Source organism: Klenkia terrae (genome assembly GCF_037083865.1).
Lineage (GTDB): Bacteria > Actinomycetota > Actinomycetes > Mycobacteriales > Geodermatophilaceae > Klenkia > Klenkia terrae.
The window spans coordinates 1-41,749 of sequence record NZ_JBAPLV010000032.1 but is presented as its reverse complement, the minus strand read 5'-3'; the positions used below and the strand labels follow the sequence as shown (position 1 = coordinate 41,749).

Annotated in this window: 35 protein-coding genes and 1 pseudogene; 18 read left to right on the top strand and 18 right to left on the bottom strand. The window is 73.0% G+C overall.

The annotated features are described in order from the left end of the window. Positions 1–1,433 (top strand): 2-oxoglutarate dehydrogenase, E2 component, dihydrolipoamide succinyltransferase (gene sucB / locus UXQ13_RS20955; RefSeq protein ID WP_336392910.1); only part of this gene is annotated, 1,433 nt, incomplete at its 5' end. A 110-nt stretch (positions 1,434–1,543) separates the two neighbouring features. Further along, the gene (locus tag UXQ13_RS20950; protein WP_225232065.1) at positions 1,544–2,449 is read left to right on the top strand and encodes a TIGR01777 family oxidoreductase; all 906 of its coding nucleotides are present in this window, start codon (positions 1,544–1,546) and stop codon (positions 2,447–2,449) included. A gap of 4 nt (positions 2,450–2,453) precedes the next feature. Here the strand turns inward: UXQ13_RS20950 and UXQ13_RS20945 are convergent, their stop codons facing one another. Beyond that, the gene (locus tag UXQ13_RS20945) at positions 2,454–4,088 is read right to left on the bottom strand and encodes a serine/threonine-protein kinase (RefSeq protein ID WP_336392909.1); all 1,635 of its coding nucleotides are present in this window, start codon (positions 4,086–4,088) and stop codon (positions 2,454–2,456) included. Positions 4,089–4,197: 109 nt separating this feature from the next. On the opposite strand from UXQ13_RS20945, the gene UXQ13_RS20940 reads away from it, so the two are divergent. The 3 genes from UXQ13_RS20940 to UXQ13_RS20930 are packed head-to-tail and all read left to right on the top strand — an operon-like array spanning position 4,198 to position 6,475. Continuing rightward, on the top strand, positions 4,198–5,445 hold the full coding sequence (locus UXQ13_RS20940) for an FAD-dependent oxidoreductase (protein WP_225232067.1): 1,248 nt from the start codon (positions 4,198–4,200) through the stop codon (positions 5,443–5,445). Further along, a complete protein-coding gene (gene lipB / locus UXQ13_RS20935; RefSeq protein ID WP_225232068.1) occupies positions 5,442–6,098 on the top strand; it encodes a lipoyl(octanoyl) transferase LipB in 657 nt (218 codons plus the stop codon). The genes UXQ13_RS20940 and lipB overlap by 4 nt, the downstream gene beginning before the upstream one ends. Continuing rightward, complete coding sequence (locus tag UXQ13_RS20930) at positions 6,095–6,475, top strand: PPOX class F420-dependent oxidoreductase (RefSeq protein WP_225232069.1); 381 nt, start codon at positions 6,095–6,097, stop codon at positions 6,473–6,475. The genes lipB and UXQ13_RS20930 overlap by 4 nt, the downstream gene beginning before the upstream one ends. 26 nt (positions 6,476–6,501) lie before the next feature. Here UXQ13_RS20930 and leuS read toward each other — a convergent pair whose 3' ends face one another. Next, on the bottom strand, positions 6,502–9,348 hold the full coding sequence (leuS, locus tag UXQ13_RS20925; RefSeq protein ID WP_225232070.1) for a leucine--tRNA ligase: 2,847 nt from the start codon (positions 9,346–9,348) through the stop codon (positions 6,502–6,504). Between the two features lie 136 nt (positions 9,349–9,484). Continuing rightward, the gene (locus UXQ13_RS20920; protein WP_225232071.1) at positions 9,485–10,435 is read right to left on the bottom strand and encodes a helix-turn-helix transcriptional regulator; all 951 of its coding nucleotides are present in this window, start codon (positions 10,433–10,435) and stop codon (positions 9,485–9,487) included. 62 nt (positions 10,436–10,497) lie between these two features. Between UXQ13_RS20920 and UXQ13_RS20915 the strand changes: the two genes are divergently transcribed. Further along, on the top strand, positions 10,498–11,082 hold the full coding sequence (locus UXQ13_RS20915) for a TIGR03086 family metal-binding protein (protein WP_336392908.1): 585 nt from the start codon (positions 10,498–10,500) through the stop codon (positions 11,080–11,082). Here UXQ13_RS20915 and UXQ13_RS20910 read toward each other — a convergent pair whose 3' ends face one another. Further along, on the bottom strand, positions 11,083–12,012 hold the full coding sequence (locus tag UXQ13_RS20910; RefSeq protein WP_225232073.1) for an LLM class F420-dependent oxidoreductase: 930 nt from the start codon (positions 12,010–12,012) through the stop codon (positions 11,083–11,085). A 116-nt stretch (positions 12,013–12,128) separates the two neighbouring features. Between UXQ13_RS20910 and UXQ13_RS20905 the strand changes: the two genes are divergently transcribed. The 3 genes from UXQ13_RS20905 to UXQ13_RS20895 all read left to right on the top strand — a co-directional run bounded on the left by UXQ13_RS20905 (position 12,129) and on the right by UXQ13_RS20895 (position 15,457). After that, a complete protein-coding gene (locus tag UXQ13_RS20905; RefSeq protein WP_225232074.1) occupies positions 12,129–13,526 on the top strand; it encodes a hypothetical protein in 1,398 nt (465 codons plus the stop codon). 102 nt (positions 13,527–13,628) lie between these two features. Further along, positions 13,629–14,573: a lipoyl synthase gene (lipA, locus tag UXQ13_RS20900; RefSeq protein WP_225232075.1), complete on the top strand. Its 945-nt coding sequence runs from the start codon at positions 13,629–13,631 to the stop codon at positions 14,571–14,573. A gap of 59 nt (positions 14,574–14,632) precedes the next feature. Then, positions 14,633–15,457: a DUF4191 domain-containing protein gene (locus tag UXQ13_RS20895; protein WP_225232076.1), complete on the top strand. Its 825-nt coding sequence runs from the start codon at positions 14,633–14,635 to the stop codon at positions 15,455–15,457. Positions 15,458–15,581: 124 nt separating this feature from the next. On the opposite strand, the gene UXQ13_RS20890 is transcribed toward UXQ13_RS20895, so the two are convergent. After that, positions 15,582–16,001, bottom strand: coding sequence for an RDD family protein (locus UXQ13_RS20890; protein ID WP_225232077.1), 420 nt, complete (start codon positions 15,999–16,001; stop codon positions 15,582–15,584). Between the two features lie 177 nt (positions 16,002–16,178). Between UXQ13_RS20890 and glnA the strand changes: the two genes are divergently transcribed. Continuing rightward, a complete protein-coding gene (gene glnA, locus UXQ13_RS20885) occupies positions 16,179–17,615 on the top strand; it encodes a type I glutamate--ammonia ligase (RefSeq protein WP_225232078.1) in 1,437 nt (478 codons plus the stop codon). Positions 17,616–17,649: 34 nt separating this feature from the next. Here the strand turns inward: glnA and UXQ13_RS20880 are convergent, their stop codons facing one another. Then, positions 17,650–18,774, bottom strand: a complete 1,125-nt coding sequence (locus UXQ13_RS20880; RefSeq protein ID WP_336392907.1) for a site-specific integrase — start codon at positions 18,772–18,774, stop codon at positions 17,650–17,652. 200 nt (positions 18,775–18,974) lie between these two features. After that, positions 18,975–22,598: pseudogene (gene mobF / locus UXQ13_RS20875) on the bottom strand (MobF family relaxase). Positions 22,599–23,022: 424 nt separating this feature from the next. Here mobF and UXQ13_RS20870 point away from each other — a divergent pair. Continuing rightward, the gene (locus tag UXQ13_RS20870) at positions 23,023–24,156 is read left to right on the top strand and encodes an NAD(P)/FAD-dependent oxidoreductase (protein WP_225232080.1); all 1,134 of its coding nucleotides are present in this window, start codon (positions 23,023–23,025) and stop codon (positions 24,154–24,156) included. 162 nt (positions 24,157–24,318) lie between these two features. Here UXQ13_RS20870 and UXQ13_RS20865 read toward each other — a convergent pair whose 3' ends face one another. From UXQ13_RS20865 to UXQ13_RS20830, 8 genes are all read right to left on the bottom strand, one after another. Further along, positions 24,319–25,785: a multicopper oxidase family protein gene (locus tag UXQ13_RS20865; protein ID WP_225232081.1), complete on the bottom strand. Its 1,467-nt coding sequence runs from the start codon at positions 25,783–25,785 to the stop codon at positions 24,319–24,321. Next, entirely contained in the window at positions 25,785–26,048 is a 264-nt protein-coding gene (locus UXQ13_RS20860) for an SHOCT domain-containing protein (RefSeq protein WP_225232082.1), read from the bottom strand. Before UXQ13_RS20860 ends, UXQ13_RS20865 begins: the two co-directional genes overlap by 1 nt. A gap of 138 nt (positions 26,049–26,186) precedes the next feature. Continuing rightward, positions 26,187–26,966 (bottom strand): sulfite exporter TauE/SafE family protein, encoded by a 780-nt coding sequence (locus UXQ13_RS20855; protein WP_225232083.1) that lies wholly within the window; start codon positions 26,964–26,966, stop codon positions 26,187–26,189. A gap of 46 nt (positions 26,967–27,012) precedes the next feature. Then, positions 27,013–27,600 carry a rhodanese-like domain-containing protein gene (locus tag UXQ13_RS20850; RefSeq protein ID WP_225232084.1) on the bottom strand — a complete coding sequence of 196 codons (588 nt, stop codon included), beginning with the start codon at positions 27,598–27,600 and terminating at the stop codon, positions 27,013–27,015. Positions 27,601–27,647: 47 nt separating this feature from the next. After that, entirely contained in the window at positions 27,648–29,033 is a 1,386-nt protein-coding gene (locus UXQ13_RS20845; protein ID WP_225232085.1) for an MBL fold metallo-hydrolase, read from the bottom strand. A 57-nt stretch (positions 29,034–29,090) separates the two neighbouring features. Continuing rightward, positions 29,091–29,408 (bottom strand): rhodanese-like domain-containing protein, encoded by a 318-nt coding sequence (locus UXQ13_RS20840; protein ID WP_225232086.1) that lies wholly within the window; start codon positions 29,406–29,408, stop codon positions 29,091–29,093. A gap of 428 nt (positions 29,409–29,836) precedes the next feature. Further along, positions 29,837–30,901: a rhodanese-like domain-containing protein gene (locus UXQ13_RS20835; protein WP_225232087.1), complete on the bottom strand. Its 1,065-nt coding sequence runs from the start codon at positions 30,899–30,901 to the stop codon at positions 29,837–29,839. Between the two features lie 24 nt (positions 30,902–30,925). Further along, positions 30,926–31,192: a metal-sensitive transcriptional regulator gene (locus UXQ13_RS20830; RefSeq protein ID WP_225232088.1), complete on the bottom strand. Its 267-nt coding sequence runs from the start codon at positions 31,190–31,192 to the stop codon at positions 30,926–30,928. A 212-nt stretch (positions 31,193–31,404) separates the two neighbouring features. Here UXQ13_RS20830 and UXQ13_RS20825 point away from each other — a divergent pair, with 212 nt between their 5' ends. From UXQ13_RS20825 to UXQ13_RS20810, 4 genes are all read left to right on the top strand, one after another. Continuing rightward, positions 31,405–32,649 carry an IS256 family transposase gene (locus tag UXQ13_RS20825; protein ID WP_225232089.1) on the top strand — a complete coding sequence of 415 codons (1,245 nt, stop codon included), beginning with the start codon at positions 31,405–31,407 and terminating at the stop codon, positions 32,647–32,649. Between the two features lie 464 nt (positions 32,650–33,113). After that, the gene (locus UXQ13_RS20820) at positions 33,114–33,323 is read left to right on the top strand and encodes a helix-turn-helix transcriptional regulator (RefSeq protein WP_225232090.1); all 210 of its coding nucleotides are present in this window, start codon (positions 33,114–33,116) and stop codon (positions 33,321–33,323) included. 179 nt (positions 33,324–33,502) lie between these two features. Further along, the gene (locus UXQ13_RS20815; protein ID WP_225232091.1) at positions 33,503–34,162 is read left to right on the top strand and encodes a hypothetical protein; all 660 of its coding nucleotides are present in this window, start codon (positions 33,503–33,505) and stop codon (positions 34,160–34,162) included. Positions 34,163–34,217: 55 nt separating this feature from the next. Next, the gene (locus UXQ13_RS20810) at positions 34,218–34,844 is read left to right on the top strand and encodes a LuxR family transcriptional regulator (protein ID WP_225232092.1); all 627 of its coding nucleotides are present in this window, start codon (positions 34,218–34,220) and stop codon (positions 34,842–34,844) included. Between the two features lie 170 nt (positions 34,845–35,014). Here UXQ13_RS20810 and UXQ13_RS20805 read toward each other — a convergent pair whose 3' ends face one another. After that, a complete protein-coding gene (locus UXQ13_RS20805) occupies positions 35,015–35,605 on the bottom strand; it encodes a nucleotidyltransferase domain-containing protein (protein ID WP_225232093.1) in 591 nt (196 codons plus the stop codon). Further along, the gene (locus UXQ13_RS20800) at positions 35,602–35,961 is read right to left on the bottom strand and encodes a helix-turn-helix transcriptional regulator (protein WP_225232094.1); all 360 of its coding nucleotides are present in this window, start codon (positions 35,959–35,961) and stop codon (positions 35,602–35,604) included. The genes UXQ13_RS20805 and UXQ13_RS20800 overlap by 4 nt, the downstream gene beginning before the upstream one ends. A gap of 430 nt (positions 35,962–36,391) precedes the next feature. On the opposite strand from UXQ13_RS20800, the gene UXQ13_RS20795 reads away from it, so the two are divergent. Next, entirely contained in the window at positions 36,392–37,942 is a 1,551-nt protein-coding gene (locus UXQ13_RS20795; protein ID WP_318249956.1) for a methyl-accepting chemotaxis protein, read from the top strand. Between the two features lie 42 nt (positions 37,943–37,984). On the opposite strand, the gene UXQ13_RS20790 is transcribed toward UXQ13_RS20795, so the two are convergent. Further along, positions 37,985–40,162 carry a glutamine synthetase III family protein gene (locus UXQ13_RS20790; protein ID WP_225232095.1) on the bottom strand — a complete coding sequence of 726 codons (2,178 nt, stop codon included), beginning with the start codon at positions 40,160–40,162 and terminating at the stop codon, positions 37,985–37,987. Positions 40,163–40,408: 246 nt separating this feature from the next. Here UXQ13_RS20790 and UXQ13_RS20785 point away from each other — a divergent pair, with 246 nt between their 5' ends. Both UXQ13_RS20785 and UXQ13_RS20780 read left to right on the top strand, forming a co-directional pair. Next, positions 40,409–40,585 (top strand): hypothetical protein, encoded by a 177-nt coding sequence (locus tag UXQ13_RS20785; RefSeq protein ID WP_225232096.1) that lies wholly within the window; start codon positions 40,409–40,411, stop codon positions 40,583–40,585. A 49-nt stretch (positions 40,586–40,634) separates the two neighbouring features. Continuing rightward, on the top strand, positions 40,635–41,666 hold the full coding sequence (locus tag UXQ13_RS20780; protein ID WP_225232097.1) for an iron-containing redox enzyme family protein: 1,032 nt from the start codon (positions 40,635–40,637) through the stop codon (positions 41,664–41,666). The last annotated feature ends 83 nt before the right edge of the window (positions 41,667–41,749 follow it).

Here is a 41,749-nt window from a genome sequence, read left to right as displayed (position 1 = left end):
CCGTCACCCGCTGGCTCAAGGCCGAGGGCGACACCGTCGAGGTCGACGAGCCCCTGCTGGAGGTCTCCACCGACAAGGTGGACACCGAGATCCCCTCGCCCGCCGCGGGCACGCTGACCAAGATCCTGGTCGGCGAGGACGAGACGGTGGACGTCGGCGCCCAGCTGGCGATCATCGGCGGCGGCTCCGGCGGCTCGGCCCCGGCGCAGCAGGCTCCGGCGCAGCAGGCACCGGCGCAGCAGGCACCGGCCGAGGAGCCGGCCGAGCCCGCGCCGGCGAAGGCCGAGGAGCCCGCCCCCGCGCAGGCGCAGCCCACCCCGGTCGAGGCGCAGACGGACAACTCGACCCCCGGCGGCGACTACGGCTCCAGCGGCGCACTGCCCGCCGGGTCTCCGACCTCGCAGCCGGCCCCGCAGGTCGCACCGCAGGCGCCGGCACCCAAGCCCTCGGGCTCGGCCCCGACCGGTGACGGCGGTGGCGCCTACGTGACGCCGCTGGTCCGCCGGCTGGCCGCCGAGCACGGCGTCGACCTGTCCTCGCTGTCGGGCACCGGTGTCGGTGGCCGGATCCGCAAGCAGGACGTGCTGGCCGCCGCCGAGAAGCCGGCGGAGACCCCTGCGGCCGCCCCGGCCCCGACCGCCTCGGCACCGGCTCCCCAGGGCGGCGCTCCCCGCTCCGCCCCCGCGGTGCCCGCACCGGACACCAAGCTGCGCGGCCGCACCGAGAAGATGTCCCGGCTGCGGTCGGTCATCGCCAAGCGGATGGTCGAGTCGCTGCAGGTCAGCGCCCAGCTGACCACGGTGGTCGAGGTCGACGTCACCCGGATCGCCACCCTGCGCAACCAGGTGAAGAACGACTTCGCGGCCCGCGAGGGCGTCAAGCTCTCGTTCCTGCCGTTCTTCGCCAAGGCCGCCGTCGAGGCGCTCAAGGCGCACCCGACGGTGAACTCCTCGCTGGACATGGAGGCGGGCACCGTCACCTACCACGACTCCGAGAACCTCGGCATCGCGGTGGACACCGAGCGCGGGCTGCTCGTCCCGGTCATCCAGGGCGCCGGAGACCTCAGCATCGCCGGCATCGCCCGCAAGATCGCCGACCTCGCCGAGCGCACCCGCACCAACAAGGTGACGCCTGACGAGCTGGGCGGGGGCACCTTCACCCTGACCAACACCGGCAGCCGCGGGGCGCTGTTCGACACCCCGATCATCAACCAGCCCCAGGTCGCGATCCTGGGCACCGGTTCGGTGGTCAAGCGGGCCGTCGTGGTCCAGGACGAGGAGCTCGGCGAGGTCGTCGCCGTGCGCTCGATGGTCTACCTGGCGCTGTCCTACGACCACCGCATCGTCGACGGCGCCGACGCCGCCCGCTTCCTCACCACGGTGAAGGAGCGGCTGGAGGCCGGTCAGTTCCACGGTGAGCTCGGGCTCAGCTGACCCGTAGGCACCCTCCCTCGGGCCCCGGCGGTGCTCCGCCGGGGCCCGAGGTGTCACCACCCCCTGCTCCCCCCCACCCCGCACGCCCCCGACCCGGAGGTCGACCGACCATGAAGATCGCCGTGACCGGCTCGTCCGGCCTGGTGGGGACCGAGCTCGTCCCGGCTCTGCGCGCCGACGGGCACGACGTCATCCGCCTGGTCCGCCGGACCCCGCGCACCGCCGACGAGCACCGCTGGGACCCCGAGCACCACCAGGTCGACGCCGGCCTGCTGGCCGACGTGGACGCGGTGGTCAACCTGGCCGGCGTCGGCATCGGCGACAAGCGGTGGACCGACCGGTACAAGCAGGAGGTGGTGGCCAGCCGGGTCGACAGCACCACCACGATCAGCTCGGCGCTGGCCCAGGCCGCCGCCGCCGACCCCGACCGCCCCCGGGTGCTGCTGTCGGCGTCCGCGGTCGGCTTCTACGGCGACGGCGGCGACCGCATGCTGGACGAGACCAGCCCGGCCGGGACGGACTTCCTGGCCGACGTGTGCGTGCAGTGGGAGGCCGCCACCGCCCCCGCCGAGGCCGCCGGGGTGCGGGTGGCGCACCTGCGCACTGGGCTGGTGCTGGGCGAGGGCGGTCTGATGGCCAAGCTCAAGCCGCTGTTCTCCCTCGGCGTCGGCGGCCCGATGGGCTCGGGCAAGCAGTACTGGCCCTGGATCAGCCTGCGCGACGAGGTGGACGCCATCCGCTTCCTGCTCACCGCCGACGTCGCCGGTCCGGTGGACCTCACCGGCCCGGAGCCGGTGACCAACGCGGCGTTCGCCAAGGCCCTGGGGCGCGTGCTGCACCGGCCGGCCCTGCTGCCGGTGCCCGGTTTCGCGCTCTCGCTCGTCCTCGGCGAGTTCGCCCAGCTCGGCGTCCTGGCCGGGCAGCGGGCGCTGCCGCGGGTGCTGATGGATGCCGGGTTCACCTTCACCCACGGCGACGTGGAGTCCGCGCTGCGGTGGGCGGTCGGCGCCCGCTGACCCCTCACGGGGACAGCTGCGCGGTGTCGATCCGCCACCCCTGCGGCGTGCGGAGCAGCGTCATGGCCACCGGTCGGCCCGGTTGCCCGGGCACCTCGGTCCGCTCGCCGGTGCCGGCCACCACCGCGTAGGCGGGGATCTCCTCGGACAGCTCCAGGCGCACGCCGGCGTCGTCGGTGGTCGCCGCGGTCACGGCGACCACCTGGGGCGCGAAGCCCTGCAGCTGCTCACCGGCGACCTGCAGCTCGGTCAGCCGGGTCCGGTCGGTGGCGGCCAGCGCGCTGCCGGGGGCGAAGACGCCGTCCAACCCGTCGGCCCGGCCCTCGGTGAACGCCGCGGCCCGGCGGGCGTACAGCTCGCCCAGCAGCACCGCCCAGGCACCGGTGTCAGCCGGGACCGCCGTCGAGTCCGCGGACACCTCCTGGCCCGGCGGGACGGCGGGCGCGGGTGGTGGGGCCGTCGGCGGCGCCGTGGTGGTCGCGCCGGCGGTGGTCCCGAGCGCCGCGGCGGTGCTGGCTGCCGGGACCGGGGCGTCGGTGCTCCCCCACCGGGCCCCCAGCCACACCGCGCCCAGCAGCACGGCGACCACCGCGAGGACCGCAGCTCCCCGGCGCGCGACACCCCCGCGGGCACCGGATCCCCTGGTGCGCACGCGGTCCCCGATCGGCAGGCGCGCCCGGGCCCGGGCCCACCGGCTCGCCGACCCCGGCGCCGCGTGCGCACGGGGTGGCCGCCGGACCTGGTGGGTCAGCTCGGTCCGCGAGATCCCGCCCGTGCGGCCCAGCGCCGCGGGGTCGACCCCGGGGGCGGCCAGCACGACCCGCTCGGGCCGGCAGGAGTGCCGCAGGTCCAGCGCGAACGCCGCAGCCGATCCCCGCAGGTGCGGGTACGGGGACAACCCGCGCTCCACGACCTCCACCAGCTCCGCCGGGGCACCCGGGGCCAGCAACCGCAGGTCGGGCACCTGGCCGGAGGCGGCGACCCTGAGGGTGTCCCCCGCCCCCGCGGCGTTCCAGGGCGGGATGCCGGTCAGGGCGTGGAAGGCGGCCGCGGCCACACCGAAGACGTCGGAGGCCGGTCCGGCCGCGCCACCACGGGCCACCACCGGGTCGACGTAGGGCGGGGTGACCTCGCCGCTCCCCGGCTCGCCGAGCACCCGGGCCACGCCGAGGTCGGTGAGCACCGGACGGCCCTCGGCGGTGAACACCACGTTGCCCGGGGACAGGTCGCCGTGCACCACGCCCCGGTCGTGCAGGTGGGCCAGGGCCGCCGCCACCGGGGCGACTGCGGTGACCACCTCGCCGGGCCGCAGTCGACCCCGGGCGGCGAGCAGCGCAGCGAGGCTGCCACCGGCCAGCAGGTCGAGGACCAGGGCGACCTGCTCACCGGCCGGGGTCCGTCGCCGGACCACCTGGTGCAGCCGGACCAGGTGCGGGTGGTCGAGCTCGGCCAGCAGGCCGGCCTCGCGGACCTGCCGCTCCGGGTCGCCCTGCCGGAGCACCTTGACCGCGACCGGCGGCCCGCTGCCGCGGGGCCGGGCGCGCCAGACCTCCCCGGTGCCGCCGCGGCCCAGGAGCTCCTCCAGCACGTAGCCCGGGACGACCGGGCAGGGGCCGGGTGCGGGGTCGACGAGCGGCATGGGCCGGACGCTAGGACACCGCGGCGACCCGGCCCGGAGTTGTCCACAGGCCGCCCGCCGGTCCACAGCTCGACAGGTCGGTGACGGACCCTCCGCCTAGGTTCGGAGCATGTCGTTGCCAGCTCGGGTCGAGGTCGTCGTCGTCGGTGCCGGGTTGGCGGGGTCGTCCGCGGCCGCCCGGCTGGCCGCCGCGGGTCGCGACGTCCACCTGGTCGACGCCGCCGACCACCCCGGTGGCCGGCTGACCACCACGCGGGTCGACGGGTTCACCGTCGACCGGGGGTTCCAGGTCCTCAACACCGGCTACCCCCGCGCCGCCGACCTCGACCTGGCCGCGCTGGACCTGGGCTGGTTCTGGACCGGCGCGGTCATCCGGGTCGACGGCACCCCGCACCGGGTGGTCGACCCCCGGCGGCACCCGACCGCGGTGGTGGACACCGTCCGGGCCCCGATCGGCAACCTGCTGCAGGAGGCCGCCATCGGGCTGTTCTCCGCCCGCGCCGGCTACCTGCCGGTCGCCCGGCTGCTGGCCGCCGACGAGCGACCGGCGATCGACGCGCTGCGGCGCGCCGGGGTCGGCGAGCTCGCCCTCGAGCGGTTCTTCCGGCCCTTCCTGTCCGGGGTGCTCCTGGAGTCCGAGCTGGCCACCTCCAGCCGGTACCTGGACCTGCTGTGGCGCAGCTTCGTGCGCGGCCGGATCGGGCTGCCCGCCCGCGGCATGCAGGCCGTCGGCGAGCAGCTGGCCGAGCGGGTGCCGGCGCACGCCCGGCACCTGTCGACCGAGGTCACCGCGGTGACCGGCACCTCCGTCCGCACCGCCGAGGGCGAGACCCGGGCCGACGCGGTGGTCGTGGCCACCGACCCGGCGACCGCGTCCCGCCTGCTGCCGGCGGTGCAGGCATCCGCGCCCCGGCAGGTCACCACCCACCTGCACGTGCTGCCGCGCTCGCCGTGGGAGGCCCCGCTCATCGTGCTGGGCGCACCGGGCGGCCGGCTGGTGAACTCCGTGGTGGTGAGCGACGCCCAGCCCGCCTACAGCCCCGACGGCCGGGCCCTGGTGGCCAGCTCGACGCTGGACCCCACCACCGAGGCGCAGGTGCGCGAGGAGGTGGCCCGCGCCCAGGGGGTGGCGACCACCGACCTGGAGCACCTGACCAGCGTCACGGTCACCGGCGCGCAGCCCGCGGCGCTGCCCCCGCTGCAGCACCGGCGACCGGTCGACCTCGGCGAGGGCCTGTTCGTCTGCGGCGACCACCGGGACACCCCGTCGATCCAGGGCGCGATGGCCTCGGGGGCCCGCACCGCCCGCGCCGTGCTGCGCCGGCTGCACCCGGCCGGGCCTACGCTGGACCGGTGACCGAGCTGCAGGTGATCCGGGCGGGCCTCGTCGACTACCAGGAGGCGTGGGACCGCCAGCGCGAGCTGCACGCGGCGCGCGTGGCCGGCACCGGCCCGGACACGATGCTGCTGCTGGAGCACCCGGCCGTCTACACCGCCGGCAAGCGCACCGAGCCGCACGAGCGACCGCAGGACGGCACCCCGGTGGTGGACGTGGACCGCGGCGGCAAGATCACCTGGCACGGTCCCGGCCAGCTGGTGGGGTACCCGATCGTCAAGCTCGCCGGGCAGCTCGACGTGGTCGCCCACGTCCGCCGGCTCGAGGTCGCGCTGATCGCGGTGTGCGCGCGGTTCGGGGTGGCCACCGAGCAGGTCGAGGGCCGCAGCGGCGCCTGGGTGCGGGCGGACTCCCGCGGCCCGGACCGCAAGATCGCCGCGATCGGTGTCCGGGTGGCGCGCGGGGTGACCATGCACGGCTTCGCGCTCAACTGCGACCCCGACCTGGCGGCCGGGTTCGGCGGCATCATCCCGTGCGGGATCGTCGACGCCGGGGTCACCTCGCTGACCGCCGAGCTGGGCCGCGACGTCCCGGTGTCCGAGGTGGTGGACGCCGTCGAGGAGGAGATGCTCGCCGTCCTCTCCCCGGTCCTCGCCCCTGTCCTGGCGTCGTGACCGCCCTCCCGACCAGCCGCTACGTCAGCCTGACCACCTTCCGCCGGACCGGCGACCCGGTCGCCACCCCGGTGTGGGCGGCGCCGGACGGCGGGGACCTCGTGGTGTGGACCCGCGCCGACTCCGGCAAGGTCAAGCGGCTGCGGCACACCACCCGGGTGACCGTGGCCCCGTGCGACGTCCGCGGGAACCTGCAGGGCGACGCCGTCGACGCGCAGGCCCGGCTGCTGCCGCCGGCGGAGTGGTCGGCCGCGATCGCGCCGCTGGCCCGCCGGTACGGCTGGCAGTGGCGGATCACCTACGGCGCCGGCCGCCTGGTCGGCCTCCTGCGCCGCCAGGAGCGCCGCGCGATGATCCGGATCTCCCCCGCCGCCTGAGTCCCGGGCGGCGAGGGGGTCCTTCCTCAGTTCGCGACGACGTTGACCAACCGGCCGGGGACGGCGACGACCTTGCGCACCGTCTTGCCCACCAGCAGCTCGGCGATCCTCGGGTCGGCCAGCGCGACGGCCTCGAGGGCCGCGGCGTCGGCGTCGGCGGGCACGTCCAGCTGGGCGCGCACCTTGCCGTTGACCTGGACGGCGATCTGCACGGTGTCGTCGACCAGGTAGGCCGGGTCGGCCACCGGGAACGACGCCCACGCCGAGGACCCGGTGTGCCCCAGGCGGGACCACAGCTCCTCGGACAGGTGCGGGGCCAGCGGTCCGACCAGCAGGGTCAGCCACTCGCACACCTGGCGCGGCACCGGCCCGGACTGCCCGTAGGTCTGGGTCAGGTGGTTGGTCAGCTCGGTGATCCGGGCGATGGCGATGTTGAACCGCAGCGTCGTCATGCCGTCGCGGACGCCGTCCACCGCGCGGTGCAGCGCCTTCAGCGTGTCGATCGACGGCGCCTCGTCGGCGGCCCGCACCTCACCCGTCACCTCGTCGACGACGACCCGCCAGATCCGCTGCAGCAGCCGCTGCGACCCGACCACGGCCTTGGTCTCCCACGGACGGGACTGCTCCAGCGGGCCGGTGGACATCTCGTACACCCGGAACGTGTCGGCCCCGTAGGCCGCCGTCATCTCGTCGGGGGTGACCACGTTCTTCAGGCTCTTGCCCATCTTCCCGTACTCGCGGTCGACGGGGGCGCCCTCGTAGAAGTAGCCGCCGTCCCGCTCCACCACGTCGGCGGCGGGCACGTGGAAGCCCCGCGCGTCGGTGTAGGCGTAGGCGGAGATGTAGCCCTGGTTGACCAGCCGGCGGAACGGCTCCTCGGAGCTGACGTGGCCCAGGTCGAAGAGCACCTTGTGCCAGAACCGGGCGTACAGCAGGTGCAGGACGGCGTGCTCCACGCCGCCGACGTACAGGTCGACACCACCGACGTCGCCCTCGCTGCGCGGGCCCATCCAGTAGGCCTCCAGCTCCGGGTCGACGAAGCGCTCGTCGTCGGCCGGGTCCAGGTAGCGCAGGTAGTACCAGCACGACCCGGCCCAGTTGGGCATCGTGTTGGTCTCGCGGCGGTAGGTGCGCGGGCCGTCGCCCAGGTCCAGCTCCACCGTCGTCCACTCGGTCGCGCGCGACAGCGGCGGCTCGGGTGCCGAGGTGGCGTCGTCGTCGGCGAACGTCTTGGGCGAGTAGTCGTCGACGTCGGGCAGCAGCACCGGCAGCTGCTGGACCGGGACGGCGACCGGCAGGCCGGCGTCCGGTCCGTCGACCGGGTAGACGATCGGGAACGGCTCGCCCCAGTAGCGCTGCCGGCTGAACAGCCAGTCGCGCAGCTTGTAGGTCGTGGTCGCCTCGCCGTACCCGTTGGCCACCAGCCACCCGGTCACCGTGGCGATGGCGGCGGCCTTGTCCAGCCCGTCCAGGGACAGCCGGTCGTTGGAGCTGTTGATCATGGGGCCGGTGCCGGTGTAGGCCCCGCCCGCGAAGTCCTCCGGGGGCTGCACGGTGCGCACCACCGGCAGGCCGAAGACCTCGGCGAACTCGAAGTCGCGGGTGTCCTCGCCGGGCACGGCCATGATCGCGCCGGTGCCGTAGCCGGTCAGCACGTAGTCGGCGACGAAGACGGGCAGGTCGGCGCCGGTCAGCGGGTTGACCGCCGTCGTCCCCAGCCAGACGCCGGTCTTCTCCCGGCCCTCGGCCTGGCGGTCCAGCTCCGAGCGCCGCGAGGCCTGCAGCTGGTAGGCCGCCACGGCCTCGGCCGGGGTGGCCGCCCCCGCCGTCCAGCGCGGGTCGGCGTCCGCGGGCCACGCGTCGGCGGTCAGCGCCTCGACCAGCGGGTGCTCGGGGGCGAGCACCAGGTAGGTGGCGCCGAACAGGGTGTCCGGGCGGGTGGTGAACACCTCGATGTCGCCGAACCGCACCCGGGCGCCGGTGGACCGGCCGATCCAGTTGCGCTGCATCTGCTTGAGCGAGTCCGACCAATCCAGCCGGTCCAGGTCGGTCAGCAGCCGCTCGGAGTAGGCGGTGATCCGCATCATCCACTGGGTCAGCGGGCGCCGGAAGACCGGGAAGTTGCCGCGCTCGGAGCGCCCGTCGGCGGTGACCTCCTCGTTGGACAGCACGGTGCCCAGCCCGGGGCACCAGTTCACCGGGGCCTGGTTCAGGTAGGCCAGCCGGTGCAGGTCGACGACCTGGCGGCGCTCGACCTCGGTCAGCTCGGCCCAGGGCCGGTCGAAGGGGTTGGTGTCGGGCTCACGGGTGCCGGCGTCCAGCTCGGCGACCAGCTCGGCGATGGGCCGGGCCTTCCCGGCGACCGTGTCGAACCACGCGCCGAAGATCTGGGTGAAGATCCACTGGGTCCACTTGTAGTAGCCCGGGTCGATGGTCGCGAAGGTGCGGCGGGTGTCGTGGTCGACGCCCAGGCGGCGCAGCTGCGCGGAGATCGCCGCGATGTTGGCCTCGGTGGTGACGCGCGGGTGCTGACCGGTCTGCACCGCGTACTGCTCGGCCGGCAGCCCGAAGGCGTCGAAGCCCATGGGGTGCAGCACGTTGTGCCCGTCCATGCGCAGGAACCGGCTGGTCACGTCGGTGCCCAGGTAGCCCAGCGGGTGGCCGACGTGCAGCCCGGCGCCCGACGGGTACGGGAACATGTCCATCAGGAACGCCTTGGGCCGGTCGGCCACCCGCTCGAAGCCGTCGCTCAGCGGGCCGGTCGGGTTGGGCGTGCGGAAAGTGCCCTCGGCCTCCCAGCGGTCCTGCCAGGCCAGCTCGATCTGCTGCGCCAGCTCCGGGGTGTACCGGTGCGCGGGGACGGTGTCGCTCATGGTCGGTGCTCCTGGGGTGCCGGTGCCGGTGGGTGGGCATGAAAAAACCCCTCACGCAGGAGGGGTTGCCGTGCTGACGCAGGAGGTGCGCTCAGCACGGCCTCGGAAGGAGCAGTCCACCGGACACGCCGCGAGGTTACCCCGCCCCCGGCCCGGGCCCGTACAGCGAAGCCAGCTCGGCGGCCAGCCGGCGCAGCTGGGCCCGGCCGGCCGGGTCGGTGACCTCCGCACGGGCGCCGAAGCCGGCCAGCTCGAGCGCCACCACCTCGGGCACCGGACCCAGCACCTGGACCGGCACCCGGCCGTCGTCCGCGACCGGTGCACCCTCGACCAGCCGGTGGCCCAGCAGTGTGCGCAACCGCGGCAGCAGACCGGGGTCGACCAGCACGCCGGTGCGCTCGACGTGCCGGTCCCGCTCGAACTCACCCCGGCGGCGCTCCCACGCCCGGCGCAGGTCGAAGCCCTCCGGCCGCTGCACCGGCACATCCAGCGGACGGGTCGCGGTGACCCGGTCCAGCCGGAAGGTGCGCTCGCCGGCGGCGGTGCCGGCCAGCAGGTACCAGCGCCCGTCCTTGCTGACCAGGCCCAGCGGGGAGGCCGCACGGCTGCTCGACCCGGCCGGGCCGCGGTAGGACAGCTCCACCTGCTCGCCGTCGACCACCGCCCGCAGCAGCGCCGCCAGGCAGGGCGGGTCCGGCTCGGGCGGCCCGCCCCACGACGCCGTGTCCACCAGCACGGCGCCGGCCGCCCGCTCCGCCTCGGCCTGCCACGCCGACGGCAGCGCGGCCAGCAGCTTGCGCAGGCCGGCCCGGCCGGCCGCGGTGTCGCTGCGCCCGGCGGTGAGGAACAGGGCCTGCGCCTCGGGCTGGGTGAGCCCGGTGAGGTCGGTGCGGGCGCCGCCCACCAGGGCCCAGCCGCCACCTCGGCCCCGAGAGCTGTAGACCGGGACGCCGGCCAGACCGAGGGCCTCCAGGTCGCGCCGGGCCGTGCGCTCGGAGATCTCCAGCTCGGCGGCGACCTGGGCGGCCGTCACCCGGCCGCGCCGCTGCAGGAGCAGCAGGACGGCGATCAGCCGGTCGGCGCGCACACCGGTGATCCTGCCCCCAGAACCGGCCACGAGGTGGCCTGTTCAGCCACGAGGGTGGGTCCATGACCTCCACCAGCGACCCCCGTGCGGCCTTCGCCGCCGCCACCCGGGCGACCCTCGACGTCGTCCTGGACCTCCCCGCACAGGACCTCGGCCGGTCCACGCCCTGCACCGAGCTCGACGTCGCCGCCCTGCGCGGGCACCTGCTCACGGTGTTCCGCCGGGTCGCCCACGTCGGCCGCGGCGGCGCACCGGCCGATGTCCCGCCGGTGCCCGCCCCCGTCGAGGACGTCGACGGGGCGCTGCGCACGGCCGCCGACGACGCGCTCGCCGTCTGGTCGGACCCGGCGCTGCTCACCCGCGAGCTCGCGCACCCCGCAGGCACCATGCCCGGCGCCGCCCTGCTGGCGACCTACGTCGGCGAGCTGGTCACCCACGCCTGGGACGTCGGCACCGCCGTCGGTCGTCCGGTCGTGGTGGCCGACGACGTCGTGGCGGTCGGCTCGGCGGCCAGCCACCAGCTGCTGCCCCGGGGCGAGCGCCCGCCGGGCTTCCCGTTCGGCCCCGAGGTGGCCGCGCCCGCCGACGCGAGCCCCCTGGAGGCGCTGGTGGCGTGGCAGGGACGGGACCCGCGCGCGATCGCCTGATCAGCCCAGCTGCGGGGCCACCTGCTCGGCGACCAGGTCGAGGTGGTCCAGGTCGGCCAGGTCGAGCACCTGCAGGTACACCCGCGTCGCGCCGGCCTCGGCGAACCGGCCCAGGGTGTCCACCGCCTGCGCAGGTGACCCGGCGACGCCGTTCGCGACCAGCTCGTCCACGTCCCGGCCGATCGCGGCCGCCCGGCGGGCCAGCTGGGCGTCGTCGGCGCCCACGCAGAGCACGAGCGCGGAGCTGAGCACCAGGTCGGCCGGATCCCGGTCGACCGCCCGGCAGGCCTCCCGCACCCGCTCGAACAGGACGGCGGCGTCGGGGGCGGAGGCGAAGGGGGTGTTGAACTCCTGGGCGTACCGCGCCGCGAGGGCCGGCGTCCGCTCCTTGCCGCGGCCGCCCACCAGCACCGGGATGCCGCCGGGCTGCACCGGCTTGGGCAGCGCCGGGGAGTCCACCACCGCGTAGTGCTCGCCGGCGAAGGAGAAGGTCTCCCCCGGCGGCGTGGACCAGAGGCCGGTCACCACGGCCAGCTGCTCGGCGTAGCGGTCGAAGCGCTCGCGCAGCGGGGGGAACGGGATGCCGTAGGCGGTGTGCTCGGCCTCGAACCACCCCGAACCGAGGCCAAGCTCCACCCGGCCGCCGCTCATCTGGTCGACCTGCGCCACCGAGATCGCCAGCGGCCCGGGCAGCCGGAAGGTGCCGGCGGTCATCAGGGTGCCCAGCCGGATGGTGCTGGTCTCGCGGGCGAGCCCGGCCAGGGTCAACCAGGCGTCGGTCGGCCCGGGCAGCCCGTCCCCGCCCATGGCCAGGTAGTGGTCGGAGCGGAAGAAGGCGTCGAAGCCGGTCTCCTCCGCCCGCCGGGCCACGGCGAGGAGGTCGTCGTAGGTCGCACCCTGCTGGGGCTCGGTGAACACGCGCAGCTGCATGACCCCAGGCTGGCACGCCCGGCGGGGGCGCCGCAGGTCACACCTGGTGCTCCAGGGTGTGGTCCGGCCTGGTTGCGGGCAGGATGACCCGAGACGATCAACTCGGAGGTGCACTCGTGTTCCGCAAGAAGAGCCATGCCCAGGTCATCGGCGCAGAACTGCAGGAGGGCCTCGCGCACATCGGTTCCGCGGTCGGCGAGGCGAGCCGGGCCACCGCCGAGCACCTCGGCCCGCGGTACGAGGCCGCTGCCAAGTCCGCGCAGAAGACGCTCGAGAAGGACGTCGCCCCCCGCATCGAGGCCGCCGTGGCCGCGGTGAGCCCCCGTCTGGAGGCCGCCCGCGACGCGCTCGAGCCCCGCCTGGAGGCCGCGCAGAAGTCGCTGGCGCCGCAGCTGAAGAACGCCCAGAAGGTCTACGAGAAGGACGTCGTCCCGCGCCTGGAGGCCGCCCGCGACGCGGCCGCCGCCGGGGTGGCCACCGCCGTCGCCGCCGCCGGTCCCAAGCTGGCCGAGGCCCGGGACACCGCCGGCCCGCGCCTGGAGGAGCTGGCCAAGAACGCGCAGAAGACCTTCGAGAAGGACCTCGCCCCCCGGGTGCAGGCCGCCGTCGGCCCGCGCTTCGAGGCCGCGCGCGACGCCGCCGCCCCGGCGCTGCACAACGCCAAGGGCAACCTCGTCGCGACGCTGGAGACCGCCCGTGGCGAGCTCGAGGCCCGTCGTGCCGAGCTCGCCTCGGCCGCCACGGCCGCCGGCAGCACCGTCGCCGCAGCCGCGGCCGACAGCGGTGAGACCACCCGCAGGGCGCGCAAGCAGGCCGCGAAGACGGCCGCCCAGCTGCAGAAGGACGCCGCGGCACGGGCCAAGACGGTGAAGAAGCAGGCCACCTCGGCCCGCTCCGATGCCGCCGCGGCCGCCGAGGCCGCCCGCGACCAGGCTGCCGCCCGCGTGGCCGAGCTGCGGTCGGCCGCCGAGGCCAACCGCAAGGCCGTAGGCAAGAAGGCCGACAAGCTGTCCAAGAAGGCCGAGAAGCGCCGCAAGGAGCTCGCCAAGGCCGCGCAGAAGGCCGGCAAGGACACCCGCAAGCAGGCCGCGGCGACCTCGACCTCGCTCAAGCGGGCCGTCGGCATCGAGAAGAAGCCGCGCCGCTGGCCGTGGCTGCTCGTCGCGCTCGGCGTCGGCGGCGCGGTGTTCGCCGTCGTCCGGCGGGCCACCGCGGCCGACGACCCGTGGACCCCTGCCCCCACCGGCGACGGTCCGGTGCCCACCTACCGGGAGGACCCCGTGCCGACCACCGACGACCCCGCCGACGACTCGACCACCCCGACCGACGGCGGCCAGGCAGTCTCCACGGCCGAGGACGCCCCCGGCGACGCCACCCCGGAGAGCACCGACCTGGGCTGGCGCGACGGCAAGCACCACGACGCGCAGTCGACCTCGGACGACGGCGCGCCGCAGGTGAACACCGTCCCCAGCGCGGAGACCCTCGACAAGCCCCCGCTGGGCCGCGAGGGCTGATCGAGCAGCACCCCCAGCACGCCCGCGAGGGGCATCCCGGCCACGGCCGGGGTGCCCCTCGTCGCATCTGCAGGACCGGCGCACAGGCGTACCGTGGCGATCATGAGCGCCACGATCGAGCCGGCCGGCCGCAAGCTGCTGCGCCTGGAGGTCCGCAACTCCCAGACCCCGATCGAGCGCAAGCCCGAGTGGATCAAGACCCGGCTGAAGACCGGGCCCGAGTACACCGAGCTCAAGTCGCTGGTGAAGCGCGAGGGCCTGCACACGGTGTGCGAGGAGGCCGGGTGCCCCAACATCTACGAGTGCTGGGAGGACCGCGAGGCCACCTTCCTCATCGGCGGTGACCAGTGCACCCGGCGCTGCGACTTCTGCCAGATCGACACCGGCAAGCCCGCGGACTTCGACCGCGACGAGCCCCGCCGGGTCGCCGAGAGCGTCGCCACGATGCAGCTGCGGTACGCCACGATCACCGGCGTCGCCCGCGACGACCTCGAGGACGGCGGGGCCTGGCTGTACGCCGAGACCGTCCGCCAGATCAAGGCCCAGGTCCCCGGCTGCGGCGTCGAGCTGCTGATCCCGGACTTCAACGCCGAGCCCGACCAGCTGGCCGAGGTCTTCTCCTCCCGCCCCGAGGTGCTCGCGCACAACGTGGAGACGGTGCCGCGGATCTTCAAGCGCATCCGCCCCGGCTTCCGCTTCGAGCGCTCGCTCGCCGTGATCACCGCCGCCCGCGAGGCCGGCCTGGTCACCAAGTCCAACCTGATCCTGGGCATGGGCGAGGAGCCGCACGAGGTCACCGAGACCATGCAGGCCCTGCACGACGCCGGCTGCGACCTGCTGACCATCACGCAGTACCTGCGCCCCAGCCCGCGGCACCACCCCGTCGTCCGCTGGGTCAAGCCGCAGGAGTTCGTCGACTTCGCCGCCCAAGCGGAGGAGATCGGCTTCCCGGGCGTGCTGGCCGGGCCGCTGGTCCGCAGCTCCTACCGCGCCGGCCGGCTCTACCAGCAGGCCGTCGAGGCGCGCGGGCTCACCCCCGCGGTCTGACGGGCAGCTCCGGCGACGGGCGCACGGCGTCGGGGCACCGGGGCCGTATCCTCGGGCGCATGGCACGCAGCAAGCCCACAGACACCCCGGCCCCCGCGACGAGCAAGGGCAAGGGTGCCGTGGCGTCCGGCGGGAAGTCGACCGGCAGCAAGGCGTCCGGCGCGGGCCAGAAGCTCGGCAAGGACGGCAAGCCCAAGGTCGGTCGCTGGAAGAAGTTCACGACGTCGCTGGGCCAGATCAAGCAGGCCTACAAGCTGACGTACAAGAACGACCCCAAGCTGCCCTGGATCATGCTGATCGCCTTCGTGGTGGTCGCCGCCGTCGTCGAGCTGGTCGCGATCCTCTTCGGCGCGCCGCTGCTGTTCATCCCGATCGCGATCCTGCTGGGCCTCCTGGCCGCGCTGATCGTCTTCAGCCGCCGCGCGCAGGGCTCGGCCTACCGCCAGGTCGAGGGTCAGCCCGGCGCAGCCGCCTGGGTCCTGGAGGGCATGCGCGGTGACTGGCGGGTCTCCTCCGGCGTCGCCGGCACCGCCCAGCTCGACGCCGTCCACCGGGTGCTGGGGCGGCCCGGCATCATCCTGGTCGCCGAGGGCCAGCCGCAGCGTGTGCGCCCGCTCATCGCCCAGGAGAAGCGCCGCATCGCCAAGGTGGTCGGCGACACCCCGATCTACGACATCACCGTGGGCGACGGCGAGGGCCAGGTCCCGCTGAAGAAGCTGTCCTCGCACGTGATGAAGCTGCCGCGCAACCTGGACGGCGCCGAGGTCAACAGCCTGGGCAAGCGGATGAACGCCCTGGGCGGTGCCCGGATGCCGATCCCCGGCGGCCCGATGCCCGGCGGCCGCCAGATGTCGGTCAGCCAGCGCCAGATGCGCCGTCGGTAAGCGGGCTGCGCACATCGCGATCCTCCGGATCGCACCGCGGCCAGGTGCCGTCCCCCGGGTGGGCTGAGCGCGTCCGTCGATCCTCGGGGACCCTCCGGGCCCCCTCGTCACGACCGAGCAGTGGTCAGACGGAGCGGATGACGGCGGTCTGGGTCAGGCGGTCGTGGAGGCCGCGACCGTCGCCGTCCACCACGAGGGCGGGCACGAGCAGCATCAGCAGCGCGGTCCGGACGACGGCCCGCCACAGCGCGACCCGCTCACCCTGCCGGGGGTGGGCCAGTTGCAGCTTGAGCAGCGCCTGCCCCGGCGTGCGGCCCACGAGCACCAGCGACACGACGGTGATCAGGCCGAAGGACAGCAGACTCCAGTTCTCCGGGATGCCCTGCACCACCGCGGCGGCGACCACGGCGGCCAGCAGCGCGTCGACGACGAACGCCACCGCGCGGGCACCGAAGCCGGCGACGGAACCCGGACCGGTCGCGGGCAGGCCCAGCGCGGCTCCCCGGACGCGGCCCTGAGAGGGTGGTGTCTCGTCCCTGACCATGCCGCCAGCGTAGGACGACCGACGGCGGTGACCCGGTGACGGCGTCCGCGGCCCGCTCCCCGGGATCACCGCGACACGCCGGAGCCGGTGTTACCGCGAGGAAACATGCGGGACACCCGAGGGCAACTCCTCGCTCGTAGCTTCCGAGTCGGCCGTCCGCCCACCCCCGGAGGATCGATGTTCAACTCTCCCGACGAGGTCACGAAGTACATCCAGGACAACGACGTCAAGTTCGTCGACGTCCGGTTCTGCGACCTCCCCGGCGTCATGCAGCACTTCACCATCCCGGCGGAGACCTTCGGGGAGGACACCTTCACCGACGGACTCGGGTTCGACGGTTCGTCGATCCGCGGGTTCCAGGCCATCAACGAGTCGGACATGCTGCTGCTGCCCGACGCGAACAGCGCCTTCGTGGACCCGTTCCGGACCTACAAGACGCTGAACGTCAACTTCTTCATCCACGACCCGATCACCCGGGAGTCCTACTCCCGCGACCCGCGGAACGTGGCGAAGAAGGCCGAGGCCTACCTGGCCAGCTCCGGCATCGCCGACACGGCGTACTTCGGCCCCGAGGCCGAGTTCTACGTCTTCGACTCGGTGCGCCACAACACCTCGATCAACGAGGGCTACTACCACATCGACGCCGTCGAGGGTTCCTGGAACTCGGGCTCGGCGACCGGCGAGAACGGCGTGGGCCCGAACCTGGGCTACAAGACCCGCCAGAAGGGCGGGTACTTCCCCGTCGAGCCGACCGACCACCAGAGCGACCTGCGCTCGGCCATGATGATGAACCTGGCCAACGCGGGCCTCGAGCTCGAGCGCGGCCACCACGAGGTGGGCACCGGCGGGCAGGCCGAGATCAACTACAAGTTCGACACCCTGCTGCGCTCGGCCGACAGCCTGATGCTGTTCAAGTACATCATCAAGAACACCGCCTGGGCGCACGGCAAGACGGCGACGTTCATGCCCAAGCCGCTGTTCGGCGACAACGGCTCGGGCATGCACTGCCACCAGTCGCTGTGGAAGGACGGCATCCCGCTTTTCGCCGCGGAGACCGGCTACGCGGGCCTGTCGGACATGGCTCGCCACTACATCGGCGGCCTGCTCAAGCACGCCCCGTCGCTGCTGGCCTTCACCAACCCGACGGTCAACAGCTACCACCGCCTGGTGCCCGGCTTCGAGGCCCCGATCAACCTGGTCTACTCCGCGCGCAACCGCTCGGCGTGCACCCGGATCCCGATCTCGGGCGACAACCCGAAGGCCAAGCGCATCGAGTTCCGCGTGCCCGACCCGTCGGCCAACCCCTACCTCGCCTTCTCGGCGATGCTGATGGCCGGCCTGGACGGCGTGAAGAACAAGATCGAGCCCCCGGCCCCGGTCGACAAGGACCTCTACGAGCTGCCGCCCGAGGAGGCCCTGGGCATCGAGAAGGTGCCCGCGTCCCTGGACGCCGTCCTCGACCGGCTCGAGGTGGACCACGACTACCTGCTCGACGGTGGCGTGTTCACCCCGGACCTCATCGAGACCTGGATCGAGTACAAGCGGGAGAACGAGATCACCCCGATCCGCCTCCGCCCGCACCCGCACGAGTTCGCCATGTACTACGACATCTGACGAAACCGGCCCTCTGACCTGCACTTCCTAGCGGTCAGGGTTCGCCAGTCCGCAGACAGTCCGCACGAGCCGCCAGCACTGCACCCACGGCGGCTCGTGCGGACTCGTCGCTGTCGGGCCATAGATGGCCGTAGGTGTCCAAGGTCGTCTTCGCTGACCCGTGCCGGAGCCGATGTTGGACGACCTTCACGTCGAGGCCGCTACCGATGAGCAGTGAGGCCAGGTAGTGCCGGAGGTCGTGGAAGCGGAACCCTTCCGGCAACTCTTCGACTTTCGATCGCGCCGCCCGCACCGCCCGTTCGATGGCCCACGTTGAGGACTGCCGCCCAGCGCCGTCCGTGACGACGTAGTCGCCGCCCGACCTGGCCACCGCAGCGGAAAGCTCAAGCGCCAGCTCGGACGGGATCGGCAGCGGGGTCCGGCTGGTTTCGGACTTCAACGGCTCGCCGTCCCGCTGCTGCACTGGCCTGACGACGCCGCGCATGAAGTCAACGTCCACCACCCGGAGGCCCACGGCCTCGGCTGTCCGCAGACCGACGAAGGCGCCGAGCAGGATCGCCGGTCGCAGGTGCTCGGCGACGGCATCATGCAGCGCCCACACCTGCTCGGTGGTGGCGACGTAGGGGCGGGGCTTGCCGGCGCCCGGAGTCGTACGTCGGGAACAAGGGTTGCGCGCCAGGATGCCGTCATGGACGGCGTCGCTCATCAGCTGCGACAGCCGGTTGTGGAGCGCGTAGACGTAGCTGTCAGCAAGGCCGTCAGCCTTGAGCCTGGCCGTCCAGGACTTCACATCCGACGGGCGCACCGCGGCCAAGGGACGGTTGCCGAAGGTGGTCGTGATCCGCGCGATGTGCACCCGCGCTTGTCGGACGGTTCTGGGACGTCTGCTGGCGTAGCCGGACAGCCATGTCTCGCACCACTCCCCGACCGTCGTCTTGACCGCGGTGGGGTGCACGTACGTGCCCCGGACCATGTCCGCCGTCTGCTCGTCGAGCCACCGCTGCGCGTCTCGCTTCAGCACGAAGGCCTTGGTGACCTCACGTCCAGCGGCATCGCGGAGGTGCGACAGGTAGCGCAACCCCCTGCCGTCGCGCGCAGTGGGAACGAGCTTCCCGGTCGCGCGGTCCCGCCGCCGCCACCGGTCAATGACTACGGCCATCGGGGGCCCTCCTTGTCCTCCTCGGCTCGGCCGTCGCGGCGACAGAGCGAGCACTCCAGAAACAGGCACACGTTCGCCTGCAGGTCCGACACAACACTCGACGTCAAGGTCACTTGCGCTTGTCCAGGTCGCGCTGGGCATTGACCCAGGCAGGGACGTCGCCGCGGCGCGCGACGTTCCCGGCGGGACGGAGTGGGGGGTCATCGGCCGCGGGAGGGACCGATGCTGGGACGGGGCTCGGACAGCGACGGGGGCTCGGGCCGCGGCCGAGCCACGCCCGGGGGGGGGGAGCTGGACGGCCGCGGGGTGGATGTGCGGCGCTGACGCCGGTGGTCTTCGCGCTCTGCGCACCAGGTGTCGCGTTCGACGGCGAGCCGTTCAGCGGGCTGGGCGAGGAGAGCCGGCTCGGAGGTCAGATGTGAGATGCGCGCGCGTACGTCGGTGAGCTGCTGGCGAGTGGCGGCGATTTCGCGGTCGAGGTCGGTGAGCCGGCCGGCCGGGTCGGAGGTCCAGGCCACGGGCCCCAACGAGTCGAGCCGCTCATCGCGTCGGCGGGTGGCCTCGGCCAGTGCGCGCCAGGCCTGCTCGTGCGCGTTCCGGGCGGCGTCGGCGGCCGCGCAAAGCTGCGCGTGTTCGGGGTGGGCGTGTTCGGCGATCAGGCGTGCGGAGGTGCTGAACGTCTCCCACAGGGCGGGCCGGTCGTCGAACCAGCCGGCAACCGGGGCGAGCTCACCGGGTTCGGTGGGCAGGGACGGCACGTGTGGCCGCCACCGGTCGGCCCAGTCGGTGAGCTGCTCGCCGGCCCGGGCCACTGCGCCCCGGCGGAGGCCGAGCCGGCCCGGGCCATCGCACATGACTCTCGCGGCCGCGCGCGCGGCGTCACGTTCACCGTCCCAGCGCGCGAGCAGGGTGTCGCGAAGCTCTTCGGTGTGGGCGGCGACCGAGGCACCGCTGTCCCCGGCCCGCTGTCCGGCCTCATCCGCTGCGAGCGCCGTCTGATCACGGGCGGCTGCGAGTTGCGCGAGTTCGCCGGCGTGCGGGGCGTCGAGCGCGACGACCTGCCACAACGTGTCGCGCTGCGGCTCCCAGTAGGCAAGTCGCTGAAGGCAGCGCTGCTCGGCCGTCCACGCCGTGCGCAGCTGGGCCAGCACATCCTCCAGCGGGCGCGATGGGGCGTAGCGGGCGGCCTCGGCGGCGGCGAGCCCGGCGGCGTGCGCGGGGCCGAGATCGGCCCGGTCGCGGCCGAACACGGCCACCCACTGTTCCCGGGCCTCCTCGATGTCGGCGGCTACGAGGTGGGCGATGTTGGTTTCCCGGCCGCGGGTCATGCCCACGTAGGCCGACGCCGCCCCGGTGTGCTCGCCGACCACCACGTGCGCGGCGGCGACCGTCTCACCCTGCACCCCGTGCGCCGTGCCCGCGTAGGCCAGCTCCACGTGCGCGGTGACGTAGTCGGCGGGCAGCACACGCGACTCTCGTGGGTCAGGGGTGACACCGCCGGGAACGTCCCCGGTTGCAGGACCGGCCGGGGTAACAACGAGTTCGCCGTGTCGGCCGACGGCGGTGACGGTCCAGGTGTCGCGGTTGGCCACGTCAAGGTCGGGGTCGTTGCGGCGGGTGGCGATCCGGTCGCCGCCGCCGATCCGCTGGCCGGCCCCGGTGATGGCCACCCGGGTGTCGTCGACCCGTCGGTGGGCGACCAGACGGTCCCGGATGACGGCGCTGACCTCTGCGGCCTGTTCGCGGGTGTCGACCACCGCGGCCACACCCGGGCTTTGGGCGGCGACTCCGGCCAGCGCCTCCCGCAGCTCGTGGGCGTTGGGGTGGAGTCGGATCTGGCCGCGGGCGGCCAGGGCGTCGAACACCGCGCCGGGATCGGCGCCGGCGCGCATGGCCAGGGTCAGGTCCGCGTACTCGCGGTCGGGCAGCCGGTGGCCGTCGGGCAGGGTGAGGGTGAAGCGGTGCACCGTCTCCAGGGTCAGGCAGCCGGCCGGGCCGGCGGCTGTCGCGGCGAGGTCGAGCAGGCCGCCGCGGCCGACCGCGGGCAGCTGGTGGCGGTCGCCGAGCAGCGCGATCCGGGCGCCGGCCTCGTCAGCGACGGTGAGCAGGGCGCGGGCGGTGTCCTGGTCGAGCATGCCGGCCTCGTCGACGACCAGCAGATCCCCCGTGGCCAGCCGCGCGGACTCGGTCGGCCCGCTGTACACGGTGCCGGTGGTCGGGTCGGGCTGGCCGATCTCGAGCCGGGTCCAGGCGCCGTCGTCATTCCAGCGCCAGCCGTGCCGGAAGGCCAGCCAGGCCGCAGACCCGGCCGCGGCGCCGACCTCGCCGGCCGCGACGCGGGCCGCCTTCAGCGTCGGGGTCACCACCGTCAGTCGCCGCCCCTGGCCCTCGAGAGCCTGCCGGGCGGCGGCGAGGGTGGTGGTCTTGCCGGCGCCGGCCGCGCCCTCGACCACGACCAGCGGCCGGTCCCCGGCCAGCGCGGTGACCGCCGCGGCCTGCCCCGCGTCCAGCCAGCCGGCCGGGTCTGCCGGCGGGCCCGCCGGTTACAGGCGCTGCGGCGGCACACCAGGCGGCCCGGTCCGGCGGGCGCCGAGCCGGGCGGTCAGCTCGGCCTCGGTGGCGAGCACCGGGCGGGAGGTCCAGGCCCGGATGTGCTCGGGCACCCCGTCCCGCGGCAGCAGCGGCACGCAGCAGGCGAAGGCGCGGGCGGTGAGGTCCTCGGCCAGCTCAATGCGCACCGCCCCCTCGGCCACGACACCTGCGGCGGCGATCAGCCGCTCCACCTCCCCGCGAACATCCGCGGCGTTCCACGCCGAGCGGCCCGCGGCCAGCCTCGCGAGCACCCGCTCCACCGCCGCCTGTCGGTCCAGGGCGCCGATCGGGGTCGGGTGCAGCGCGACGGGTCGGTCGCGAGGCCGGTAGCCCAGGGCGTCCAAGTCCGTCCGCCAGCGTTCGGTCAGCTTCGCCCCGGGCTGCGGGATCACCTTGTCCGGGCGCCCGTCTGCCCACGCCCGCGCGTCCCACGCACGGCGCAGCGCCGGGCCGGGGTGTTCGCCGGGGTGCGCAGCGGCCCATTCCCGTTCGTAGCGGTCCACATTCCGGGCGATCTGCGCGTGCCGCGCACTGAACGGGCCGACATACTCGGAGAGCTCCCGGATCTCTCCAGTGGTGTCCTTCGTGTATCCGTGCGCGGCGAAGGCGCCGTTCAATTCCGGATCACAGGCCATCGCGGCGTGCCCGAGCCCGTTGATCCCATTCAGCGAATCCCGGACACCGACGGTGTGCAGGCCCCGCCATTTCCCAGCCGCGAACACCCGGGCCAGGATCTGCAGATACAGATGCCAGTGCGGATCCTGCGCCCGGGAGGTGTAGTGCCGCACCGTCACCGCCTCCAGCACCTCCACCGGCACCTGCACCTGCCCGCCCCGCGGCCCGACCCGGGTGGTCGCGTGCTCCGCCAGCCAGGCGACGATCTGCCCGGCGGCGCGGTCCTGCGCGGCCTCGTACGCCGCGGCGATGTCCGGATGCAGCGCGGCCGCCAGCGACCAGGTCTTCGGACCGTTGACCACCACCTCGACGAACCGCACGGCGTGCTCGTCGGTGCGCAGCTGCCCGCGTGGCTCCCCGGTCGCCGGGTCGTGGCCGGCGACCCAGGTTTCGTAGCCGTCGCCGGTCAACGGCGCCAGCTCCCGCACGCCACCCGCACTGGCGGTGAAACGGCGGGCGAACCCGGTCCCCTCGGCCAGGTAGTAGTCATCGGCCCGGCCGCAGCCGGCCTCCAGGTACTGCCGGGCCGCGGCCGGCGGGCCGGCGTACACCTTCATTCCACCGTGCACTTCCAACGCCACCCAACAATGGCCAACACGTCACCCCTAGAAACGGCGATGGGCCCCGCGAAGCGGGGCCCGAACTACCTCTGAAGGTAGCATGCGTGCCGTTTCTTGGTGAAGGGATGACAATCTTCAGTGAAGGATTGAATGGTGTGGGTGGCTGCCGGTGCCATTGACTGCGAGAAGACCCTTGAGCGGAGTATCGAGCAGCGACGGCGGGATGTCTTGACGCTGGATCACCGTTCCGGCATGTGGCTGAAGCACCCGGCTGTCAGGGGCGGACGCCGGACGATCGGACGCGGCGCCCTCGGGGCTTCGAGCTGGAAGGTCGAGTGATGGACCCCGATGGGGCAGTGATCGGGTTCCGCTCCTGCTGTGCACCCGTTTGCGCCTCGCCACGAGGCGGTAGCGTCTGATCGTGGCTGCTCATGTAGTGATTCTCGGGGCCGGCTTCGGCGGGCTGGAGCTGTCGGCTCGGCTCGCCGAAGACCTCGCCGACGACGTTCGCGTCACGCTCATCGATCAGAGCGACTCGTTCATCTTCGGATTCGCCAAGCTCGACGTGATGTTCGGTAGGCGCAGTCCCGACGAGGTGTGCCTGTACTACCGGGACATCGCCAAGCCAAATGTGCAGTTCCGGCAGGAGACCGTACTGTCGATCGACCCGAAGGCCCGGCGTGTCCGGACCGATCGGGCGACGTACGACGCCGACATTCTCGTCGTCGCGCTCGGAGCGGACCTCGATCCGGGCGCCACCCCTGGACTCGTGGAAGGCGGCCACGAGTTCTACTCCACACAAGGAGCCGAACGCGTCGCGAACGTGCTGCCGTCCTTCCAGGCCGGCGTCGCCGTCATCGGGGTACTGGGCCCGGTCTTCAAGTGCCCGCCGGCACCAAATGAGGCCGCGCTGATGCTCCATGACTACCTCAGTGAGCGGGGCGTGCGCGACGCCGTCACCATCTACCTGGTCAACCCGCTCGGGTCGCCGATTCCGGTGTCAGAGGAAACCTCGGCGGCGATCGTGTCGATGCTCGCCGAGAGGGGCATCGAGCACTGGCCGTCGTCCCAGGTTGAGCGTCTCGACCCTGCAGCCAAGGTGGCCCACCTCGCCGACGGCCGCAGGCTGCCGTATGACCTCTTTCTGGCGGTCCCGGTACACCGCGCCCCCGCAGTGGTGCTCGACGCCGGCCTCACCGAGGACGGCTGGATCCCGGTGGACCCGGCCACCTTCGCCACCCGGTTCCCCGACGTCTATGCGGTCGGGGACGTCACCAGCGCTCCCGTCCCCCGAGCTGGGACCATCGCCGAAGGAGAGGCAGCGACACTCGCCGACGTACTGGTCGCCACGCTCAAGGGGAGGCCCCAACCGCCGCCGTACAACGGAGCGGCGGTCTGCTATATCGAGACCGGCGGCGGAACCGTCGCCAAGGTCGACGTCGACTTCCTGTCCGGAGCGGGGCCCACCGCAGTGTTCACCGCCCCGTCCGCCGAAGTCGCCGAGGAGAAACGGCGCTTCGGATCAGTCCGTGCGCAGCGATGGTTCGGCGGCTGACGACCACCTGCCCGGGCCGGCCGGGGCACACGATCGGTGCGGACACGCAGAAGGCGCCCGGACGCGCTCCCCCCTGAAGAGAAACGGGGCAGAACCGTCCGTCGAATCACCGGGAAGAGCAGCCTCTGTTCGTGGGCTCCGGTCGGAGAGCAGCGCCATGGTTCAGGTCGCGGTCAGGACGCCCATCATGCCGTCGTCCTCGTGGTCGAGGACGTGGCAGTGGTACACGGTGCGGCCGGGGTAGCGGTCGAAGGCGATGCGCACCGTCACCTGGCCGCCCGGGGGGACGTTGACGACGTCGCGCCACCTGACCTCGTCGAGGGGCTGGCCGCCCTCGGCGATGACCTGCATGGGCCAGACGTGCAGGTGCACCGGATGGTCCATGGAGGAGGCGTTGGTCAGCGTCCACTCCTCCACGGTGCCCACCTGCACGGCCTGGTCGACCCGTTCGGGGTCGAACACCTTGCCGTCGATGGTGAACTGCATGCCGCCGCCGCCCATGCCCATGCCCATGCCCATCGCGAAGATCAGTTCGCGCCGGCCGGCGACGGTCAGGCCGCGCAGGTCACGCGGTGCGGGCTGGGCGGGCACGGGAGGCAGTGCGGCCACCGCGGCGCCCGCGACGTCCAGGGTCGCCAGGGCGATCGCTCCGCCGCCGGACGATGTCGAGCCGCCGCCCATCATGCCGCCCATCATGCCGCCCATCCCGCCGCGGTCGTAGGGCAGCGACTCCAGGACGCTGGAACCCTCCGCCGCCGTGACGAGCAGGTCGGCCCGGTTGCCGGTGGCCAGCACGATCTCGTTGACGTCGCGTGGTTCGGGGTAGCGGCCGGAGTCGACGCCGAGCAGCTGCAGCTGCTGCCCGTCCAGGCGCAGCCGCACGTAGCGGGACGAGCAGGCGTTGACGATCCGCCAGCGTTCCCGTTCGCCCGGGCGGGCGGTGAGCACCGGTCGCGACTGGCCGTTGACCAGGACCAGCTGCCCTTCCCGCCCGGCCATCCGCGCCATCGCCGACGGCGCGGCGACCTGGCCGGACCCGTCCAGGGACAGATCGGAGATCACCAGCACCCGCTCGCGGGTCGCCGGCACCGGCTCGGGGTCGCCGACGACGATCGCGCCGTAGAGGCCACCGAAGACCTGGTCGGCGACCATGCCGTGGTGGTGCGGGTGGTACCAGTACACGCCGGGGGGATGGTCGGCGGGGAGCTGGTAGTCGTAGTCGAAGGACTCCCCCGGTTGCACGGCGATGAACACGTTGTCGCCGTTGTCCAGCGGGGAGACGTGCAGGCCGTGCACGTGAAGGTTGGTCGGGGCGTCGAGATCGTTGGTCAGCCGCACCTGCAGCCGGTCACCGGGCTGCAGGTAGAGCGTCGGCCCGGGCAGGCCGCCGTTGTAGCTCAACATGGTGGCCTCCCGCCCGGCGACCCTGGTCGGCCCCTGAGCCGCTCGCAGGGTCACCCGGAGACGGCCGCCGCGGCTGCGAAGCACGTCCGGCTGGGTCAGCGCGCGCCCGGGCGCGGGCTCGAATCCGGCGGCCGACTGCCACGTCAGGCCGGCGCCCCCGACGACGGCGCTGAGCAGGCCCAGTCCGCCCAGTTGCAGGGCGCGGCGGCGGCTGATCGGCTGCACTACTGGTTCTCCCCCAGTGCGGTCAGCCGCTCGCGGTACTCCTCGGTGGTCAGCTCGCCGCGGGCGTAGCGCTCGTCGAGCACGTCCCGGGCACGGCTCCGGCCCGGCCGCCCGCCTTCCGCGCGGGAAGTGTTCCCCTCCCGGCGGGTGCCGCCGCCGACCGCCGTCACCGCGACGACGATCACCAGCACGATCCCGACGAGCACCAGCAGCCAGAAGAGCCAGCCCCAGCCCATGCCCATGCCCATGCCGTTCCCCATCATGATGTCTCCTCGTCCTCATCGTCATGCTCGGCCACATGCGGGCAGCCGCCCGGTGCGGGGTGCCATCTCACGGTCCGCGTCGCAACCGCCGTGGTGCGGCCCACGTCCCCTGCTGCGTCGCGCCGACGGTTGATGGTCTCAACCGGCCGCGGACGGGTTGATCAGCGCCTGAACGACGACGAACGCGGCGACGGCGAACACCAGGTAGGCGAACCAGCGGCGCAGCCGTTCCGCCGGCAGCCGGGAGGCCACCCGCGCCGAGGCCAGCGAGCCGACCACCGCAGCCGCAGTGAAGGCCAGCGCGATCCGGTAGTCCAGCGCGGCGTCCCCGGTGTGGGCGGTGAACCCGGCCAGGGAGTTGATCACGATGATGACCAGCGAGGTGCCGACCGCGATCGTCATCGGCAGACCCAGGAGCAGCACCAGCGCGGGGATGATGAGGAATCCGCCGCCGACCCCGAACAAGCCGGTGAGGAACCCGACGACCACGCCGGAGCCGATGGCCTTGGGCAGGCAACCGCGCCAGTTGATGCCGCCGCCGGGAAGGGCGCAGTCGCCGCCGACCGTTGTCTGCTCCCGCAGCATCCGCACGCCGGCGGCGACCATCATCGCGGCGAAGCCGACCAGGACCACCCGCGGCTCCAGCAGCCGGTTGACCGCCGCGCCGGCGAAGGCAGCGCCGGCACCGGCAGCGCCGAACACGGCCGCCAGACGCCACCGCACCTGCCCCACGCGCAGCCGGGGAATCAGCGCCGTAGCCGAGGAGATTCCGACGACGACCAGCGAGGTCGGCACTGCAGCGGCCAGCGGCATCCCCACGCCGTACACCAGCGCCGGGACGGCGAGGATGGAACCCCCGCCGCCGAGCAGTCCCAGCAGCATCCCGATGATGAGGCCCAGACCCAGCGCCGCGGCCATCACCTCGTGTCCCGCAGTGTGGGCTCTCGTCCGCGCCGGCTGCCCATCAGGCCGCCTGCTGCGCGCCCGGCAGCCGGCCGAGGATCTCGCCGGCGGTCAGCTCGCGCGGCCCGCGGTTGTAGGGCAGCACCGAGAGCAGGCGCGCCATCGTGCACGTGTCAGTCAGGGCGGAGGCGGTGAGCCCGGCGCCCACGCCGCCGGCGAGCAGGGAGGCCTTCGGGGCGCGCCAGCCGAGGGCGACCCCGGCCACGACGAGGGAGCCGGCGAGGAGGCGGACCTGCCGCTCCATCGGCCAGCGGGCCCGCCCACGCACGACCTCACCGCCGGCCGCGGCGTAGGCGCCGATACCACCGTCCAGGACGTGGACGTGGTCGGCGCCGACTCCCGCCAGCCGCTGCCGGGCCTCCGCGGCGCGGGCCCCGGAGGCGCAGACCAGCACGACCTGGCGGTCCAGCCGGGCGGCCAACTGATCGGCGTGCTCCCCGAGCAGGGTGAGTGGCACGTTGTAGGAGCCGGCGACATGAGCGGTCTCGAACTCCGCCGGGCTGCGGACGTCGATCACCGTGACGGCGTCGGGGTCGCGGATCCAGTCGATGACCGTGTGGGCGTCGAGGCGGTCAGGGGCGGGCGTCATGGGTGTCCTTCAGGAAGTGCGGCGATGTCGGGGCGGACGGTGGTGGTTCAGGCAGTGGGAGATCCGGCCCCTTCGGTAGGGCACTCGTCTTCGAGGCCCGCCTCGGCCGCAGCGCCGTACGAGTCGTTGATGAGGACGACCTGGCGACCGGGGCGGTCCAGGACCGAGGCCGCGATGGACGCCCGGTAGCCCGAGCCGCAGTACACCCACACCTCGCCCTCGGGCACCTCGCCGATGCGGTCGTTGAGTTCGTGCAACGGGATGTGCTGGGAGTCGCGCACCCCGCCCTGGGCGCGTTCGTCGTCGCGGCGCGCATCGAGGACCTGCACCGGCCCCAGGCGGACGGCTTCGGCGAGACCGGGGAAGTCACTCACCTCGTAGGAGCGGAGCTGTGCCCCGTCGGCCAGCGTCTCGATGTTCCCGACTGCGGCACCAGCCAGCTCGTCGACGCCGATTCGAACCAGCTGCCGGCGCGCCTCGGCGACCTGCTCGTCGCTCTCGCCGATCAGGGTCAGCGGCGCACCCCACCGGTAGAGCCAGCCGAGGTAGGTGACGAAGTTGTCGCCCAGCTCGAAGTTCAGCGAGTCGGTCAGGTGTCCGGCCGCGAAGGCGGTGCGCTCCCGCAGGTCGACCACCCACTCACCGGCCTCGATCCGCCGGCGCAGCTCCGCCGGGTCGACGAGCTGGGGCAGGGACAGGTCCACCGGCGGCGGGCCCTGCCGATTAATCGGCCCCATGTGGGCGTAGTAGGCGGGAAAGGCGTCCAGCCCGGCCAGCAGCGTGTCGACGTAGTCCTGCTCGGCCGACGTCAGGGCGGGGTTGACCCGCCTCTGCTCGCCGACGGTGGACGCCGTTCCGCTGGTGGGCGTGGCCGAGCAGAAGCTGCCGAACCCGTGGGTGGGAAAGACTCCGGTTTCCGCGGGGAGTTCGCGGGCGAGCCGCTGCACCGAGTGGTATTGCGCGTGGGTCAGGCCCACGGTGTCCTCGGGGCTGACCAGGTCGGTTCGCCCGGTGGAGCCGTAGAGCATCGAACCGCCGGTGAACACCGCCTCGACGTCTCCGTCGGCGTTCTCCAGTGCGTAGCTCATGTGGTGGTGGGTGTGTCCGGGGGTGTGCAATGCCCGCAGCCGCATCCGACCGGCCTGGAACTCCTCGCCGTCGCCGGCCGGCAGGTGGTCGAACTCTGCGCCGCTGTCGGCGGGCACCACGTAGGCGGCACCGGTGCGCTGGGCCAGCTCCAGCCCGCCGGTGACGTAGTCGTTGTGGATGTGCGTCTCCAGGACGTGGGTCACTCGGACTCCGCGCTTGTCGACCAGGTCCAGGACCCGGTCAATGTCCCGCTGGGGGTCGACCACGACGGCGATTTCGCCGTCACTGGCCAGGTAGCTGCGGTCGCCGAGGCTGGATGTCTCGATCGTCTCGATCTGGATCATGGGTTGTCCTTCCGTAGGCATGTGCTGCGCGCTGGGTGATGGAGGTCGAGTGGTGGCTCAGGCGACGTGGCCGGGGGCCCCGTCGGGCGTGGCGACCGGCAGGCCGGCCTTCGCCCAGGCAGTCATGCCCCCGTCCATGACCTCGGCGGTCCACCCGGACCCACCGAGGAGCTCGGCGGCCTTGCCTGCGCGACCGCCGCTACGACAAACGGTGACGACGGTCCGGTCCCGGTCGAGCTCGCCGAGGCGGGCCGGAAGCTGGCTCAGGGGAATGTGCGTCGCGCCGTCGATACGCCCGGCGCTCCACTCGTCGTCCTCTCGGACGTCGAGCAGTTGCACCTGATCACGACGGCTGTTGACGGTCTTCGGATCCACGTTGACTCCTCTTTCAGTTGCGGGGGTCTTGCCAGGGGTGCCGCAGGGCCGGCCAGGGAGCGGAATGACCGCTCCGGTTCAACCTCATGAGCTAGCGCGTGCCGCCGTCCTCGTCGACCACCACTGCCGCAGACCGGCGCGGTGATCTCGAAGCTGGCGCATTTGAGGCCGGGTGCCCGCCAGCGCCTCGACGAAGTCGGAAGGCGCGGGCGATGATCATGGCGCCGGCGCGGTTCGGCGGTCCGGCGAGCGTCACCGGACCGGCCAGTCACCGGCGGGAGAACAGCCGCGCAAGCCAGCCCGGCGCGGAGCCGTCGTCGTAGTGACCGGGGCAGCGGTGGTTAGTTGGTACGCCACGCATGACCTGGTCCACGTGCTGACCGCAGCCGGCCCACGTGGTCTTGCCGCAGGTCCGGCACGCGACTGCTCTACACATGAGTGGCGTCTTCCTCCATGGTCCGGTCGTCTGGGCGTGGCGGTGCATGGAGCCCGACGGCGGCGGCGCCGGTCTCCCGGTCGTCGTAGGGCCCGTCCACGAGGATCGGGTGGTACCCGGCGCGGGCGAGGATGGAGGCGGCGATCGACGCGCGGTAGCCCGACCCGCTGTAGACCCAGACCTCAGGCTGGGGCACGCGGCCGAGGCGGACCCGCAGATGGTCGACAGGCACGTGCAGGGAGCCGCGCACACCGCCGGCGGCGCGCTCGTCGAGGCGGCGCACATCGAGGACGGTCGGCGTCCCGGCCGCCATGGCCTGCGCGAGTCCGGCGAAGTCGGTGACCGGATAGGAGGCCACGGGGCGTCCGCCGGTGAGCTCCTCGGGGCGGCCGATCGCGGCTCCGTTGATTCGGTGGATACCGACCCGCATCAGTCGGCGGCGCGCGTCGGCGATCTGCGCCCGGGTGTCGGCGATGAGGGTCAGCGGCGCACCCCAGTCGTAGAGCCGGCCCAGGTAGGTCGCGAAGTCGTCACTCAACTCGAAGTTGAGCGCGCCGGGCAGGTGGCCGGCGGCGAACGCGGTACGGGTGCGGATATCGACCACCCACTCGCGGACGAGAAGACGGCGGCCCAACTCGGCCAGATCGACGATGCGGGGTTTGGAGAGGTCGGCCGGGTCCGGCCCTTCGGAGCCGACATGCCCGGCCTCCTCTACCGAACGGGGCAGGGTATAAAGATCAGAAATGGGGGAGCCGACAGTCGGCCAGCCGTCGCTGACCCAGTCGTTCATGCCACCCGTCAGGTTGCTGACCATGAACCCGGCGACGGTCAACAACTCGGCGGCCCGCTGGCTGCGCCGCCCGCTCTGGCAGACGACCACGATCGACCTGCGAGGATCCAGCTCGTCGAGCCTGGCGGGCAGCTGACCGAGCGGGATGTTGGTGCTGCCGGGGATTTGGCCGCAGGCGACCTCCTCCGGCTCGCGGACGTCGAGAACGGCCACGTTGTCGCGGACGACGCTCAGATGGGCGGGGGTCACCTGTGGGACGAGGTTCATCGGGTCCTCTCGCAGGGTCGGCGGTCAGGCCAAGGACAGAAACAGCCGCTCGAGTTCGCGCAGATCGACCTCGCGCGCCTTGCCATCCTCGGAGGTGGAGCAGTAGCGCATCCCCGTGGAGACCACCGCGAAGCCGGCCCTGCTCAGCGCCTTGGATGCCGCGGCGAGCTGGGTGACCACGGCCGAGCAGTCCCGCCCGTCCTCGATCATGCGGACGATGCCGCCGATCTGGCCCTCAACGCGCTTCAGGCGCTTGATCACGTCGACGAGCTCGCTCTGGGGGATGTCCACGCAGACAACGGTACATACCCCCTGGGGTACCTGCAACCTGCCTCAGAGAGCCGATCTTGGTGAGCAGGACCCACCAGTGGGCCGACTCGGTTGACAGTGGCGTCCACCAGAGTGGTGTGCGACGGGCTCGTGACCAGCGAGCCTTGGACGTAGAGGCGGCCACCGCGTGATCTTCTTGAAGACCTACCACAGTGCTTCAGGAGACCAACGCGATGACCGCTCCGAGCAGTATCGACCCTGCCCACTTCCTGTCCGAGCAACTGGCCCAGGCCAGCCCTGATCTGCTGCGCCAGATGCTGACCACCTTCATCAACACGCTGATGTCGGCGGAGGCCGACGCGGTCTGCGGCGCCGAGTACGGGGCCCGCTCGACCGAGCGCACCAACGTGCGCAACGGCTACCGGGGCCGGGAGTTCGACACCCGCGCCGGCACCCTCGATCTCGCAATCCCGAAGCTGCGTGCCGGGTCGTACTTCCCGGACTGGCTGCTGGAGCGCCGCCGACGGGCGGAGCGGGCGCTGACCACCGTGGTGGCCACCTGCTACCTGCTCGGCGTGAGCACCCGGAGGATGGAGAAGCTGGTGGAGTCCCTGGGCATCACCCGGCTCTCGAAGTCGCAGGTCAGCGAGATGGCCAAGGATCTCGACGCCCAGGTGGCCGACTTCCGGCACCGCCCGCTGGACGCCGGCCCCTACACCTTCCTGGCCGCCGACGCCCTCGTGCTCAAGGTCCGTGAGGGCGGCCGGGTGGTCAACGTGCACGCCCTGGTCGCCACCGGGGTCAACGGCGACGGGCACCGGGAGATCCTGGGCCTGCAGGTCACCTCGTCCGAGGACGGCGCCGGCTGGCTGGCGTTCTTCCGGGACCTGACCGCCCGCGGCCTGACCGGCGTGCAGATGGTCACCTCCGACGCGCACGCCGGCCTGGTGACCGCGATCGGCGCCACCCTGCCCGGTGCCGGCTGGCAGAGGTGTCGGACTCACTACGCGGCGAACTTGATGGCGGCGACTCCAAAGGCGTCCTGGCCGTGGGTACGGGCGCTGCTGCACTCCGTCTACGACCAGCCTGACGCCGCCTCCGTGCACGCCCAGTTCGACCGGGTGCTCGACGCCCTGGCCGACAAGCTCCCGAAGGTGGCCGAGCACCTCGAGGCCGCCCGCGCCGACGTGCTGGCCTTCACCGCCTTCCCCAAGGAGGTCTGGCGGCAGATCTGGAGCAACAACCCCAGCGAGCGGCTCAACCGGGAGATCCGCCGGCGCACCGACGTGGTCGGCATCTTTCCCGACCGCGACGCCCTCATCCGCCTGGTCGGCGCCGTGCTCGCCGAACAGCACGACGAATGGACCGAAGGCCGCCGCTACCTCGGCCTCGACGTCCTTGCCCGCTGCCGCATCCGACCCGTTCCCGACACGAACACCGCCACCGAGGAGGTGACCATCCCCGCCCTCAGCGCATGACCAACGAGAAGATCACGCGTCAGCCGTCACACACCACGCCAGCGGACTTGACCAACCTCCAGTAGTTCTCCAGTCCCCGTCGGCACACGGGTTCTCCGACTGTCGCGGCGACCGGCGAGCGTGCTGCCCGAGCGCGGGCGTGGCAGTGACGGCGTCGCGGCGGACGACCGGGCATCGGCCGGAGACGACCTACAGACGGGCTCGGCAGACCCCGGATCGGGACGGGACGGGGGGCGGGCCCGACCGCAGGACCGAGCGCTGCCCACCAACTGTCCCGGGCGCCCGACCCCTCCGGCGTCGACAGATGCCGGCCCGTCGCTGGCAGATCAGGCGCCAACGGTGGCCGCTGCAGGAGAAGAACCGGAGACAGCTCGAGAAAGCTGGCTGTGAAGTGTCACCACCGGGCCCGAAATGGCGCCTTCTGTGGTGAAGGCACCGCCACCGACGACCCCCGGGAGCCAGCCATGCCCGACCCGACCGCCGACCACGAGCCGGAGCTGCTCACCATCACCGAGGCCGCGGAGGTGCTCCGCGCGCCTGTCGCGACCCTCCGGTACTGGCGACACCTCGGCACCGGCCCGAACAGCTTCCGACTCGGCCGGCGCGTCCTCTACCGCCGCGCCGACCTGCGGACCTGGATCGACGCACAAGCAGACCAGTCCCCGCGCCGATAGCCACCGCCGCCGGACAGCTGCGGGACGGGCCTGGGGCCGCTTTCGGACGCCGGGCACGCGGTGAGGTCGGTGCCACCACCGGCTGTGGACAGCGAAGGGGCATCCACAGAAGCCGACCGGGACAGGCCGGGCCAGCGCCGCAACGTCGACGCTGCCCACACGCACCCAGAGGAGGAGCGATGGGATGGATGGGCCCGGTCGTGGACGGCCAGGAGCATGAAGGCTGGGTGGTGCCGCTGTTCGCCGACGGCGCGCAGGGCGCCGGCACCAGCAGCGCCCGCGGCCGGCTGATAGCCCGCCCGCCCGACGACGGGCCCTGCAACGGCGACCGGGTGCGGCTGACCTACCGCGACGGCTCCACCGCCGAGGGACTCTGGCAGGACAGCACGCTCATCCGCGGCGACGGGATCGTGCACCCCCGCACCAGCGGCCAGGTCCGCCTCGAGGCGATCGAGCAGGCGGAGGAGTGGCGTCCGGACGCGGAGGTGGTCGGCTGGGTCGCCGGCTGCACCTGCGGCTGGCGCGGCACCCCCTGGACCCGCGTGACCGAATGGGAGCTGGCCGACCCGGCGGCGCGGCGGCTCGCCGTCACAGGCCCGTGGGCCGATTTGGAGGCCGCCGACGAGACCCTGGTGATGACCGAATGGCGCCGCCACATCGCCGGATGGCAAGCCCTCGAGGAGGTCGAGGCGACCGCCGCCCGGCAGGCAGCCGCCGCCCGCGCCCTGGATGAGGCGGTCCGCGCCGCGGTCGTGGCCGGTGCCTCGTGGGCCGACATCGGCCGGGTGACTGGCCTGACGGCCGGGTCGGCCACCGAGCGGTGGTCGGTCCGTGACTGAGCGGCCGACCGGCCACCCCGGACCGAGCGGCGGAACCCCGGTAGGGCAGCGCACCGTGCTCGTCGTCGACCTCGACGGCGAGCCGCTGGCGCCGCTGCGCGCCCTGGAGGAGATCCTGCTGTGCCTGGGCACGTGGGAGGACGACGACCGGCGGGATCCCGGCACCGACACGGAACCGCTGCGGTTGCCGGCGCCATTGGCCGACCGGGTCGCCCTCGGCGCCGTGCAGCGGCTGCTCACCGCCCTCGCACCCACGCAGTCCCGGGGACCAGGGTGCGGCCGGCTGCTCGCCCCGGACGGCCGCTACGAGCACGCGCCGATGACCGCGCTCACCCTGACCGCCGCCGACACCGACCTCCTCGCCGCGACCGCCGCCGCCCTCGGCCACCCCGGACTGGATCCCGACATCGGCGAGCTGGTCGACGCATACGCCGAGCAGCTCGCCGGCGGCTACCGCCGGGCTGACCGCACAGAGCTGGTCTCGCTCCTTGCACGCCTGGCCGGCCTGCTCGACCTCTCTCCCACCGACGACACCCACCTGATCACCGCCCGGCTGCGGGCCACCCCGCCCGGCACCGACTGCGTGCTCAACTACGCCGAGGAAGCCGCCCACGCCCGCACCGCCGACCGCATGAACCACATGTGGGCGCACGGCTCCGGCATCGACCGCTACCTCTACTGACCCGCAGGACCGCCCCCGAGCGGCGAGCCGCCAGCGAACCGCACCGTTCCGCGTGAACACTTGCAACAGACGGTTCGAGCTACCAGCAGTCGCAGGGGCCAATGGCGAAAGGCTACTCAGCGACCCCGGCCATGGTCGGGCGGTCGGCGGGCCGCCTTGGCGTCCGCAATTCAGTCCGCTGGGGTGACGCGCTCGGTCGCCGTTCGGCCGGCCGCTTGCGATTCCCCCGGAAACGTCGGCGGTCGCTGGTTGATATCGGCCAGCCGGTACAGCTCGGGCAGTGCGCGGATGTCCTTGTCCCGCGCGGCGATCTCCTTGGAGCGGATGACGTCTTCCAGCGCGGCGACCCGTACCTGGATCTGGCCGATGGAGCGCTGGATCGAGCGCACAACCAGCTCGTCGTATCCGCCCTCGAAGCCGGCTGGGCGGATGGTGAGGTCAAGTTCGCCGTGCCGAGTCTGCAGGTTGAGCATCCGATGCCCGATCAGGGCCTCCCCCGAGGTGCTGAAAGGCAGCCCGTCGGGGACGGCGTCGGTGCGGATGCGCGCGTCGAGCTCCCGCAGTGCAGCGGCGAGCCGATCCAGGTTCTCTTGGGTTGTCGCCGGGGTGACGTCGACATCGCGGGTGGGCCGTGTGGACCCATGCACCCGGGCGGCGTAGCCGCCGACGATCACGTACTCCACTCCGTGGCGGTCGAGCACCGCCAGAATCGGCTCGGCGTCGAACACCTCCGGTTCGGTGGGATCGTCGACGTCAGTCACCGCTGCGCGGCTCTGCCGGCGTCCACCAGGGCAACCATCGCCTCATGCCGGGCATCGGTGGCGGCGCGCCGCTCAGGCGTCATAGCGGCGTAGTTGGCATCCAGGACATCGTCGTGGTCGTCGTAGGGCTCCAGACGAATCCGCATGTCCAGATCCACGGCCGCGAGCAGTCTGCCCAACGTCGGCAGCGACGGTTGGCGGGTTCCTGCCTCGATCCGCTCCACCGTTGAGCGCGGCACACCTGCAAGCGCTGCCATCTGGGCCTGCGAGACACCGGTCTTGGCCCGGGCAAGCTTCAGCAGGTTGGCCGCGAGCCCTTGGGAGTCGCGCATACGGGTCGGCCCCATCGTTGCCATGCTCGGCAGTGTAGCCAGCTGGCAGGTGATCGGTGACTGCCCACAACTCGCACGGGTGATCGGCACGGTGCACAGCAGCGGGCTGGCGATCGGCGATCGACTACCGGCTCGCCGGTCGTCGAGGGCCCATGTGGACACCGGCGCCAGTCCGCACTCAGTCCGCACGAGTTCCAATCGAACCCGCAAAGGACCAAGCCCACCCAACGCCATAAGCGCAGGCCAGTGGCGTGTTTCATCGATGACCATCGACGGCAAAGCACACGGGGAGAGTTCGCGATGTACTACGACATCTGATCCACCGCACCTGATCGACCGCACCACCGACGCCCCCGACCTCGCCGAGGTCGGGGGCGTCGTGCGTCCGAGGTACGCCGCAACGGAACCCGATCTGCCGATAAGGGCTGCAGTACACCCCCGACGGAGGTCCCCGATGCTGCGCCGCCCCACCCCACCGCCCGCCGAGGCCACCGGCACCCCTCGGGACGTCGAGGCCCTCGAGCGGGTGATCGAGGTCCTGGACAGCGGGGTGGTCGACGACCGCGAGGCCTTCCGGCGCACCACCGAGACCCTGGTCCGCGAACTCGCCCTGTCCTACGGCGCCATCTGGGTCCCCGAGGGCGACCGTTTCGACCTGCTGGGCCAGTACGGCCCGCTCGTGCAGAAGATGGCCGGCGCGCCGGGATCCCGCGGGGAGGGATTGCCGCGGGGAGGGGCTGCCGCGGGGTTCGGCGGGGTCGCCGCCAGCACCGGGCGACCGGTCCTCGTCGGGCCGGACAGCGACCGGAACTCCTGCCTGCGCTGGGAGGCCGCCGCCCGCGGCGGGGCCACCCAGGGCTGCATCCTGCCCGTCCTGGAGGGCGGCACCGTCGTGGCCCTGCTGGAGTACTACGGCTCGGCCCCCCTCCCCTTCTTCGGCGGTCGCGCCGGCAAGTGGGAGGCCATCGGCCGGCTGGTCACCCACGCCCGCCGCGCGGCCCTGGCCAGCGCCGCCCTGCAGGAGACCGTCGACGACCGCGGCGCGGTGACCACCGTCGTCCGCGAGGTCGGCGCCGCGACCGACGAGCGGTCCGCCCTGCACGCGGCGCTGGAGACCGTCCGCACGTCCTTCGGCTGGGCCTACGGCTCCTACTGGGCCCTGGACCCGATGACCCGCACCCTCCGGTTCGACACCGAGTCCGGGTCGGCCGGCGACGAGTTCCGCGAGGTCACCCTCAGCGCCAGCTTCGCCGAGGGCGTCGGCCTGTCCGGCCGGGCGTGGAAGGCCCGGGACCTGGTGTTCGTCAGCGACCTGGCCGAGCTGACCGACTGCGTGCGCGCCCCCGCCGCCCAGCGGGCCGGCGTGCGGTCGGGCGTCTGCTTCCCGGTCATGGTGGACGGCGAGGTGATCGGCACGATGGACTTCTTCACCACCGTCACCATCGAGCTGTCGGACTCGCGCGCCTCCGCGCTGCGCAACGTCTCCCAGCTGGTCTCCCAGCGCCTGGACGGGCTGGCGCGGGCCGACCGCGACAGCACCAACGCCCGCGCCCTGTCCGAGACGATCCACCGGCTGCGCGACGCCGCCGACGACGCCGGGCGGGTCGCCGACTCCGCGGTGGCGCAGGCCCGGTCCATGGCCCAGGAGGTGGACGCCCTCGACGAGGCGTCCTCGGCGGTCGGCGAGGTCATCCGGATCATCAGCCGGATCGCCGACCAGACCAACCTGCTCGCGCTCAACGCCACCATCGAGGCCGCCCGCGCCGGCGAGCTGGGCCGGGGCTTCGCCGTGGTCGCCAACGAGGTCAAAGAGCTGGCCCGGGAGACCGCCGGGGCGACCCAGCGGGTCTCCGAGCACATCACCGGCATGCAGGAGACCACCCGGTCGGTCTCGGCCGGCATCCTGGCGACCGGTGAGGAGATCGCCCGGCTGGGCGACGTCCAGGCCCGGATGAACGACGTCCTGGAGGAGCAGGCCCGGATGGCCGCGGCCTTCGACAGCTGAGGCCTGCCCGGCGCCCCGTCGGGGGCGCCGGGAATGTGCTGGCTACAGCACGTAGAGCATCTCCTGGTAGGTCGGCAGCGGCCAGAGGTCGTCGGGGACGAGGTCCTCCACCTGGTCGGCGGCGGCCCGGACCGCCGCCATCGCCGGCAGCAGGGCGTCCCGGGCGTGCTCCGCCCCGGCGACCGCCGCATGCCCGGTGTCCACGGCCAGCGCGCCCCGCAGCGCGGTCAGCCCGGCCCGGAGGTCTGCCAGCGGGGTGCTGATCTCCGCCAGCACCTCGAGGTCCGGCTCGACGCCCACGGCCTTGAGCGCGGCCAGGTTGGTCGCCACCTCGGTCTGGTACCGCAGCGCCGCGGGCAGCACCATCGTCGTCCCCATCTCCAGGGTCAACCGGGCCTCGACCCCGATGCTCAGCGCGTACTGCTCGAGCCCGATCTCGTACCGGCTGTGCATCTCGCGGTGGCTGAAGACCCCGTACCGGCTGAAGAGCTCGACGGCGTCCTCGCTGATCAGCTCGGGCAGCGCGTCCAACGTCGTCCGCAGGTTCGGCAGGCCGCGCGCCGCGGCCTCCACCTGCCAGTCCTCGGAGTACCCGTCCCCGTTGAAGACGACGGCGCCGTGGTCACCGATCAGCTCCTCGAGCAGCTTCTGGACGGCGGTGTTGAACTCCGTCCCCGCACCGACCGAGGTCTCCAGCGTGGTGGCGATGTGGTCCAGCGCCTCGGCCATGATCGTGTTGAGCGTGACCATCGGACCGCCCACGGACTGGCCCGAGCCCGGGGCGCGGAACTCGAAGCGGTTGCCGGTGAACGCGAACGGGCTGGTGCGGTTCCGGTCGCCGGGGTCGGTGGGCAGCACCGGGAGGGTGTCGACGCCGATCAGCAGCGTGCCCTTCTCCTTGGACGACGTCGCCCCGCCCTTGGCCACCTGGTCGAACACGTCGGCCAGCTGGTCGCCCAGGAAGATCGAGATGATGGCCGGCGGGGCCTCGTTGGCGCCCAGCCGGTGGTCGTTGCTGGCCGAGGCCACCGAGGCCCGCAGCAGGCCGCCGAACTTGTGCACCGCCCGGATCACCGCGGCGCAGAACACCAGGAACTGGGCGTTCTCGTGCGGGGTGTCCCCCGGCAGCAGCAGGTTGCCCTCGGTGGCGTTGCCCAGGGAGAAGTTGACGTGCTTGCCCGACCCGTTGACGCCCTCGAAGGGCTTCTCGTGGAACAGGCACTCCATGCCGTGCTTCTGGGCGATCCGCTTGAACGTGGTCATCAGCAGCTGCTGGTGGTCGGCGGCGACGTTGGCCCGCTCGAACATCGGGGCGATCTCGAACTGGCCGGGGGCGACCTCGTTGTGCCGGGTCTTGGCCGGGATGCCGAGCTTGAACAGCTCCCGCTCGGTGTCCATCATGAAGCCCAGGACCCGCTCGGGGATCGCGCCGAAGTAGTGGTCGTCGAACTCCTGGCCCTTGGGCGGCTTGGCGCCGAACAGCGTCCGACCGGCGTTGAGCAGGTCCGGGCGGGCCAGGTGGAAGTGCCGGTCGACGAGGAAGTACTCCTGCTCGGCGCCGCAGTAGGACACGACCGCCGCCGGGTCCTCGTGCCCGAACAGCCGCAGCACCCGCTCGGCCTGGACGGCCATCGCCTGCTGGGAGCGCAGCAGCGGGGTCTTGTGGTCCAGCGCGTCGCCCTGCATGGAGACGAACACCGTGGGGATGCACAGCGTGTTCCCGTTGGGGTTCTCCAGCACGTACGCCGGGCTGGTGACGTCCCAGCCGGTGTAGCCGCGGGCCTCGAAGGTGTTCCGCAGGCCGCCGCTGGGGAAGCTGGAGGCGTCGGGCTCGCCCTGGGTCAGGGTCTTCCCGGCGAACTCGGCCAGCGCCGAGCCGTCCCCGGCGGGCTCCAGGAAGCTGTCGTGCTTCTCCGCGGTCAGCCCGGTGAGGGGGTAGAAGACGTGCGCGTAGTGCGTCGCGCCCTTCTCCATCGCCCAGTCCTTCATCGCCGAGGCCACCGCATCGGCGACCAGCGGGTCCAGCGGCGCGGCGTCGTCGATGGTGGCCATCACCGACCGGAAGACCGACTTGGGCAGCCGCTTCTGCATGACCGAGCGGGAGAAGACGTTGGCCCCGAACACCTCACCCGGCGCCTCCCCCAGGTCGAAGCTGACCGCCGGCGGCACGTAGGCCTCGACGTCCTTGATGGCCTGCAGTCGGACGGCGTTGCCGCTCATGGGCTCTCCCGGCTCGGGGTGCCGGGCCCAGCGGGCCCGGTCGCCCGCACGCTAGGCAGCCGGCGCACCGGGCGTGTTTCCCGGCCGTGAACAGCGACCGCCTGGATGGACGACGACACCGGGCGCCGTCCACCGCTCGGGCGCGACCTGCCCGCTGGCCGCCTGCGGCTCGGCACTCTTCGCCGACGAATCGACAAGTCCCCTGCCGATAACTTTGAGTACATGCCCGCCTACCAGGAGCGACTCATGACCAGCACGCCGACACGCCGTCCGCGCCCCGAACTCGACCTCGTCGCGGAGTCCGACTGCGCCTGCGGTCCGCGGTGCACCCTCACCGCCGCCTGCCTGGAGACCGCCCTGGCCGACGACCGCTTCGGCATCTGGGTCCGGGAGTCCCGGCCGGCCCTCCGTCTGGCTTCCTGACCGGCGTAAGGGCGGTTCGGATCCCCCCTGGGGTGGGCATAGGGAGTCGGTGCCTCTCCCGAAGCCCCGCGGACCGCTGTCCGGCGCACTCTTCGCCGACCTGACGTCCGGGACGACCCTCGCCCCGGCCACCCTCGCCCTGGCCGACCAGGCCGCCCGCACCCCGGTGCCCCTGGCCGACGACGACCTGCAGATCAGCCTGCACACCTGCTACGAGCTGCACTACCGGGGATTCCCCGAGGTCGACGAGCGCTGGGAGTGGGACCCGGACCTGCTGCGCCTGCGCGCGGTCCTGGAGGACCGCTTCGAGGCCGCGATGCACGAAGCCGCCGACCCCTGGGTGGACGACGTCGCCCCGGCCGGTGAGTCCGTCGACCGCCAGCTGGCCGCCATGGTCGCCGCCGACGCCGGCCCCTCGCTGTCCTCCTTCATGGCCAAGCAGGCCGACGAGGCGCAGTGGGCGGAGTTCCTGACCCTGCGCTCGGTCTACCACCTCAAGGAGGCCGACCCGCACACCTGGGCGATCCCCCGGGTGACCGGCCGGGCCAAGGCCGCGCTGGTGGAGATCCAGGCCGACGAGTACGGCGGCGGCTCCGCCGTCCGGATGCACTCGGCGCTGTTCGCCCGGCTGATGCGGACCTTCGACCTGGACGACGCGCACGGCGCGTTCGTCGACGTGTGCCCCGCCGAGCAGCTGGCCACGCTGAACGCGATGAGCTTCTTCGGGCTGCACCGCCGGCACCGCGGCGCCACCCTCGGCCACCTGGCGCTGCTGGAGATGACCTCCACCGAGCCCAGCCGCCGCTACGCCGCCGGGCTGCGCCGGCTGGCCAAGGGCGAGGACGCGACGCTGTTCTACGACGAGCACGTCGAGGCCGACGCCGTGCACGAGCAGGTGGCCTCGGTGGACATGTGCGGCTCGCTGGTCCGGGACGAGCCGCAGGTGCACCGGGACGTGCTCTTCGGTGCCGCGGTCGCGCTCGAGCTGGAGACCCGCGCCGGCACCCGGGTGCTGCAGGAGTGGACCGCCGGCCGGTCCGCGCTGCGCACGGTCGAGGACGAGCGGGCCCGGGTCGCCTGACCCCGACCGCACGAGGGCCCCGCACCCCGGCGGGTTCTAACGGTCGCTGCAACACCCGAGCACTTCGGGAGTTGCAGCGACCG

Coding starts and splice junctions, on each gene's coding strand:
- UXQ13_RS20945 (WP_336392909.1), bottom strand. CDS start 4,088: ATGCCGCTCGTCGACCCCGCACCCGGCCCCTGCCCGGTCGTCCCGGGC.
- UXQ13_RS20835 (WP_225232087.1), bottom strand. CDS start 30,901: ATGAACCTCGTCCCACAGGTGACCCCCGCCCATCTGAGCGTCGTCCGC.
- lipA (WP_225232075.1), top strand. CDS start 13,629: ATGAGCGCCACGATCGAGCCGGCCGGCCGCAAGCTGCTGCGCCTGGAG.
- UXQ13_RS20820 (WP_225232090.1), top strand. CDS start 33,114: ATGCCCGACCCGACCGCCGACCACGAGCCGGAGCTGCTCACCATCACC.
- glnA (WP_225232078.1), top strand. CDS start 16,179: ATGTTCAACTCTCCCGACGAGGTCACGAAGTACATCCAGGACAACGAC.
- UXQ13_RS20860 (WP_225232082.1), bottom strand. CDS start 26,048: ATGATGGGGAACGGCATGGGCATGGGCATGGGCTGGGGCTGGCTCTTC.
- UXQ13_RS20845 (WP_225232085.1), bottom strand. CDS start 29,033: ATGATCCAGATCGAGACGATCGAGACATCCAGCCTCGGCGACCGCAGC.
- UXQ13_RS20825 (WP_225232089.1), top strand. CDS start 31,405: ATGACCGCTCCGAGCAGTATCGACCCTGCCCACTTCCTGTCCGAGCAA.
- leuS (WP_225232070.1), bottom strand. CDS start 9,348: ATGAGCGACACCGTCCCCGCGCACCGGTACACCCCGGAGCTGGCGCAG.
- UXQ13_RS20795 (WP_318249956.1), top strand. CDS start 36,392: ATGCTGCGCCGCCCCACCCCACCGCCCGCCGAGGCCACCGGCACCCCT.
- UXQ13_RS20880 (WP_336392907.1), bottom strand. CDS start 18,774: ATGGCCGTAGTCATTGACCGGTGGCGGCGGCGGGACCGCGCGACCGGG.
- UXQ13_RS20890 (WP_225232077.1), bottom strand. CDS start 16,001: ATGGTCAGGGACGAGACACCACCCTCTCAGGGCCGCGTCCGGGGAGCC.
- UXQ13_RS20855 (WP_225232083.1), bottom strand. CDS start 26,966: ATGGCCGCGGCGCTGGGTCTGGGCCTCATCATCGGGATGCTGCTGGGA.
- UXQ13_RS20850 (WP_225232084.1), bottom strand. CDS start 27,600: ATGACGCCCGCCCCTGACCGCCTCGACGCCCACACGGTCATCGACTGG.
- UXQ13_RS20790 (WP_225232095.1), bottom strand. CDS start 40,162: ATGAGCGGCAACGCCGTCCGACTGCAGGCCATCAAGGACGTCGAGGCC.
- UXQ13_RS20910 (WP_225232073.1), bottom strand. CDS start 12,012: ATGCAGCTGCGCGTGTTCACCGAGCCCCAGCAGGGTGCGACCTACGAC.
- UXQ13_RS20940 (WP_225232067.1), top strand. CDS start 4,198: ATGTCGTTGCCAGCTCGGGTCGAGGTCGTCGTCGTCGGTGCCGGGTTG.
- UXQ13_RS20915 (WP_336392908.1), top strand. CDS start 10,498: ATGACCTCCACCAGCGACCCCCGTGCGGCCTTCGCCGCCGCCACCCGG.
- UXQ13_RS20895 (WP_225232076.1), top strand. CDS start 14,633: ATGGCACGCAGCAAGCCCACAGACACCCCGGCCCCCGCGACGAGCAAG.
- UXQ13_RS20950 (WP_225232065.1), top strand. CDS start 1,544: ATGAAGATCGCCGTGACCGGCTCGTCCGGCCTGGTGGGGACCGAGCTC.
- UXQ13_RS20815 (WP_225232091.1), top strand. CDS start 33,503: ATGGGATGGATGGGCCCGGTCGTGGACGGCCAGGAGCATGAAGGCTGG.
- UXQ13_RS20785 (WP_225232096.1), top strand. CDS start 40,409: ATGACCAGCACGCCGACACGCCGTCCGCGCCCCGAACTCGACCTCGTC.
- UXQ13_RS20800 (WP_225232094.1), bottom strand. CDS start 35,961: ATGGCAACGATGGGGCCGACCCGTATGCGCGACTCCCAAGGGCTCGCG.